The organism is Longimicrobiaceae bacterium (assembly GCA_036375715.1).
Lineage (GTDB): Bacteria > Gemmatimonadota > Gemmatimonadetes > Longimicrobiales > Longimicrobiaceae > DASVBS01.
In genome coordinates this window covers 1-57,671 of record DASVBS010000024.1, presented here as the reverse complement: position 1 = coordinate 57,671, position 57,671 = coordinate 1, and the positions used below count along the sequence as shown (strand labels likewise).

46 protein-coding genes and 2 riboswitches are annotated in these 57,671 nt (G+C 63.6%); of the genes, 10 read left to right on the top strand and 36 right to left on the bottom strand.

Annotation, left to right across the window (positions count from 1 at the left end):
* Positions 1-364: 364 nt before the first annotated feature.
* The 4 genes from VF167_04065 to VF167_04050 all read left to right on the top strand — a co-directional run bounded on the left by VF167_04065 (position 365) and on the right by VF167_04050 (position 4,916).
* A complete protein-coding gene (locus VF167_04065) occupies positions 365-1,312 on the top strand; it encodes a polysaccharide deacetylase family protein (protein ID HEX6924574.1) in 948 nt (315 codons plus the stop codon).
* Positions 1,309-2,508, top strand: a complete 1,200-nt coding sequence (locus VF167_04060) for a glycosyltransferase (protein ID HEX6924573.1) — start codon at positions 1,309-1,311, stop codon at positions 2,506-2,508. Before VF167_04065 ends, VF167_04060 begins: the two co-directional genes overlap by 4 nt.
* Positions 2,505-3,680, top strand: coding sequence for a glycosyltransferase family 2 protein (locus tag VF167_04055; GenBank protein ID HEX6924572.1), 1,176 nt, complete (start codon positions 2,505-2,507; stop codon positions 3,678-3,680). Before VF167_04060 ends, VF167_04055 begins: the two co-directional genes overlap by 4 nt.
* Before the next feature lie 90 nt (positions 3,681-3,770).
* Positions 3,771-4,916: a glycosyltransferase family 4 protein gene (locus tag VF167_04050; protein ID HEX6924571.1), complete on the top strand. Its 1,146-nt coding sequence runs from the start codon at positions 3,771-3,773 to the stop codon at positions 4,914-4,916.
* 518 nt (positions 4,917-5,434) lie between these two features.
* On the opposite strand, the gene VF167_04045 is transcribed toward VF167_04050, so the two are convergent.
* A complete protein-coding gene (locus VF167_04045) occupies positions 5,435-6,169 on the bottom strand; it encodes a hypothetical protein (GenBank protein HEX6924570.1) in 735 nt (244 codons plus the stop codon).
* Positions 6,170-6,618: 449 nt separating this feature from the next.
* Here VF167_04045 and VF167_04040 point away from each other — a divergent pair, with 449 nt between their 5' ends.
* Positions 6,619-7,362, top strand: a complete 744-nt coding sequence (locus VF167_04040; protein ID HEX6924569.1) for an endonuclease/exonuclease/phosphatase family protein — start codon at positions 6,619-6,621, stop codon at positions 7,360-7,362.
* A gap of 277 nt (positions 7,363-7,639) precedes the next feature.
* Here the strand turns inward: VF167_04040 and VF167_04035 are convergent, their stop codons facing one another.
* From VF167_04035 to VF167_04015, 5 genes are all read right to left on the bottom strand, one after another.
* Complete coding sequence (locus tag VF167_04035) at positions 7,640-8,356, bottom strand: hypothetical protein (GenBank protein ID HEX6924568.1); 717 nt, start codon at positions 8,354-8,356, stop codon at positions 7,640-7,642.
* Between the two features lie 140 nt (positions 8,357-8,496).
* Positions 8,497-9,267 carry a sugar transferase gene (locus tag VF167_04030; GenBank protein HEX6924567.1) on the bottom strand — a complete coding sequence of 257 codons (771 nt, stop codon included), beginning with the start codon at positions 9,265-9,267 and terminating at the stop codon, positions 8,497-8,499.
* A gap of 280 nt (positions 9,268-9,547) precedes the next feature.
* Positions 9,548-10,648: a HAMP domain-containing sensor histidine kinase gene (locus VF167_04025; protein ID HEX6924566.1), complete on the bottom strand. Its 1,101-nt coding sequence runs from the start codon at positions 10,646-10,648 to the stop codon at positions 9,548-9,550.
* Positions 10,649-10,651: 3 nt separating this feature from the next.
* Positions 10,652-12,118 carry a sigma-54 dependent transcriptional regulator gene (locus VF167_04020; GenBank protein ID HEX6924565.1) on the bottom strand — a complete coding sequence of 489 codons (1,467 nt, stop codon included), beginning with the start codon at positions 12,116-12,118 and terminating at the stop codon, positions 10,652-10,654.
* 47 nt (positions 12,119-12,165) lie between these two features.
* Positions 12,166-12,735: a hypothetical protein gene (locus VF167_04015; protein HEX6924564.1), complete on the bottom strand. Its 570-nt coding sequence runs from the start codon at positions 12,733-12,735 to the stop codon at positions 12,166-12,168.
* A 602-nt stretch (positions 12,736-13,337) separates the two neighbouring features.
* On the opposite strand from VF167_04015, the gene VF167_04010 reads away from it, so the two are divergent.
* Positions 13,338-15,716, top strand: coding sequence for a polysaccharide biosynthesis tyrosine autokinase (locus VF167_04010; GenBank protein HEX6924563.1), 2,379 nt, complete (start codon positions 13,338-13,340; stop codon positions 15,714-15,716).
* A 60-nt stretch (positions 15,717-15,776) separates the two neighbouring features.
* Positions 15,777-16,562, top strand: a complete 786-nt coding sequence (locus VF167_04005) for a polysaccharide biosynthesis/export family protein (GenBank protein HEX6924562.1) — start codon at positions 15,777-15,779, stop codon at positions 16,560-16,562.
* Positions 16,563-16,629: 67 nt separating this feature from the next.
* Here VF167_04005 and VF167_04000 read toward each other — a convergent pair whose 3' ends face one another.
* On the bottom strand, positions 16,630-16,893 hold the full coding sequence (locus VF167_04000) for a hypothetical protein (protein ID HEX6924561.1): 264 nt from the start codon (positions 16,891-16,893) through the stop codon (positions 16,630-16,632).
* Between the two features lie 540 nt (positions 16,894-17,433).
* On the opposite strand from VF167_04000, the gene VF167_03995 reads away from it, so the two are divergent.
* The gene (locus tag VF167_03995; GenBank protein ID HEX6924560.1) at positions 17,434-18,717 is read left to right on the top strand and encodes a nucleotidyltransferase family protein; all 1,284 of its coding nucleotides are present in this window, start codon (positions 17,434-17,436) and stop codon (positions 18,715-18,717) included.
* Between the two features lie 166 nt (positions 18,718-18,883).
* On the top strand, positions 18,884-19,183 hold the full coding sequence (locus VF167_03990; protein ID HEX6924559.1) for a hypothetical protein: 300 nt from the start codon (positions 18,884-18,886) through the stop codon (positions 19,181-19,183).
* A 123-nt stretch (positions 19,184-19,306) separates the two neighbouring features.
* Here the strand turns inward: VF167_03990 and VF167_03985 are convergent, their stop codons facing one another.
* From VF167_03985 to VF167_03975, 3 genes are all read right to left on the bottom strand, one after another.
* The gene (locus VF167_03985; GenBank protein ID HEX6924558.1) at positions 19,307-20,200 is read right to left on the bottom strand and encodes an FHA domain-containing protein; all 894 of its coding nucleotides are present in this window, start codon (positions 20,198-20,200) and stop codon (positions 19,307-19,309) included.
* Between the two features lie 205 nt (positions 20,201-20,405).
* Positions 20,406-21,167, bottom strand: a complete 762-nt coding sequence (locus tag VF167_03980; GenBank protein HEX6924557.1) for a sugar transferase — start codon at positions 21,165-21,167, stop codon at positions 20,406-20,408.
* 108 nt (positions 21,168-21,275) lie between these two features.
* Complete coding sequence (locus VF167_03975) at positions 21,276-21,875, bottom strand: hypothetical protein (GenBank protein HEX6924556.1); 600 nt, start codon at positions 21,873-21,875, stop codon at positions 21,276-21,278.
* Positions 21,876-22,526: 651 nt separating this feature from the next.
* A riboswitch (cyclic di-GMP riboswitch) is annotated at positions 22,527-22,613 on the top strand.
* A gap of 125 nt (positions 22,614-22,738) precedes the next feature.
* A riboswitch (cyclic di-GMP riboswitch) is annotated at positions 22,739-22,825 on the top strand.
* Positions 22,826-23,044: 219 nt separating this feature from the next.
* On the opposite strand from VF167_03975, the gene VF167_03970 reads away from it, so the two are divergent.
* Positions 23,045-24,850, top strand: a complete 1,806-nt coding sequence (locus VF167_03970) for a fibronectin type III domain-containing protein (protein ID HEX6924555.1) — start codon at positions 23,045-23,047, stop codon at positions 24,848-24,850.
* Between the two features lie 130 nt (positions 24,851-24,980).
* Here VF167_03970 and VF167_03965 read toward each other — a convergent pair whose 3' ends face one another.
* From VF167_03965 to VF167_03840, 26 genes are all read right to left on the bottom strand, one after another.
* On the bottom strand, positions 24,981-25,949 hold the full coding sequence (locus VF167_03965; GenBank protein HEX6924554.1) for a hypothetical protein: 969 nt from the start codon (positions 25,947-25,949) through the stop codon (positions 24,981-24,983).
* An 83-nt stretch (positions 25,950-26,032) separates the two neighbouring features.
* Positions 26,033-26,911, bottom strand: a complete 879-nt coding sequence (locus VF167_03960; protein ID HEX6924553.1) for a sulfotransferase — start codon at positions 26,909-26,911, stop codon at positions 26,033-26,035.
* An 81-nt stretch (positions 26,912-26,992) separates the two neighbouring features.
* Positions 26,993-29,365 (bottom strand): polysaccharide biosynthesis tyrosine autokinase, encoded by a 2,373-nt coding sequence (locus VF167_03955; protein HEX6924552.1) that lies wholly within the window; start codon positions 29,363-29,365, stop codon positions 26,993-26,995.
* A gap of 67 nt (positions 29,366-29,432) precedes the next feature.
* On the bottom strand, positions 29,433-30,674 hold the full coding sequence (locus tag VF167_03950; protein ID HEX6924551.1) for a glycosyltransferase family 4 protein: 1,242 nt from the start codon (positions 30,672-30,674) through the stop codon (positions 29,433-29,435).
* Positions 30,664-31,563: a sulfotransferase gene (locus VF167_03945; GenBank protein HEX6924550.1), complete on the bottom strand. Its 900-nt coding sequence runs from the start codon at positions 31,561-31,563 to the stop codon at positions 30,664-30,666. The genes VF167_03950 and VF167_03945 overlap by 11 nt, the downstream gene beginning before the upstream one ends.
* Positions 31,564-31,565: 2 nt before the next feature.
* Positions 31,566-32,861: a glycosyltransferase family 4 protein gene (locus tag VF167_03940; GenBank protein ID HEX6924549.1), complete on the bottom strand. Its 1,296-nt coding sequence runs from the start codon at positions 32,859-32,861 to the stop codon at positions 31,566-31,568.
* 13 nt (positions 32,862-32,874) lie between these two features.
* Entirely contained in the window at positions 32,875-34,071 is a 1,197-nt protein-coding gene (locus VF167_03935; protein ID HEX6924548.1) for a glycosyltransferase family 4 protein, read from the bottom strand.
* Positions 34,064-35,032, bottom strand: a complete 969-nt coding sequence (locus tag VF167_03930) for a sulfotransferase (protein ID HEX6924547.1) — start codon at positions 35,030-35,032, stop codon at positions 34,064-34,066. The genes VF167_03935 and VF167_03930 overlap by 8 nt, the downstream gene beginning before the upstream one ends.
* A gap of 72 nt (positions 35,033-35,104) precedes the next feature.
* Positions 35,105-36,511: an O-antigen ligase family protein gene (locus VF167_03925; protein ID HEX6924546.1), complete on the bottom strand. Its 1,407-nt coding sequence runs from the start codon at positions 36,509-36,511 to the stop codon at positions 35,105-35,107.
* A 42-nt stretch (positions 36,512-36,553) separates the two neighbouring features.
* The gene (locus VF167_03920; GenBank protein HEX6924545.1) at positions 36,554-37,477 is read right to left on the bottom strand and encodes a sulfotransferase; all 924 of its coding nucleotides are present in this window, start codon (positions 37,475-37,477) and stop codon (positions 36,554-36,556) included.
* 76 nt (positions 37,478-37,553) lie between these two features.
* On the bottom strand, positions 37,554-38,927 hold the full coding sequence (locus VF167_03915; protein ID HEX6924544.1) for an FAD-dependent oxidoreductase: 1,374 nt from the start codon (positions 38,925-38,927) through the stop codon (positions 37,554-37,556).
* On the bottom strand, positions 38,924-40,210 hold the full coding sequence (locus VF167_03910) for a glycosyltransferase family 4 protein (protein HEX6924543.1): 1,287 nt from the start codon (positions 40,208-40,210) through the stop codon (positions 38,924-38,926). Before VF167_03910 ends, VF167_03915 begins: the two co-directional genes overlap by 4 nt.
* Before the next feature lie 79 nt (positions 40,211-40,289).
* Positions 40,290-41,675 (bottom strand): sulfatase, encoded by a 1,386-nt coding sequence (locus tag VF167_03905; protein HEX6924542.1) that lies wholly within the window; start codon positions 41,673-41,675, stop codon positions 40,290-40,292.
* A gap of 24 nt (positions 41,676-41,699) precedes the next feature.
* Entirely contained in the window at positions 41,700-42,362 is a 663-nt protein-coding gene (locus VF167_03900) for a polysaccharide biosynthesis/export family protein (protein HEX6924541.1), read from the bottom strand.
* Positions 42,363-42,576: 214 nt separating this feature from the next.
* Complete coding sequence (locus VF167_03895; protein ID HEX6924540.1) at positions 42,577-43,662, bottom strand: glycosyltransferase family 4 protein; 1,086 nt, start codon at positions 43,660-43,662, stop codon at positions 42,577-42,579.
* A 1-nt stretch (position 43,663) separates the two neighbouring features.
* Complete coding sequence (locus VF167_03890; GenBank protein HEX6924539.1) at positions 43,664-44,503, bottom strand: class I SAM-dependent methyltransferase; 840 nt, start codon at positions 44,501-44,503, stop codon at positions 43,664-43,666.
* A gap of 162 nt (positions 44,504-44,665) precedes the next feature.
* Positions 44,666-46,123: an alkaline phosphatase family protein gene (locus VF167_03885; protein HEX6924538.1), complete on the bottom strand. Its 1,458-nt coding sequence runs from the start codon at positions 46,121-46,123 to the stop codon at positions 44,666-44,668.
* A gap of 317 nt (positions 46,124-46,440) precedes the next feature.
* Entirely contained in the window at positions 46,441-47,505 is a 1,065-nt protein-coding gene (locus tag VF167_03880; GenBank protein HEX6924537.1) for a glycosyltransferase family 2 protein, read from the bottom strand.
* Between the two features lie 128 nt (positions 47,506-47,633).
* Complete coding sequence (locus tag VF167_03875; GenBank protein HEX6924536.1) at positions 47,634-48,779, bottom strand: glycosyltransferase family 4 protein; 1,146 nt, start codon at positions 48,777-48,779, stop codon at positions 47,634-47,636.
* 163 nt (positions 48,780-48,942) lie between these two features.
* The gene (locus VF167_03870; GenBank protein HEX6924535.1) at positions 48,943-49,989 is read right to left on the bottom strand and encodes a glycosyltransferase; all 1,047 of its coding nucleotides are present in this window, start codon (positions 49,987-49,989) and stop codon (positions 48,943-48,945) included.
* A complete protein-coding gene (locus tag VF167_03865; protein ID HEX6924534.1) occupies positions 49,986-51,254 on the bottom strand; it encodes a VanZ family protein in 1,269 nt (422 codons plus the stop codon). Before VF167_03865 ends, VF167_03870 begins: the two co-directional genes overlap by 4 nt.
* Before the next feature lie 82 nt (positions 51,255-51,336).
* Positions 51,337-52,416 carry a hypothetical protein gene (locus tag VF167_03860; protein HEX6924533.1) on the bottom strand — a complete coding sequence of 360 codons (1,080 nt, stop codon included), beginning with the start codon at positions 52,414-52,416 and terminating at the stop codon, positions 51,337-51,339.
* A 9-nt stretch (positions 52,417-52,425) separates the two neighbouring features.
* Positions 52,426-52,995: a hypothetical protein gene (locus tag VF167_03855; GenBank protein HEX6924532.1), complete on the bottom strand. Its 570-nt coding sequence runs from the start codon at positions 52,993-52,995 to the stop codon at positions 52,426-52,428.
* Between the two features lie 3 nt (positions 52,996-52,998).
* Positions 52,999-54,843: a carbamoyltransferase gene (locus VF167_03850; GenBank protein HEX6924531.1), complete on the bottom strand. Its 1,845-nt coding sequence runs from the start codon at positions 54,841-54,843 to the stop codon at positions 52,999-53,001.
* A gap of 772 nt (positions 54,844-55,615) precedes the next feature.
* Positions 55,616-56,569, bottom strand: a complete 954-nt coding sequence (locus tag VF167_03845) for a glycosyltransferase (protein HEX6924530.1) — start codon at positions 56,567-56,569, stop codon at positions 55,616-55,618.
* A 13-nt stretch (positions 56,570-56,582) separates the two neighbouring features.
* Positions 56,583-57,671: ABC transporter ATP-binding protein (locus VF167_03840; protein ID HEX6924529.1), on the bottom strand; the 1,089-nt coding region annotated here is incomplete at its 5' end.

Genomic DNA, 57,671 nt, shown 5'->3' with positions numbered 1-57,671 from the left:
GCGCCTGCGCTTCACCTGCGCGCACCCACCGACACGCCGCGCGGACTCCATCTGCGGATCGCCCCGAAACCCTCGTCAACACGTGCTCTTGGGGATCTCTGCGGGGGCATGTGTCTTGATCGTGGGCCGCGCCGCTCGCCCTCGACGGCTGCCGGCGACGGCAAGGAACCGAGGACGGGTTCCATCGGCACCCTGGATCAGACAGACGGTAGATGACGGCCAACCACCCACAATCGCCGGCGGGCAGCCGGCCAGTCCGAGCTCGAAGCAAGCACGTCGCGCTGGCGCCGGCCAGGTCTATCCCGGAAGGCCGCGGATACACCCTGCGTGGGGGTCCACTCCGGGCCATCGCGGAGCTGAGCCTGTGAGCGCCGCGGCCGCCACTCGCCGGCTGGCCCTGAGCTCGGCCAAGCGATTGATCGAGCGCTCTCTCGTCGGCGCCGGCCTGCCGAAGCTCGCCCGAGCACGTCGCCGCGCGGACACGCTCGTGCTCGCGTACCACAACATCGTCCCGCGCGGCGAGACAGCGGTCGGCGACCTCAGCCTGCACCTTCCGCAGAGCGCTTTCGCCGACCAGCTCGACGCGCTGCTGGAGACGCACGATATCGTCCCCCTCACCTCGATCCTCGAGGAAGGGGACGGAAGCCGCCCGCGTCTGGCGCTCACCTTCGATGACGCCTACGCGGGGACTGTCACCGCGGGGATCGAGGAGGTCGCCCGCCGCGGCCTCCCCGCCACGATCTTCGTCCCGCCTGCCTTCGTGGGCGGCGGCACCTTCTGGTGGGACGAGATCGCGGACACGCGCTCGGGCGAGGTTCGGCCCGAGGTGCGGGCGTACTGCCTCTGGGAGCTCAAGGGCCGCACGCCCGCGATACAGGCGTGGGCTGCAAGCGCCGGGATCGAGAGCAATGCTCTCCCCGAGCACCAGCGATGCGCCGAGGAGTCCGAGCTGGTGCGCGTTGCCGGCGTGCCAGGCCTCACCCTCGCCGCTCACACCTGGAGTCACGCCAACCTGGCCGCGCTGGAGGCGGACGAGCTGGAGGAGGAGCTGGTACGCCCGATGGCGTGGTTGCGGGAGCGTTTCGCCGCGCCGCTGCCCTGGGTCACTTATCCGTACGGGCTGCACTCCCCCGAGGTCGAGCGGGCGACGATCGCGGCCGGTTATCGCGCCGCCATGCGGGTGGACGGGGGATGGCTGCTGGGGCCCCGTCCCACGGCGCCCCGCTCCGCCCTCCCCAGGATGAACATCCCCGCCGGCCTGTCGCTGCGGGGGTTCACCCTGCGCACCGCGGGCGTGAAGCTGCGGCCATGACCGGGACCCTCGTGACTCCCATCCCCGAGGCGTCCGGTCGCGCTGATCCCTCGCTGGAGGAGAGCGCGCGCCCCGACGCCCCGCTCTCGATCGTGCACCTGACGGCACCGGCGCCCTTCGGGGGCCTGGAGAGCGTGGTGCTCTCTCTCGCCTCAGGTCAGCGGGCCCGCGGACACCAGGTGCACGTCGTGGCCGTGGTCACGCCGATGGAGGCCGTCCATCCGTTCGTGGCGGCGCTTCGGGAATCCGGGGTGCCCGCCACGCAGCTGAAACTGCCCGCCCGCGCCTACCTCGACGAGCGCCGCCGCATTGTGGCGATCTGTCGCGCGGAGGGCGCCCAGGTCGTCCACACCCACGGCTATCGCTCCGACTTCTTCGACTCAGGCGTGGCGCGAAAGCTCGGAATCCCGCGGGTGAGCACGGTACACGGCTTCTGCGGAGGGAACTGGCGCGGACGGCTGTACGAGTGGCTGCAGGTGCGCGCCCTGGCGCGCTTCGACGGCGTTATCGCGGTCGCGGCGCCGCAGGTGGATCGCCTGCGGGCCGAAGGGGTGGATCCTCAGCGCATCCACCTGGTGCCGAACGCCTGGGCCCCTACCGAATCGCTGCCCGCGGCGGAGGCTCGCGCCGCGCTGGGGATTCCCCTCGACGTCCTTCACCTCGGGTGGGTCGGGCGACTGAGCCCTGAAAAGGGCGCCGACCTCTTTCTCGAGGCGCTGGCGCTGGTGCCCGATCTTCCCCTGGTAGCCTCCATCGTCGGCGATGGCTCGCAGCGGCAGGCGCTTCAGGAGCGGGCGGCATCGCTCGGCCTGGGCAATCGCGTGCGCTGGCAGGGTTCCCTGCCGGCAGCTGGCCGGTATTTCCGCGCCTTCGACGGCTTCGTCCTGAGCTCGCGCACCGAGGGCACGCCGATGGTTCTCTTCGAGGCGATGGCGGCGCGAACGCCGATCGTCGCCGCGGAGGTGGGCGGTGTGCCACACGTCCTCTCAGCGAACGAGGCTCTGCTGGTCCGACCGCAAGACCCCGGCGCCCTCGCGGCGGCGCTGCGCCAGCTCGCGTCCGACCCGGAGGCGGCCCGGACCCGTGCCGAGCGCGCAAAAGCACGCCTCGAACACGACTACGGCATGGACCCGTGGCTTGATCGGCACGAGGCGATCTACCGACGCCTCGTCACTCACTCACATAAGGCCCGATGAACACCTTTGCCCTGGTTCTGGTTGCTCTGCCTCTGCTGCTCGGCGTCTATGCATACGCGGGCTATCCCGCGCTCCTCTGGCTGCTGCAGAGAACGCGACGCGAGCGGCCCGTGGCAGAGCCCGAGGAGTGGCCGCGCATCAGCATCACCGTTCCGGCCTACAACGAGGAGGCCCAGATCCGCGGCACGATCGAGTCGCTGCTGCGGCTCGACTATCCCGCCGACCGGCGCCAGATCCTGATAGTCTCCGACGCTTCGACCGACCGCACCGACGACATCGTCCGCGAGTACGCCGACCGCGGGGTGGAGCTGCTGCGCATGCCGGAGCGCCGGGGCAAGGGGGCCGCGGAGAACGCGGCGGCGCAACGGCTCACGGGGGAGATCATCGTCAACACCGACGCCTCCATCCGCATCGCGCCGGACGCCCTGAAGCCGCTCATCGCCCGCTTCACCGATCCGCGCGTGGGGCTCGCCTCCGGACGCGACGTCAGCGTGGCGCACGTGGAGGAGGATGCCAATCGTGGAGAGTCCGGCTACGTCGGCTACGAGATGTGGGTGCGGAAGCTGGAGACCCGCATCGATGGGATCGTGGGGGCATCGGGGTGCTTCTACGCGATCCGCTCGCACCTGCAGCGCATTCCCCTGCCGGAGCACATCAGCCGCGACTTCGCGGCGGCCATCGTCACCCGGGAGAACGGGTACCGCGCGGTTTCGGTGGATGAGGCGATCTGTCTGGTCCCCCGCACCACCTCGCTGAAGCAGGAGTACCGCCGGAAGGTGCGCACCATGACCCGAGGGATGGGCACGCTCTGGTACAAGCGGGCGCTGCTCAACCCCTTCCGCTACGGCGTCTTCGCCTGGATGCTCTTCAGCCACAAGGTCTGCCGCTGGTTGGTCCCCTGGACCCTGCCGCTGGCGCTGGTCGGGCTGGTGATGCTGGCGCCGTCCTACCCTGCGGCTGGCTTCGGGCTGTTCCTCGCCACCCTCGGCGCGGGCGCAGCCGTCGCCGGCTGGGCAGTCGCCGACCGCCCCCATCCGCCACGCTTGCTGGTGCTGGCTGCCTTCGCCGCCGCGGGCAACCTGGCTGCCATTCACGCCGGCATTCGCGCGCTCAAGGGGCAGACTAACGCGCTGTGGGAGCCGACGCGACGCGAGGTCGTCGTGCAGTCCTAGCGGCACCCGGCTGCTGACAGGCTCGTATCCTTAGCCAAACATTCGGCACAGCCGCACCTCGCGGCTGTCTCCATCGAGGCAAGTTTACTGATGTCATTCCCGATATTGGTCGCCCTGCACACGGGATCGAAAACCGGCTATGCGATCGCACCACTTGAAAGAGCATTCTTTCAGATGGCGCAACATCTCGTGGAGGACGACACAAAAATCCACTTCGCCTACCGAAATCTCGAGCGCGGGCGACCCGACACGCTGCCCGAGAACTTTCACAATATCGTCAGCCTCGATATCAGAGACAGATCGCGGGTGGAATTGGGCAGGGTCGAAAGCTACGTACGCTCCCACGGCATCCGGACCGTATTCGCATTCGACGCTCCGGTCGCATTGCCATCCTACGGACCAATGCGCAAGGCAGGAGTCCAGCGCATCATTTCGTATCAGGGAGCTCCGATGAGCTCTATCTTCCCCCGATGGAAGCTTGCGCTGAAAAAGCTCGAGGTCAGGCTGCAGCGCCATCGTCCCGACCACTACATCTTCGAATCGGAGGCGATGCGCGCAACGGCGGTCGAGGGTCGCGGCATTTCGCGCGACGATACTTCCGTTGTCTACTTGGGCGCGGACACCAACCGTTTCGCTCCTCGCGCGCGCGGCTACGCTCACGCTCAATTCGGAATCCCGGGCAGTCGCCTTCTGGTCGTATTCTCCGGACATATGGAGCCCAGGAAAGGTGTGCACGTCCTGATCGAGTCGTTTGTTGAGCTCGTTGACCGGAGGGGAAGAGAGAACGTGCATTTGCTGGTTCTCGGTAACCAGCCTGGCCAGGAGCGAGCGTTCGAAAACCTCTACGTAGGCAGCAAAGCCGAAGGACACATTACCTTCGGCGGATATCGGAACGATGTCGCCGATATTTTTGGGTCGGCAGACCTGGGAGCGATCGCCTCCACAGGATGGGATTCCTTTACGATGTCCTCGGTGGAAATGGCTCTTTCCGGCTTGCCGCTGCTGGTATCCAACCTTCAGGGTCTCGCGGAGACGGTCGACGACGGCGTCACCGGCTACACCTTCCCTCCGGGAGATGCAAGGCGTCTCGCGGACCTCATCGAGCTGTTTACAGACAACCCCAACCTTCGATGCAAGATGGGGCGGGCAGCTCGGAGGCGAGCTGTGGAAAGGCATTCCGTGGAAACTCAAGTAGCGGAGCTGGCGAAGCTGGTTCGCGCTGTCTGTGCCGATTGACCCTCGCCGCACCGCCGGCCTGGGGAGCGCGTTTGCGTCTCGCATGGTAACCCCTGCCGAGTTGCCTGGCACTCCGCGCACATCGGGACGACCGAATAGTCGGCCAGCCACCTCCCGTCAACATCCCGCCCGCAGCTGACACCAAGGGGCGGATCGACTACACCGATGAGGCTCACCTCCACCTAAGTTGGCTGCACTTCGGATCCGCTCCGGCGTACTCCAGCGTCTGCCACCGGACTTCAGGCAGCCACAGTCTCCTTCTTCACATCCTGCCACGTTCCCCTTCCCTCAGGGAAATTTCATCTGTTTTACTAGACGGAGCGGAACCCCAGCGCGATAGGGCAAGCGTCCAACTCGCGCGCACCGTTGCGCCACGACAGAACACCTCTTCGAGTAGCACGCGGCGAGGAAAGACATGGCCGGGGCGACACTGACCGCCCCGGCCAACATAGGAAATTCTCTAGTATGGTTAATCCTGGCGCAGCGGGAAGCTCAGGGCACACTGCACCGTGCGCATATCAACCGCTATAAACCCTGATCGACAACGAGCCGATATGGCGCTCGATATAGTGCAGAAGTGCGTAGATGAAGACGGCGACACCTGTCATTTCTAACGCCTCTTCCGCGGTCCAGAACAGAACGTTCACGAAGTTTCCCTGTCCGCGGGTTTCCACCCAAGGTCCTACCAACATCTCGACTCCCAACGCCCCAGCAAGGAAGGTAAGCGCGGAAAGTATGAACAAGGTGCGCGTGAAACGCGGAAGCGCGAGTACGAACCGCATATAGACCACCGCAAGCACTCCGATGAACATTAATCCCGGAACGACCCAGGCCCAATAAAACATGCCGCCCGCCCCCAACCACCGTCTGACAGGTGATGTCAGCAGTTCGTGGAAGGAGGCAGCCTCATCCATCGAGAGCCACAGGAAAAGGGCAGATAGACCGCTCCAATATCGCCACCAGGAGTCACCCGTTTGCCTTGCAAAGCCGGAAATCGCCGCCAACAGCACGCAGATCGTAAGCAGCGTCCCCGAGGAGTACCACGATGGAACGTTCCCCTCCCCATCGAGCGCGAACCGGGGTACGAATCCAAATACCCAATCGTGACCCAAGTAGAACTTCGATAGCTGTCCGAGTGTGCTTGCCGTCACAAGCAGGGCAATGCAAACTCCGAGTATTTGAGTCACCTTCTTCACGGATATTTGTATCGTGACCGTGCGGGTACTTGGATTCCGGATTTCAGTAGAAGGCATGCGCGTGAACTAATGCTGTGTATCCAGGCGGCGGCCGACAGGTACCCGCACCGGGAGGTTTGTAGTTGAAAGTTGACGATGCCTCATGCGAGGCGGGCTTGGGTGCTTGCAACCGATGTGCGCGTCTCCGGAGCCCACTGCGAACCATGCAAGTCATTGTTTAACAAAGCGTTGTGATTATTTTCCAGAGTGCATCCAGAAATGACACGTCGCGGTGTCACGACGTCTGTGGAGGGCCTACGACAAGACTTCGCATGGGGGGGAGCCGACGGCCACGTTCAATCGGCATTGATTGGCGACTTGCAGAACGGAAAATGAACGCCAGGAACCCACAATCGTCCGCTGGCATTCAAGCAATCCGAACCCCATATGGGCACGTCACGCTTGCGTCGGTCAGGCTGACAACGGAGCCTCGCGTGCAGCACGGGCGTCGCCTGCCTGCTGAACCCGTGAGCGCCGCTGAAGTGGGAGCCTACCCGGCGGGAAGTGGTTGCCGGGACGTAAGCCGGCGCATGCGTCTGGTCACCTGGAACTGCTGTCGCGGCCGGTTCGAACGGAAAGTGCCGCTGCTCGCCCCCCTGGCGTTCGATGTCGCCGTCGTCCAGGAATGCTCGATCCCCTCGCAGCCGGACGCTTCCACCCTCTGGTTCGGGGACAATCCGACCCAGGGGGTCGCTGTTGTCGCAACGCCCGAGTACGAGCTCGCGCCTCTCGCTACCGACCTCGAGCTACCCCGGTACGTGATCCCGGTACAGGTCAGCGGACCCGTCTCGTTCCTGCTCCTCGCGGTGTGGACGCATCGGGAGCCGACGTATGTCGACCCGCTGCTGCGCGCGATCGGGCTGTTTGGCGACCAGATGGCGGCGCAGCCGACCGTCGTCATGGGAGACTTCAACTCCAACGCCTGCTGGGACCACCAACACAACCCGGCGAGAAACCACAGTGCCCTGGTCGCCCGCCTCCACGAGCTCGGCCTCGTCAGCAGCTATCACTCCTGGACTGGCAACGCGCACGGAGCCGAAGACCACCCCACCTTCTATTTCCGCTGGCGCCAGCACGAGCCCTTCCACATCGACTACTGCTTCGTTCCGCAGAGCTGGGCGCCAAAGCTCACTTCGGTGAGCGTGGGCGGCTACGAGAAGTGGTGCCGGGCGAGCGATCACCGGCCTCTGATCGTCGATGTTGCGCTGTAACGCCTCAGCCCGGGCAATTCGGTCCGAAGGCTGGATGGCCGCTCGCAGGCAATGCGCTTGCGGGACGCTCCAAATGGGCACCTTCACGGAATCGCTTGTCCGCACAACGGACGGCCTTTTCATTCTCTGCCCTTCCGGAAGCCATGACCCCCTGAGGTCTTGCCTGATCTCAGGGGGTCGTTTGATTTGAACGTCCTCAAGGTTGCGCCGCCGATCACCTCCGCATTCCGCTTACCCAAACGACTGGATCCAATGGACTGCCCGGCGTAGTTGGCCGTCACGCAGCCCTTTGGGGCTCCGGGTCTTCTGCCAGTTCCAGAGTCACGACTCCGGCCCGATCCTCCAGGTGGCGAAGCAATGCGTACATGAACATTGTCACCCCCAGCATCTCCAACGTTTCTTCGATCGTCCAGAGCAGCGCGTATACCATGTCCCGCCCGTGACCTTCGAACCAGGCACCACCAGGCATTTCGACGCCGATCGCCCCACCCACATAGAGAGCTGCCGAAAGAATGAAGAGGTTGCGGATCGATCCAGGAAGGGAAAGCACAAACCTGACATGGATCAGTCCCACGAGCGCCACGAACAACATCCCGGGAACAACCCAGGCCCAATAGAGGAGACCTCCGACGCCCAGGACTTCCCTCACTGGATCGTCCGCCAGCTCGTGAAGCGACGCGATCTCATCCAGGGAAAGAAGAACGAAGAGTCCCGCCAGACCGAGCCAGTGCTTCCACCACCTGTCGCCTGAGCGCTTGGCACCGACCGCAACCACTGCTAGCAGCTGGGCGCAAAGTAGCAAACAGATCGACGCAAACCAGGAAGGGACGTTGGCTTCGCCATTGAGGGAGAAGAGATCCACAGACGTGCGCACGTACCGGTTATTGAACCTGTACGTAGCTAATTGCCCGATCGTGCTTGCCAGTAACAAGGCAAGCACGATCGCAAGAAACGCTTGGGCGATTCGGCGGGAACGCACCGCGATCGTATGCATGTCGCTACGGTGCTGGGGGGACCGTGCGCGACGCATGCTCTACAGGAAGGCAAGCGCCTATGGGTCAGTCAAGCATCCATGATCTGTCGCGTACAACGTAATGCGCTCTATCTTGCGAACTGCTAGAACGGGATGGTCCCTCAGATCGCTCCCTTGCGGAACAGCATCACCGGCACCGTCCGGAAGAGGATCCGCAGGTCCTGCCAGGGCGAGCGGCTGCGTATGTACTGCAGGTCATAGCTGACCTTCCGCCGCACGTCCTCGAGGCTCTGGTCGTAGTGGTGGTTGATCTGCGCCCAGCCGGTGATCCCCGGCAGCACGCGCTGCCGCAGCGGGTACTCGTCGATCGCCTCGCGCAGGTTCATGAAGATGTTGGGCTGCTCGGGACGCGGACCGACGATGTTCATGTCCCCCTTCAGCACGTTGAACAGCTGCGGGAGCTCGTCCAGCCGGTATTTCCGCAGCACCCGCCCGAGCGGCGTGATGCGGCTGTCGTTCGGCTTGGCCCACACCTGGACCTTCGCCTCGGGGTCCGCGCGCATCGTGCGGAACTTATAGATGGTGAAGAGCCGTCCGCCGTAATCGACCCGCCGGCGTCCGTCGCCATTCCCGTTCCGCGGGTTGCGCCGGTCCACCCCCACGCGCGTCTGCTGGTAGATCACCGGCCCGGGGGAGGTGAGCTTGATCAGCAGGGCGATCAGCAGCATCACCGGCGCGGAGAGCACCAGCAACACCGCCGCGATCACGACATTCAGGAGCCGCCTGGCGCGCTCGCTGGAGTTCATAGATCGATCGAGCTCAGAAATGACCAGCTCGGGCCGCACGACCGCGAGCCCTGCATGCGAAAGCGTACGAAGCGTCGGCTTATAGTCGTGTGCGTTGGGGATGGCGGTTTCCACAGCCGGGTTCATGCGTGAGCTCCAGAAAACAGGTCGAACGACACTTGAGGAGGCTCTCGGTTGAAGGTTGACAATGACTCACGTCGGGCGGGCAAGGGTCCTTGCAACCGATGTGCGCGGCCCAGCAAAGCCCCCGAAGAACACGCAAGACATTGCTGCACAGCGATTTGAGAATATTGGCGCAAGGGGTGCCCCGGGGTGCCGCGTCGCGGTGTCACGACGTCTGTGGAGGGGCTACGACAAACCTCGCGCGAGCGGAGCGACACGTGGAAAGCCGCGCCGACGAGGTTCGTCAGGCGGGAGGAAGGGTCAGGGTGAAGCGGAAGGTGGTTCCCGCCCCGGGGGCGGTCTCGTAGCGCAGCTCGCTGCCGAGGGAGGTGAGCAGCTTACGGCAGATGGTGAGCCCCAGCCCGCGACCGCTGAAGCCGGCATGGGCGGTGGAGCCGTCGAGCCTCAGATCCAGGGCGAGCTGCTGAAGCGCGGCGGCGTTGAGACCGGGCCCGCTGTCGCGTACGGAGAATTCGACGCGCTCCCGGTCGAGCTCGCGCGCGCTCAACGCTACGTACCCCTTCTCGGTGCAACGCAACGCGTTAGTCCCCAGGTTCAGCAGGACGCGGCTGAGCGTAAGCGGCGGTCCGATCCGGCGATCCACTGTGGGCAGGTAGGTGCGCAGCTCGAGTCCCCGCGTCTCCGCCATCGGCCGCAGCATCGTCTCTACGGAGTCAAACAGCTCGGCGATGGAGAAACGGCTCGGCTCCTCGCCGCCCGCTCCGCGCCCGCGGACCAGCTCGATGACGTCGTTCGCCAGCGCGCTCACCCCGAGCGCGGCGCTGTACACCAGCCCCAACTGCCGCCGCTGGAGATCGGAGAGGGCGCCGCTGGCGCCCCGGTGGAGGGTGTCCGACAGGAAGAGGATGGAGGTGAGCGGCGAGCGCAGGTCGTGCGCGAGCTCCATCAGCAGGTCCATCCCCTGGAAAGAGGCGAGCAGGCTCGCCAGCCGGGCGTTGTCCGCCCCGTCGATGGCGCTGCGCACCCGCTCGAATCCTCCGAGAACCGCGAGCATCTCCGCGGGAGATGGCGCGGGTTGGGTGCGCTGCCACTCCGCGATCGTGTGCGTGCGGAGCTCCTGCACGATCCAACGAATCAGCGCGGCGTCCCGCGCGCTCAGCCCCTCGAAACCAGGCGAGCTATCGTCGGAGAGAACGGCCTCCACCACGATGGGCAGGTGCTCCAACAGCAGATCGCGGGTCTCGGTCGAGATGGTGGGGTTGTCCCGCAGCGTGCGAGTGAAGTGATCGGCCGCCGCCCGCACGTGACCATCTCCCCGCGTCCGGCTCGGAGCGGGGGGATCGTCCGTACCGAGGGAACGGTCACGATCAGGAACGCGGGGCACCGGTCAGCTGGCTTTGATGACGGTATTCCTCTGCAGGCCGTGCTTCTCCATCAGGCGGTAGAGGGTCGTACGGTCGACCCCCGCTAGCCGCGCCGCCTCGGACATGTTGGCGTTCGCCCGGTCGACGAGGCGATTGAAGTAGCTCAACTCGAACTCCGTGATCACCTGCTCGCGCGCCTGGTGGTACTCGGCCTCGATGGGCACGCTGATCTTCAGCGCCTCTCCCGAGTAGCCGGAGCTGAGGGCGTCGAAGTCGTCGTCCAGGTAGGGAAGATCGTCGGGCTGCACCTCCGCGCCAGGCTCGAGCAGCACCACCGCGTGCTCCATCACATTCTGGAGCTCGCGCACGTTGCCACTCCACGGCCGATCCTGCAGCGACCGGATCGCCTCCTTGCTGAGGGTCGGCACGGGGGAGCGCTTGTCCCGGTGCCGCTTCCAGTACAGCGCGAGGAAGTGCTCTGCGAGCAGGGGGATGTCCTCGCGCCGCTCGCGCAGGGGCGGAACCCGGATCGGCACCACGCTCAGCCGGAAGAAGAGGTCCTTGCGCAGCACCCCCTCCTCCACCGCCTGCTTCGGGTTGCGGTTGGTGGCGGCAATGAAACGAACGTCCACCGTAGCCTCGACCATTTCGGCACCCACGCGACGAACCTGACCATCCTGGATCACGCGCAGGAGCTTCGCCTGGATGGTCGGGCTCATCTCGGTGAGCTCGTCGAGGAAGAAGGTCCCTCCGTTCGCAGTCTCGAGCAGCCCCGGCTTGTCACGCACCGCGCCGGTAAAGGCCCCCTTCACGTGCCCGAACATCTCCGACTCGAGCAGCGTCTCGGGGAGAGCGGCGCAGTTCACCGCCACCATCTGCTTGCGAGCGCGGCGGCTCCGTTGGTGGATGAACTGGGCGATGACCTCCTTGCCCGATCCGCTCTCGCCCGTGATGAAGACCGACGCGTCCGTGGCGGCCACCCGCTCAGCGAGCTTGATGACCCGCTGAAAGGCGGGGGACTTCCCCAGGAGCGCGATGCCGTCGGACTGACCCGTCGTATCGGGCGCGGAGAGGCCCTCGGCCTCGCGCGCGGCTCGGGCCTGCCGAGCCGCCTGCACCGTGTGCCAGGCGCGGCCGAGCAGGATCTGCAGGTGCGTGGCGGTGAAAGGCTTGGCGAGATAGTCCCAGGCCCCCGCCTTCAGCACCTCCATACTCGACTCGAGGCTCGCGTTGCCCGTCATCACGATCACGAGCGTTTCCGGCCGGATCTCCAGGCAGAGGCGGAGGAGGTCACGCCCGCTCACGTGCGGTATGTGCAGGTCGAGGAGGACGATGTCGAAGACGCCCCGTTGCAGGAGGTCGCGCGCCTCGTCCCCGCGGGCGCAGCTCACCACGTCGTAGCCCTCATGCGTGAGCACGCTGACGCAGCTCTCACGAAGGGTATCCTCGTCCTCGACAACCAGCACTAGGGGGGCGCGTTCAGCTTGCACGTCGGTCTCCGGCGCGATGTCTCAAGGGTAGCAGTGTAGGCCGCGGATCACAGCCACGCCGCCCCCGGAAAGAGGTCGGTGCTGCTCGCGGCGGCGCCCCGCGATTGCTCACCGCGTGCCAGCACGGCCGGAGGGGTCCGATCTTCCAGATCTGGAACGTGATACAGGATTCCGAGCTCCGTTTCACCTCCACGCGTGTGCTCGAAGCTCTTCCACCACTGCCCCTGCGGTGCCCATTCCAGGCGTGCTTCGGAATCCATACGACGGCAAAGCTTCCCCTCCCCCACTGCTACGTCCGCCCAGAAAAATTGAAGATTTCTACCGTCTGCCCCCCACGCGCAGATTGTCTTGCCCCCGAACCAGACACCGTTGTCGAAGAAGCGACGGGCGCAGCGCGAGACCAGCGCCGTCTCGAGGCCCGCAAAGCGAGCCAGCTTCACCACGTTGTGCTCCGCCTGCAGACCCGCGAGCAGAACCAGAGCGGTCCGTCCTTTCAAGCTCTCCAGGTCGAGCGCGGGGTCGAAAGACTGCAGCAGATTCCGCAACTCTCCCCGTGATCGCGCGACGACCGGTGGATGGGCACGCCCCCGCGGGGCGGACGAGATCGAGAGAGTCATATCGCTTTCTTCAGCAGTCGGATCCGGAAGACGGACAACGGCGCAAGACAGAGTCTTCCGCCGATCACCACGAAATCGGCCCCCGTTTGCCTCGAACGGGGAAAGGAGGGAGCAAATCCCGGGATTTCGATCCCGGGATCGCCCGGAACGGAGATGGACCGATCAGCAAAAAGCCAGCAATCTGGCCGGGGAAACCCATTGACGGCGCTCCACGTGTTGCACCGCCGCTACGGAGGAGTTTCGGAGGGTGAGTCGCGAAAGTTGAGTGGCCCGCCAGAGTCGTCGAAACTACAAAGATCCCGTACGTCATGCAACGGCTCCTCCGCCCCTCGCCGCAAGACTCTTTTTGAGAAAATTCGGCACGTCCGGGTCACCCATCGTCGGCCCCGTCCGCGCCCGGCAGCAATCGTGACGAATTCGAAACGATTGTAGCGCATCCGCCACATCGCTCCGGTTGATCTGGACGGGCACTCCGACCGGGAGGGGGCCGAAAGCACTGCAACGGTGGCCGTTCCGGGTGAGCCGGGACCCGGCCCCCGGCTTGCTAGGACTGCCGCGCCGCGGTCCGGCGGAACAGGTTCATTTTCGAGCTGCACGCATCCATGTCGACGACTACACCGGGCTTTCCGATCCCCCCGTCTCCCCCCGATCAGCCGGGGTGGCAGCCGCCGCTGGATTTTGCGGACGAGGAGGCGGACGATCAGCCGGGATTCTCGATTCGGCGGTATCTCTCCGCGGTGATTCGCTACAAGTGGCTGATCCTCGGCCTCACCATCGTGGGGAGCGCCGCCGGGATCGTGCTCTCCCAGATGAGCACGCCGATCTACTCCACGCAGACGACGCTGTGGGTGGAGGTAGGCAACCCGCGAATGGCGCAGTCGGGACCGATCCGCCCGGCGCAGCTCCTCGAGAGCACCGCCTGGCTGGACCTGCTCCGCTCGTACACCGTGCTCGACAGCGTCGTCATCGAACGACGGCTGTATCTGGGCGCGCGTCACGAGGACCGGGAGGCCTTCTCCACATTCGCTCTCGGGGAATCGTTCCAGACCGGATCATACCGCCTGGTGGTGGATCCTGAGGGGAAAAGCTTCGTGCTTACCACCGCCGACGGCGCGGAGGTGCAACGTGGCCGCATGGGAGACCCGATCGGGGCCGCCGTCGGTTTCGATTGGGTGCCGCCCACCGGAGAGCTCAAGCCGAACCGCACGATCGAGTTCTCCGTGCGGAACCCACACCAGGTGGCCATCGGGCTGAGCCAGCGCATCGTCCCCAACATGGACCGGGAGGGGAACTTCATTCGTCTGTCGATGAGTGGTCCCGACCCGGAAGAGATCACCGCTACGCTCAATGCCGTAGCGAGCCGCTACGTACGTATCGCTGCCGAGCTGAAACGAGCGAAACTGGACGAGCTGACGGCGATCCTGGAGGAACAGCGCCGGTACGCGGAAGACAACCTCCGCCAGGCGGAGATGGACCTGGAGAGCTTCCGGGTCAACACCATCACCCTGCCGACCGATCAGTCCACTCCGGTGGCGGCCGGCCTGGAGATCACCCGCGATCCGGTCTTCAGCCGCTTTTTCGACCTTCGCGTGCGGCACGAAGACCTGCGGCAGGACCGCGAGGCGATTCTGCGCGTGCTCGAGCAGCTGAAGCGCAACGAGGTGACGGTCGAGGCGCTCGGACTCATCCCATCAGTGCAGGCCTCTCCCAGCCTCAGCGCGGCGCTGACGGAGCGAACCAACCTGCGTGCCGAGCTACGGGCCCTACTGCAGCGCTACACGCCGGAGCACCGCTCGGTGCGTGACCTGACCGAGCGGGTAATGGCGCTGGAGACGCAGACGATTCCCACGCTCGCCGCGGCGCTGGCAGCGGAGTTGGGAGAGCAGCAGCGCGACCTCGACGGGCAGATCGCCACTGCCTCCACCGAGCTGCGGCAGATCCCGCCGAGGTCGATCGAGGAGGCCCGGCTGGAACGTCGGGTCGCGATCGCCGAGAACCTCTACACCACCCTGCGCCAGCGCTACGAGGAGGCACGCCTCGCGGCCGTCAGCAGCATTCCCGACGTGCGCGTGCTGGACGAGGCGGCCGTGCCCACGGCACCCACCAGTGACAACCGGACGATGCTGATGCTGCTGGGCTTTGCGGGAAGCCTGGGGCTCGGGCTCGGATTGGCCCTGGTGCTCGATCGGTTCGACCCGAAGGTGCGCTATCCTGAGCAGGTCACCCACGAGATCGGTCTGCCGATCCTCAGCGCCCTTCCCGAAGTGCGCAGGAGCGGGTCGAAGAAGGACGAGTCGCAGGCACAGGTAACCGAAGCGCTACGAGAGCTCCGGCTCAACGTGATGCACGCTGCGGGGGCGGCGGGCCCGCTGACGCTCACCATCACCAGCCCTGAGAGCGGCGACGGCAAATCGTTCGTGGCCTCGAACCTCGCCGCCTGTTTCGCCGAGCAGGGCTACCGCACGCTGTTGATCGACGGCGATATCCGGCGGGGAGCTCTGCACCGCTCCTTCGAGACGGTCCGTACCCCGGGACTCACCGACTACCTCGCCCAGCGGGCCACCTTCGAGGAGATCCTGCACCCGACACGGCTCCCCATGGTGCAGTTGATCACCGCGGGGACGCGTATGGCCGCGGGTCCCGAGCTGCTGGGCAGCCGCTCCATGTCCGAGCTGATGGCGAGGGCGCGGGCGCAGTTCGACGTCATCCTCGTGGACAGCCCGCCGCTAGGCGCCGGCATCGATCCGTACGTGCTCGGAACCGTTACCCGAGATCTGCTGCTCGTGCTGCGCACGGGGAGCACGAACCGGGCGTTTACCGAGGCCAAGCTCGCGCCGCTGTCCAGGCTGCCGGTGCGGATTCTGGGCGTGGCGCTGAACGGGACGCCGAGCACAGACGTCTACCGCTACTACTCGTACCTGCCGGGCTACACGGCGGAAGAGGAAGAGGTGCCCGGCGCCCTTCCCGTTCTGACGAGCTAGCCTTCCGGATCTGACGAGCCAGATCGAAGTCGATTCACTTTCAGAGACACCATGGTCCCCATGCGACTCGCTCGTGCCCTGATGTTCGGCGCCACCGCCATCGCGCTGGTGGCGCTTCCCGGCTCGCTCTCCGCGCAGGCGACGTCCGCGCCCGAGGGTGGGGATCTCTACCTCTCCCGTGACGCGCTCCAGGATCGTCTGGCGGAGTTCGAACGGATCGCTGCTTCGTCCTCCTACCCATCCGACGAACGGAGTCGCGCCCGCGCCGAAGCCGACCTGCTGCGCGAGCGACTGGCGAAGGGGGATTTCAAGGTGGGTGATCAGATCTCGCTGCGGGTGGCGGGGGAGGACTCGCTGAGCCAGACCTTCACGGTGAGTCGCGGGCCCGCACTCGATCTCCCCGCGATCGGCACGATCTCGCTCGAGGGGGTGCTGCGCTCCGAGCTGGAGTCGCACCTGCAGCGCGAGCTGGCGAGGTACATCCGCGACCCGCAGGTGCGGGCCCGGGCGCTCTTCCGCATCACCATCACCGGCGGGGTGGGCCAGCCCGGCTTCTACGTGGTTCCGTCCGAGGCGTTGCTGACCGACGCCTTGATGTCCGCGGGCGGTCCCGCGCCGGGCGCGCGGCTGCGGGAGATCCGGGTCGAGCGGGATGGCAAGGTGATCTGGGGGGGTGAGGCGCTGCAGCGGGCGATCACCGAAGGCCGCACGCTGGACCAGCTCAGCCTCCAGGCGGGCGACCACGTGGTGGTGCCGGAGCCTCGCGGGGGTCCCCCGATGTGGACCTACATCGCCACCGGGGTATCGGCCCTCGCCGCGATTGCTTCGCTGGTGCGGGTGATGTGAAGAGGATAACAGTAGGGGCGGTCACAACGCCGCCCCTACTGTTAAGACACAAAGACGCGTTTCCTCCCTACGCCACCGCCGGCGGCACCTCCGCGCGCAGACCCTCCGCTATTCTCCGCTTCTCCTCTTCGTGGGCCACCAGGCAGGTGCTGCCGCACACGACGCACTCCCCACACCCCCTCCACATCGGATCCGGGAAGGCGTTGTAGAACTCCTCGTTGATGAAGGGACCACAGTAGCCGCGTGCCTCGCAGATCCTGCCGTAATTCTCCAGCGCCTGGTGCAGCCCCCGCACCGGGTGCCTCTCGCGAGGTGGTTGATGTGTATCCACGGCGGCCTCCGGGGTAATGCTCGATAACGGTGGGCAATCACCCCAGGGGCAACGGCGGTGCCACCCACCTTCCGAAGCCCCGAAGAGTGACCGCTCCGCTCGAACCGAACGCCTTGCCACCAAAAACGGGCCGGAGCGCGCGCGCATATGTCGTGCTTTACCAACCTCTTACAGGACTCGCATCGCTCATCGCGGGGAGCTGCCGCACTACCGCCGCACCGTCGGTTCGCCGCCTCCACATGGCGCGGCCACCCCGCGCTCCCGCGTGTGCTTACCGGCAATTGTAGTCGATCCGCAACACGAACGGCGGCTCCCGGCGAACCCCCTCGGCTGCGGGGGTTCGCCGACAGCTGTGGAAACGGATCGACAAGCATGCTCGCGCGGCCGCTCGCGGGCCACCGCGAAAAAATCTCGATTTTCCGCGCCGCCCTCCGGCTCGCGAGACCCTGTCGTGCGAGGTGCGGCGATGCACGCGGAAGCGCGCAGGGTTTGCATGACTCTTCTTCTACCACCCGACCCGTCCACCTCCGTTCCCCCGCGATGATCGAGGCCGTCCCCGATTCCCTTCCCCTTCGCACCGAAGCGCGCGTTCTCTTCCTCACCGCCGCGGGTGACGCGGGTCAGCACGCGCTCCATCCTCTTCTCCAACAGCCCCTCGACTGGGCTTACCTGCGAGAGATCGGCGCCATCGAGGGGGCACACCCGGAGCTCGGCCGCCGCATTCGCGCGGCCGATCCGACGGCCATGCCCGCAGAGGCGGGGGAGAGCTGGAACGCGGTGGAGCGGCTGGCGGGGTTCCGTATGGCGCACCTCGAGCAGCGCCTGCACGACGCGCTCGCGCTGCTAGGTGAGGCCAGGATTCCGGTGGTGGTGCTGAAGGGCGCCGCCCTAGCGCTCGCCGTCGATCGCTCCTTCCAGGCGCGACCGATGAGCGACGTCGACGTGCTGCTGCGCCCTGAGGATGCGCAGCGCGCCTGGCAGGCACTGCAGCAGGCGGACTGGATGTCTCTGGATCTAGATCCTTACATGCAGAGAATCTACGCCCGCAAGCACCACCTACCGCCCCTCTTCGACGCGCGCGCGCCGACGCTCGAGGTGGGACTTGAGCTGCACACGGAGCTGTTCTCCACCTTCCGCAGTCCTTTCCGCCTGGACGCCGAAGCAATCTGGCGAACCGCGGTAGGGGGGCACGACCTTCCGTCGCACGTGCGGGTGCCGGACCCCGAGCACATGCTCCTGCACTGCTGCCTCCACTTCGCCTGGTCCCACCTGCTGCGCAAGGGAGCCTGGCGGACGGTCCACGACATCGCAACGCTGAGCTGTCGAGGAGCCATCGACTGGCAACGGTTCGAGCATCTTGCCAGGGCGACGAACGGGGCATCCGCCTGCTTCTGGTCGCTCCGCATGGCGGAGCTGCTGGGAGGCGTACCGATGCCGGCAGGTCTGCTCGCGTCACTGCGGCCGGCAAGCTCGCGGCGGCTCAGCACGGCGTTCGAGCGCCACTTCGTGCAGGAGGCGCTCGCCACGGAAGCGCGCTGCCCGTCGGGCCACTTGCGACGCGCGCTCTGGGTGATGGCAATGCGGCCGCGGGGCAATGGACACGGCTCCCGACGTCCCTGGACGGCGGGAATCCCTGACGAGGATGAGAACGGAACCGACACCGCTGGACCCCTTCCCTCCAAGCAAACCGCACGAGCCTGGGCCGGCCCGGGTCGGCTTCTCGCCTGGGCTGGCTATCTCACCTCGCTCTCCCGCGCGGGTTCTGATGAGCGCACTCGCGCCGTGGCCTCGCCAGCCGTCCCCTCGGCCTCGCGACAGGCCTGACTACTGGCTCAAGCAGCGCGGTGGGGTGTAGCATACCACGGATTCTCGCGCCATCGTAGGGAGCCGTCGCGCCTGGGTTGCCCGGGCGTAACCGAGCGCGCGTGGTGAATGCTGCGGGCTCCTCATGAACGTCCATCGCCGCACCGGTCGGCATCGATCGATAGCTGTGAAGCCGCCCCACAAGCCTCGGGACGAGCTCGACCCGGAGGTTCGCGATCAGGTCGTCGCTTTCCTGCGTGATTGGCTTCCGGAGCGTGCCCGAGAAGTCTACCGCGAGATGATCCTGAGGGACCCGGAGGGCTGGCATCGGGATCCGCACTTTGCCGGCGGGATCATCCTGGAGCACGCGCTGCGAGGGAACGGGATCGATGAGCGGGCGCTAGGGGTGCGGGATCTCACACCACTCTGGCCTGACCTGCTCCGCCGGGCGGTCCTGGAGCCCGACCACGAACCGGAAAACGAATAGCTCCGGACGATTCACTGGAATCGCCGGAGCCTCTTCTTGCCGTCATACCCAGCTTTCCGCTCAGGTCTCCTGCCGATACCCCACGACGGAGCGACGACCTCCGAGCGGTCGGAGACCGGGGGCTCAGTCCGTCCCGCCGGGTGATCTCCCGTTGAAGTAGCGGAGCACCACCTCCCCCAGCTCGATCTGATCACCGTCCACCAGGACGTGCGACTCCCCTTCCCCCGATAGCTCGCGTCCTCCAACGCGGGTGGGGTTCGTCGTCGAGCGGTTGACCAGCGTCCACTTTCCATCGACGTACCGCATGGACGCATGCACACGGCTGACCGTTCCACCGCGGATCTGGATGTGACTGAGGTCCTGAGCGGGCGCCCGCCCCAGCGTGTACTCCGGCACACCGGGGCGGTTCGGCTTCACGAACCGGATCTGCATACCCGCGTCCGGCCCCGCCATTACATCCAGGCGTCCGGGAAGAAGCTGCATGGTGACGGCGTTCGCCGCCTCGTCGAGCTCGTCGTACCGAGGCGGTATGGGTGCCGCCAAGGGTCGCCCGTTCGGCGGGTTAGCCGGCCAATCGGGCCGCTGCAAGGGGACGCGCCTGGGCGCCAGGGGCGTGGGCGCCGGGTCGAGGGCCACCCGCCTGGGCAGCTCCGGCTGGATTGCGGGCTCCGGGGGCTCGGCGACGGGCGCGGCGCTCAGGGGAAGCTCGGGTTCGAGCTCATGGAGGGGCTCGCTGATGTCCCTGGAGGGCGACCTCGCTTGCTGGTCCACACGGGGCGGCTCGCGCCGCGTCGCGAATCGGTCCGCGGGGTCACCGACCGCGGGTCGATCGCGGCGCAACTCCGAAGGCGCCGTATAAGGGTAGACGAGCAGCGGCTGCGACGAAGCCGCACGGTTTCGCCGACGCAGACCACCCTGCCGATAGAAGCGACGGGCCACGATCGCCAGGACGATCGCTAGCGAAGCCAGCAGCAACCAGTCGCTGCCGCCGATTGCCGCGAGAATGGGTAGTGACATTCTTCAGCTTGACCTGCGGCAGGAGGGCCTTTCAGCCCAGGGGGAGGGCATCGCCCTCGACCTCATGATCGCTGCCCACGCGAAAAGTGACTCATCGAAGCCGATCACGCGCTCCGACGAGATTGCATTGAAATGCCTGGAGGGGCAAGGGGTATGCCGCGCGGAGGGGCGGACTCCGGCGAGATGAGCCGGAGTCCAGGGCGAATCAGCGCGCCCCGCGGCCGAGGAAGACTACCGGGATCGTGCGAAGCAGAATACCCAGGTCCTGTCGGACCGAGATCCGCTGGATGTACTCGAGGTCGTACTCCAGCTTGGCGCGGACGTCGTGGATCGACTCGTCGTAGGGCCGGTTGACCTGCGCCCACCCGGTGATGCCCGGCAGCACCCGCTGCCGCATCGTGTAACCGTCGATCTGCTCTCGCAGCGTGAGCACGATCTTGGGCTGTTCCGGTCGCGGGCCGACGATGTTCATGTCGCCCTTGAGCACATTGAACAGCTGAGGCAGCTCATCCAGGCGGTAGCGGCGCAGGATCCGCCCGATGGGCGTCACTCGCGCATCGTTCCTCCCTGCCCACACCTGGTCGTCCCCGCTGGAGGGGACCATCGTGCGGAACTTGTAGATCGTGAACAGCCTCCCTCCGTAGTCGACCCTACGGCGGCCGTTGCGGTTGGAGTTGTTGGGGCGTCGCCGATCCAGCCCAACCCGGGTCTGCTTGAAGATGACGGGACCCGGCGAGCTGAGCTTGATCAGCACCGCCAGGAGGATCATGAGGGGGGCGGCCCCGATCAGGCCGACCAGGGCGAGCAGGACGTTCAGCGCGCGTCGCAGGGACTCGTTCCAGCGCGCGAGGGCGGGGACGGTGAGCCCGGCCGCGTCGGCGAAGTCCTTCGCCGACACCACGGAGAAGCGTCCCGCGAGAAGCGCGACATCCTGCGTGGGGGGATGTGGTTCCAGACCGGAATTCATGGGTTGATGCGGGAGTGGGCAGCGGGAGACGGCGGAGGGACAGACCGTCGCAGAAGCGGGATTGCAATGGACGTGCACGGGGGGCCCTGCCCGCCGAGCGTGCGGAAGTCATTGTGTAGACAAGAGTTTCATAATCGGACGGCGGCTCGGCCTCGCCATCTCTGAAGGGGTGCTCCCACGGCTGTTGTGGGAACGAACCGACACGGAGGCAATACTTTCCGCCATCTCGCCGCCTTCGACGGCGCTCTGGCTCACGAGCGGTGATGACGAAACGGGCGCGCCTGCCGAAGCTCGGAGCTCCACCTCCACCTGCGAGATGTTTGAGTCGGCTGCTCGAGCAAAGGCCTGGACCGCTTCCTCAACCCGGATCACCCTGAGCCCCCTCTCGAGGAGCCGTTCGCGCAATGGCTCGGTGGCGACAATTCCCAGCGCAGCATTTTCCAGCACCTGCGGGGGAATGCCGTCGTCCTGCAGCTCGCAGTACTCAACGCCCCACACGTCGACACCGACCGACTTGACCACGGGATCCAGCATGCGGTCCAGCAGCTGCCGCGGGACACCTCGCAACAGGAGCGTCACCGGTCCCCATTGGCTGGCCCGATACGCGATGGCGAGGAGCCGTGTCTGCAGCTCGAGGGGAGCGTCGCTGGTCACTTCGACGACAGTGCCGAGCGGCCCGATCGCAACAGTGGGTACTGACTCGGCCATTGCTCACCACACCTTCAGAGGGTGCGCGTTTTGATCCGCAGCGGTTGGGTTATCGGGCCCGTTGCCGGAATGGAGGACCGACATCCCGGGTGTGGAGGCGGGAACCAGTGCGGAAGGCAGCATCATTGTACATTCGCCGACCGGACAATGCGGATCAAGCGCTCACGGTCCGGAAATTGTAAGACTACTACTGACTTCCGCTGCCGCTACACCGTTTTCTGAACCCCTCCTTCGTCGTTCGCGATGCTGCCATTCGTCTCCGCGCGGCGACGTCCAGGCAAGCCTTCTGGACAGGAATGACAACCGAAGATCTGGGACACGGGACAACCAGCTCGCCCCGTTGCATCAATGTTGAAGCAAATCCCGCTTGGATTCAGCGGCCCGCCAGGCCGTTCCCGATTTGTTACGGACTGTTTTTGCGCCGACTAGCACTATAGGCTGAGCCGTCATTTCGTAGCCTGGAGGCAGCTTCTACAATGAACCGAAGCCGATTGACGTGGCTGCTGCTGGTCGCGTGCTGCGTCCAATTCCCGCTCCTGCAAAAAGTTGTCACCGCTGCCCCGACCGAGGCTATCGCCTGGACCGGGTCAAGAGGGTTGCGCTCTGCGGAGGAGGGCTTTATAGTGGGCGCCGCCCAGACCAAAAATTCAGTGCTGCTCAGAGCAAACTCGCCGAAAGGCGGGGACGCAGAGCTACGGGGCTACCGCGCACGTGCGCCACGCCCGCCGGGCCGCCAGCAACTCGACACCGCGTTGCTGGCGGCTGTTTTTTCGCGCGGGTCAGTTCCTCATTCAGCCACGAAAGGAGGTGCCGAGACTACCAGATCGAGAGCGCCGGAATCGCACGCTGTCAGGAAGCTAGTTTGCTGCTCAGAGCAAACCCGTCGAAAGATGGGGACGCAGAGCTACGGGGCTACCGCGCATCTGCGCCAAGCCCGCCGGGCCGCCAGCAACTCGGACTATGTGTCCGGATTCGGCGGCCCCGCTTCGCTGCCGCCCATCCGGACTCATAGGCTCACCGTTCCCTATGATTCAGGAGAAGGCTGCACGATGCGAGAAAGACGGAACCGGTTCAGATCGTTGGCGACCGTAGTGATGACCGTGACCTTAGCCTCGTCCTGTGCGGACGGGCCGTCCACGCCGACAGAGCTGTCACCCGACGAGCCGGGGATGCAGATCACGGCATCGAATGGCGTGATTACCGCGACGGCTGTCTCGCCGTCAAAGATCGTCCTCAAGTGGAAGGATTTCGGCTCGCGCAACGACAGCTATCGCGTCCAGCGCATGATTGACGGGCGATGGAAGCTGATCGCAGCGCTCCCGGCGGATTCCACGCGCTACACCGACGAAGGGCTCAGCGGCGGAACGAAGTACACCTATCGAGTACGTGCCTGCAACAGCAAGACTTCCGATTGTGAATCGGCTCCACGGATAACGCTGGCGACGCCGGCCGGGACGGACACGGAGCAGGCCCGCAAGATAGGCTCTTCGTCCGCGACCAGCACGGGAGTGCTCGCGGCGTTTCCGGGCGCCCAAGGCTACGGCGCCGAAGCCCGCGGTGGACGGGGCGGGCGGGTAATCTTCGTGACCAACCTGAACGACTCCGGTCCCGGAAGCCTTCGAGAATGTGCTGAAGCGACCGGCGCGCGCACCTGCATCTTCAAAGTAGCTGGTGTCATCCGCCTGCGCAGCTCGATCCGGGTTTGCGATGGGCATCTCACGATCGCAGGACAGACCGCTCCGGGAGGCGGCATCACTCTCGCCAAGGACCGCTCCACCACCACCATTAACGGCTTGATCGCTCTCGGCGACAGCGACAGCGCGTGCGACGTCGAGGACGTCATCATCCGCTACCTTCGTTTTCGACCGGGTGGCGGAGCTGATAGCTATGCCGCTGCCCTTGCAGCCGTCATAGACGGCAAATCGACTGTGAGAAACGTGATCCTGGATCATAACACGTTCTCATGGACGCCGGACAACCTGGTCAAGTTTTATCGCTCCGCTGACCGGGTGGAGGAGGTCCCGTTCACCCCCCTGATCAGCAACGTCACAATTCAGCGCGCGCTGCTCGCCGAACCGCTCACCCGCGCTGATGAGGGGCAGGGCCACGCAACCGGCATGCAGATAAACGGATCGACCCGAGAGAACTCGGCAGGCGACCCTCTCCGGTTCTGCCGGCAGATTGTCGACATCGATCTACACCACAGTGCATTCGTGCATTCAACGCATCGCAATCCTGTGCTTTCGGCCGGGTGCGAATCGCAGCGGCGGGGGGCGAAGGTGGTGAACACCGTCTCCTACAACTGGGCTTCGCGCAACGCTGAGAGTAAACACTCCAGCACCGGTGACTGGATCGGCAACTACTGGAAGCAAGGGCCGAACAGTGACCAGGACTTCTTCGTACACAACGACTCAGGCAAGGAACCGACCGGCCCAACCTCGCTCTACCTCTCAGGGAACGTGGGAGTCGACCGAAGCGGGAGGGTCGTAGGCCGCGACCGAGAGATCCACAGGAATCGGTACACCGGCGCTCCGCTACCGGCCAAGCACTATCGCGACGCTCCATTGCCGAGCGGGCCGTTCCCGATCCGGGTTCAACCGGCGGCAGAAGCGTACGCATCCGTGATCACACTGGATGATGCTGCCATCAGGCGTGGTGAGGGGGTAGGCGCGAACGCCCGGCTGACCTGCTCAGGAGACTGGATTCCCAACATCGACTCGGCGGACCGGCGCGTGCTTCGTGATGTACTCAACGGGACAGGCTCGTTCATCGCCTCGGTTTCCCAGGCAGGTGGATATCCCGACGTCGAGCGCGGCAAACCGTGCTCGGATGCCGATCGCGACGGCATGCCTGACGAGTTCGAAGCGCGCTATGGCCTCAGCGAGAGGGACGCTACTGACGCAGGTGCCGATAGTGACCGCGACGGCTATAGCAACCTGGAGGAGTATCTTAACGGGACCCACCCCAAGGGCTGAGGGTCTGGCAGGCATGGGTTGGGAGCCACGGCTCTCGGCCCATGCCCGTTCCTCTACCAACGGCACAATGGGCGCGCTCACCTTCGAAGTTCGTGCAGCTCATTCTGCATGGAGGAGAGGGCCGCTCTCGTCACCCACCCGCCGCTATCATCGCCTTTCCGAGTCGTCGCAGCTGTTGGAGGCGCCTTGCGCCACTTGGCAAGGGTAACCTCTTGTCGAGCCACTCTGCGTAGTCCGGCGGCACTTCGATCGTTCGGCGCCAGCGAGTTCTGTAGAACTCATCGTGGTAGTGAATTACAGTCAGCTCCCGCATGGAAGTGAGCCGCTCCGCCGCCGAGAGAACGGGTTGCTTGTGTAGCGGGTAGTTGTAGGCACGATCCAGTATCCGCACTTGCCGGCGGTCCGTCCTCGCCAGCACAGTTGCCGCAAGGCAGCTCTGGTCAAGAAACCACCGCTCACGGTGTGACGGGAAGATGGTCGAGTCGTTCCGTCGGGACGCCAATCTCTCCATGTTCTCCCGCCAATCCCGAAACAAACCTGCGGCAGGGCGAGCTGCCACCAACCCGGCATTGAAGTACGCCCTTATCAGCTTCCGATCGACCGTCGATCGAACATCCCAGACGCGAGTGGAGTCGACGCCACAGACCTCATAGATCCCCCGCCAGTATGTGGATGGGAGCTCGTCCGAAGGTGATCCGAGATGAGCTTCGTCGACGGGACGCACGGCAATGACTTCTTCCCCATTGAGCTCCAGAGCAACCGGCGGGTTGACAAAGATCATGTCGGAGTCGAGTAACACCAGCGTGTCGACTGACCCCTCGAGAAGATGCTCCAGAAAGGCAGCTGAGTAGGGCTTGTTTCCGGGCCCATAGTCTCTCCACGTGCAATTCAGCTCCGCCCGTACGAAGTAGGCCTGGTGCTCACTCAACTTCGCCAACGTCGTTGCGGACGGGCCACGGCCAGCGCGCGCTTGAACTACCCAGATCGGGGCGTTCCGATAGACCCCCGCAAACTCGCGGATACTCTCCACGAGCAACAAGGCTTTGTGCTCCAGATCTCCAGCTTCGATGATCAGGAAGAAGCCCAGCTTGGATTTCATCGGTCCGGGTCTCGGAGCCGCAGGGAGATGGAGTTGAGCAGGATCGATCGCTCGCGAGCCATACGTGCTGTCATGCAAAGAGCTCACGGGGCGGCAGCAAAGCCGAGCCGTGTCAACGGGTCGCGCAGCGCCTCAGTTAGGCGACGCTGTTCCGATTCGTTCAATTGTGTCCGCCATTTGTGGTCGGAGTTCACGAAAGCAAATTGCTCCACGCGTCTATCAAACTCTTCCGACCACTCCAGGGAAGCGAAGCGCGCGATTTTGTGAAGCGCATCTCTCTTGTACGCGCAAAGCTCGTCGTAGCTGATCTCGAGCCAGTCTTCCGCCGGGATATTGCCGCGGGCCTGTTCGAAGGCCGTCATGAGAATTTCCCACTGGATCCCAGCGAGGACAGTGAACGATTTCCCGGAAGCGACCCAGCGAGCATGCTGTTCGGCTGTCAACTCACCCCACTTCCAACCTGCAGGCCCCTGCCACCCTCCCCACCACGGTCTCTCCAGTAGAGAACACGCGACTGCCCGTCCATCCCGATAGACATGGACAAATCGTGCATCTGGAAAGATCGCCTTCAGGAAGCCGATCCGGGGCCAACCGGTAATCTTGATCAGGAGGCGGTGACGCTGCGGGGTCAGCATCTGGCTGAGAGAAGCACGCAGAGTCTGGCCTACCTGGCCATTGACGTCCTCGCGTACGAGATCGCGGCAAGGCTCACTGAACCCCGGAAAGTGATGATCCCAGTACGCGTAGGCTTCGGAGGGGCGTACGTGCTTGCGGACGAACTCTGAAGGCAGCCCCGAATCGAGCAGGAGCATTGCGAGACGATTCACCTCCGGATGGGTCGGGAATCGCGCACACAGCTGGGAGAGCCACGCCAGATGCGGGTGGTACGACAGTAGCTGGTGAAGTGCGGATGACCCACATCTCCCCGTGCCGACAATAAAAAGAGGGTTTCGAAGTTCCATCAGTGTCTATCTCCGCCAGGAGGCATGCGGAAAATCAGGGAGGGTATGCGACGCTGTATCGTCTCGCTTTGATACCCGCGACTAATTGACGGGCCGCGACCAGCTTCCAATCAACGGCCGCCTCCGCTCGTGCGCGGTCCGCTCACCGTCCTCCGCTTCCCGCGTGTGCTCGTACCCGTAGGTGCCGAGTCGATAGTAGCTGTAACCCGCCGGCCCACTCGGGATGTCGGACAGGACGACGCCGATGATCGTACCGCGAGCGCGCCGGATCTGCTCCATGCACTGAACAACCGCCATACGATCAGTGCGATTCGCCCGGACCGTCAGCACAACGCCGGTAACCTGCGAGCAAAGTAAGCTTGCATCGGCAACCGCGAGAATCGGGTTGGTGTCGATAATCACCACATCGTATTCAGCGCGCACATGGTCCATCAGCTCGCTGAACGCGGTACTGCCGAGAAGCGACGGCGGATTGTCGAAGTCGCTACCTGCGGTTATTACATCGAGCTCGTATGCCTCGATCCGCCTGATGGCGACGTCCAGCCCCACATTACCGAGAAGAACGTCCGTCAGTCCCGGGGACTGGCTGATAGCGAACGTCTTGTGAACCGTAGGCCTCCGAAGATCCGCTTCGATCAACAGCGTTCTCGAACCTTGCTGCACCATGGTGAGCGCCAGGTTTGCGGCGACAGTGCTCTTTCCGTCCTTTGGCATCGCGCTCGTGACCGCGATGACCTTCGGATGCACCGGAGTCGCGAGTCGGAGATTGGCTGCAAGCGCTCTGAACGCCTCGACCCCGGCAAAGCGAGCAGCTCCGTTCTTGGGCGAGATGTCCAGATGAGGGATGAATCCGAATACCGGAAGGCCGGTCGCGCTCTCCACGTCTTCGCGGCGACGCACAGTCGTGCTGAAGTAGTAGCGTAGACCTACCCCTCCACTGCTAAGCAGGACCCCGGCGAACAGAGCAATGGCGAGCTTGAGTCCTCGGTGCTCGGGGTCCGGATTGAGAGGGGTCGGTGCCTGATCGACCAGCTCTACGTCTCCGAGCTGCACGGCCTCTGCCACCCGCGCCTCATAATACCTTCCCACCAGCGGCAGCAAGGCGCTCTGGACGGCATCCACCCGCTGCTGCATTCTCGCGAAGTCGGTACTTCGTTGTGGGGCTTCACTGAGTCTCCGACGCAGGTCAGCTATTCTGACCTCGACCGCCGCCACGCGTTCTCGAAGTAGCAGGAGGGATTGCTCCGCGGCGATCCGAACCTGTGTACGCGTCGCCGCGATCAATGAATCCACCACCTGCACCTGCGAGCTTCTCTCCGTATAGCCGAATTGTGACGCTGTCAGCCGACTACGTTCGGTTTCGAGTTGCTGCAGGCGGGAGTACATGCCGTCTCCGTCCGGGAGCACTTCGCGACCCATGGCGACCAGGCGCTGCAATTCCGAGACATTCTGTGCCCCGTCTCGAGCCCCCTCCACCAGCGTCTCCATGAGACGTTCATCCAGACGTAGCCGTTGTCGTTCTGATTCCGCCTGGAAGAGCGCCGTCGTCAACGCGCTGCCTTCGCTCTCGGGATGCAGAACTCTCTCCTGCTGCTGAAAAGCCAGAATGTCGTTCTGCGCCACCCTCAGTGAATCCGATAGAGCGGCCACCTGGTCCGCGAGGAACATGCGGCGGGCACGTGCGGCCTCACGAGCTGAGCGGGCACGCAGGTCGCGATAGACTTGAGCAACCACATTGACGACTCGCGCAGAACGCTCGGGGTCGGGATCCGTGTAACTCACGCGGATGATGTCCATGCTTTTCCCTGGCCCGGCCTCGATTCGGCGGCGGAGGGTTTCTGCCGCGCGATCCGGCGATCTGACCATGAACCAGATCGGATCGGCTCGTGCCGCCTCGGGTTCGGCAACGTGGAACCGAAAGCCAGGTCCCTCGAGCCATCCGTCGTCCGAGGCCGTATCTAGAACCTCCCCCTGTCCGTCCAACAAGGCGAGCCGGCCGCGAGCAAACCCTATTTGATATCGGCCTGTGTCCGGGTCCCTATCCACCTGAACCTGGTCAAGGATCCGACTCTGATACCGTGGATGATCGATGAACTGCAGGGCCAGTCCCAGCGAATCGACTACCGCGGCCATGACGACTCGACTACGAATAATCTCGACCTGGGAGGCGAAGTCATCGTCCACGCTTCTTCGGTCCGTGCCGAGTCCCGACGCCGTGAGCGGCGATGCCTCTGTCTTCATCAACAAGACTTCCGACGTATATTGCGGAAGTTGCTGTGAAAGTCGGTAATAGGTGACGCCAAGGGATAGAAGGCCCCCCAGCAAGATCAGCTTCCAGTGCGACAGGAGCATTCCCAAGAAGGTCACCACATCGTTGCGCGGATCACTCGAAGCATCCGATCCCGGGAACCGCCCCGGCACCAGCGAATTGGGGGCGGGCAGCTCGTTAGCCATGTGCTTGTGCGCTACTTGATGGTGTGACTGCGGTGGCGGAGTGGCGGGCGACCACCGCGGGAAGGCCTCAGTTCGGTGCGTTGGCCGCAGAACTGAGCCTGCGCAGGACCGAGGGAGCGGCGCGTGCGAGCAGCTCGTGGTACGCCGCCGCCGTCTCTGCGCAGATGACCGCAAGATCGAAATAGCGTATCGCTCGGTCGCGCGAGGCCGCTCCATAGCGGCGTCGTAAGTCCTTGGCTGCAGCCATTCGCACAATTGCCTCGGCGAGCGAGCCAGGATCTCGGGGTGCAACCAGAATTCCGTTCCGGTCGTCCTCGACGACCTCAACGCATCCCGGCGAATTGGTGGTGATGATGGGCAGTCCCATGGATGCAGCTTCCAGAAGCACCCGCGGAATACCCTCTCGATAGAAAGAAGGCAGCACAAAGACGTCACTCGCCGCCAGGACGGCGCGGACGTCGTCCCGAGGACCGAGCCACCGAACGGAGGACCGCAGGTACTCGACCTCCTCTGCCTTCAGATGATCCCGGGCTTCGCGATCGTCCGGTCCGACGAGCACGAACTCGGCTTCAGGCACACGCTCCCGCACGAGTCTGGCCGCGTTCGCGAACTCCAGCGCGCCTTTGGAGCGGATCACACGCGAGACCATGGTGAACACTACGCTTCCACTTCCTGCATTGGCCTCGCGGCGAATCATTTCCCTCTCTTCCCTGGAAACGAGTGCAGGGTCGAAAAAGTTGGTTCGCACTCCCGATCCGGGTATGACTCTGGCTTTCGCCGGCTGTACCATGCCCGTGGCGATCAATTCCAGAGCATCATCCCGATTCTGGAAAATGGTAAGATCGGAGACCGAGCAGGCGGTTCGTTGCAATGGGCGGTAGAGCGCTCGCAGGAAGCGCGTACGGCCATTGTTGTCAGCATACAGCGAGCCTAGCCCGGGTAAGGTTCCGACAATCACCGGCACCTGCGCCCAGTGCGCCGCAATACGGCCCCACACGCATGGTTTGGTTGCGAAGGTATGAACGATATCCGGTCGTAAGCGCCGGAAGAGTTGAAACAGCCGGACGGTTGAATGCAGATCGGCAGCGGGATTGGGGGCCCGGCTCAGCGGATAGACGCCGAATTGAATGTCCGCGTCCATGAACCGATTGCGCGACTCCGAGGACGACCCTAGGACGGCCACGGTGAAATCGCTGGAAAGTTCTCGTGCTAGGTCGAGCCTCAAGTGGACGTCACATCCGCCCACGATCAGCACCAGTGGGCGGCGGTCGGATCGACTGAGCACACTGCGGAGATCGCTAGTCCGCATACCCGTAGCGGCGATTGAGCCACGCACCCAAAAGAGCGAACAGCTGTCTCTCCCGTCCGGCCAATGCGGTATCCTTGGCCGCAACGGCATTCGGCCTGAGCGCGATCTGCGTCTCGAAGCGGACGCGATTTCCTCCCACCATGTGCTCAGCCGAGAAGGTCTCTCCCGCCTGCAATCTCTCCACGACCGGCTCCAGGTTCACCCCTAGGAAGTTGCCAAGCCGCCGAAGCGTAGCGCCCGGTTCGGCGACGAAGTCCTCGTATCGCAGGCGTATATACCGGTCGCGCCCCAGAGCCCAGCGCAGCGTGGACGTCCAGAGATTCGTCAGCACCCATCCCAGCACTGCCCGCAGTACCGGAGCTTTGAGAGGAGGCACGCGTCCTTCGAGGGCCCAGTTGCTCCCGGTACGCACCAACGACCGTACGGTCGCACGCCCGTCACGCACCATGTGGATCACGAACACGTCCTCATCTAGCAGGCGGGCGAGCGCCAGAGGCCTTGCCGCCGTGAGGCGCGCGGACTTGGAGGCATCCACAATGATGGGTTTGGCCGTCTTTCTGCGGATGCCCGCTAGAAGATTCGCTTGGAACGCCTGGTACGCAGACCGGCGCGAACCCGGCAGCAAACCGAGCCAGAGCAGCGGAAGCGCCAGCACCCGCTCAGTCAGTCGCGCACTGCGAGTCGCTTGGGGATGAGCGAGGGGAAGGAAGTCACTCCAGAACTCACACTCGGGATACGGACGGAGGCAGGAACAAGCACGATTTGGATCGAACCAGTCCTCATGGGCGAAGGCGATTTCACCAACGCTTGCGATCTCCGGATGGGCTCCGAGAATGATGGAGAGGATCGTCGATCCGCTCCGTCCATACCCGGCGATGTAGATGACCACGCTTACGACGCCTTCGGTATGGCTGTAATCGCCGAGGTCTGGCGAGGGGCGAGCAGCGACAGGTAGAATGCCGCCTCCTGAGCGCCCACACGCTCTACCGAGTACAGGCCCGCGTCGAAGTCAGGGTGCATGGACATGCCCCGTCGAAGGTCGGCATCCGCCGCCAGGGTCTCCAATGCGTTCGCAATGTCGGATACGTTATTCGGGTCTACCCATATCCCGTCGTGCCCGTCCCGCACCACCTCACATACCTGACCATAGTTGGCACACACAACGGGAAGCCTGGCAAGCATCGCCTCGACCAGAACCCGGGGCTGCCCTTCGTAGTGCGTCGCGAACAGGAATACGTCTGCAAGATGGTAGAGAGTTCTCAGCCTATCGTGAGCTACGAACCCGAGGAAGAAGACGCGGTCGGCAACACCGAGCTGGATGGCAAGCCGTTGCAGCTCGGAGCGGAGAGGACCGTCCCCGGCGATCACGTAGTAGAGGTGCGGAATCTTCGCAGCCGCCCGCGCGAATCCCCGCAGCATTCCGGCAATGTTCTTCGCGGGAGTCAACCGCGCGACGGTAAGGAGAATCACACTGTCGGCAGAGACCTCGCGAAGGCCGATCTCCGCCGTCATCTTCAGCAACTCTTCACGAGACGGCGTTGCCTGAAACTTCTCGAGATCTTCTTTGTTCGGAATGACCTGCACCTTTTTCGGCGGAACGCCGGCGCGGATGGCGAAATCAGCGATGTAGCGGCTGACGCTCCGCACCCGCGTGCAGTTGCGGAACAGGTAATCCCAGACGAATCGGGCAGCCCACCGCAACGGTCGTGAATACGTCAGGGCCATCATTCGCTCGTAGTCGTTGTGGAGCGAAATGACGGAAGGAAGCCCCGCCTCCTTTGCGGCCACCACGGCCGGCAAACCGAATTTCAGCGGACCGCCGAAGATCTGCGCGACCAGCGCGATATCGTGCTCCCGAAGCACCCTCCGAAGTCGCCGGAGCGCGCAGGCCATCGTATAGAGGTTGTTGATGATTCGAAGGCGCGGGGCCTCGGACAGCGACCGAATCGGGTGGACGACGACCGTTCCGAAGCGGATGTGCTCGTACTCGTGGTCGTCCCCCATCGAGATCAGATGCACCTCGCGGAATGCACCTGCTGGATTGAAGAACTCCTCCAGGTCTCTCCAGTTTCGCGACTTCGCCAGATTGGAGAACGACCCCATCACACCGGCGAGGACCGGCTTCTGCTCGGACGGGCCTTTCCCCGGATGGCGGGACTCAGGGACCGGCTTGACGCGGAGAACCATGGAAGCCAGAGCGCTACTTGTCTGTTGACGGGGCGTTCAGAGCTGCCGAGGTCAGCTTCGGAGCCGTGGCGCTGCGCCGGAGAAGTTCCGCGTACATCCCTTTATGCTCAGCGGCGACTCGAGTCAAAGAGAACATCTCGCCGATCGTCCTGCTCGCCACCGCACCCAGACGATTGCGACGGGATCCCGAGCTGAGCATCTCATTCAACGCTCGAACGAGTGCTTGCCGGTCCGCCGCAGGGACCACCATGCCGTTAACATCATTCCGAACGACCGCGAGATTTCCGGGTAGATCGCTCACGATGACCGCGAGCCCGGAAGACATCGCCTCGAGCAAGGCCACGGAAAGACCTTCCATGCGAGACGGAAGGACGAACACATCTGACGCTCGGAGAAACGAGGCGACATCGGTCTGGGCGCCGAAGAAGCGGGCAGCGATGCCCAGCGACTGTGCTAGTCGCTGCAGGCCATTCATCTCTGGACCGTCCCCGACGATCACTAGGAGGTCATCTCCGCATGCTGATCGTTGGGACCAGGCCTTCAGCAAAACGTCGACCTGCTTCAGCTCGATGAGGCGACCGACATACAGCACTATCACCGCCGAATCCGGAAGGTCGAGACGCCTACGTGCGGCTTGCTTCTCGGCTTCCGTAGCCGGCCGGAACACGTCCTGATCTATGCCGTTGGGGATGAAGCGGATTGCGGAGGGAGGCACCTTCTCTTCGCGGAGCTGTCGTTCCATTTGCGGGCTCAGCGCCGTGAAACAGTCGACCAGACGGCTCATCAGCCGAACGCGCAAACGGCCCAACCGGGATCGCTTCTGCTCCACGATCATCATCTCGCCATGAATCGTGGCGACCACTCTTCTTCCCAGCAGGACTTTGCACAGAAGGCCGATGAGCAGCGGTGCATCGATGCTCTGGACGTGAAGTAGCCGCGTTGCCCGGTAGCGCGTGCCGAGCAACCAGAGACTATGAATGACGAACGTTGCTGCCCCCAACTTGCTCCGAGACGGATGTCCAGCCCGGACCACGGGGACTCCGTTGCACTCATCCGACGAGCTAAGACCCGGCAAGCGACGGGTGAGAACGACGGCGTCCACTCCTTGTTCGCGCAGAGTGACGCACAACCTTTCCGTGCTCTTCTGGATGCCGCCGACCAGCGGGGCGAAAGTGGAAAGGATGTGGCACACCTTGATGGGCTCATCCATCACGTTGGACCATGGGTGAGCCGGCTGCGACCTCGAAACCAGTTATCGTCCGCGGGAGCAGATCCGGCCGCCGCCAGGGCACGTCGAGCATGGAGAAGAACCATTTGGGAAGCGGGCGTCGGTGCCCACGTCGTGCGTAGGCAAGAGCCTCGCGGAGAAGGCTCCAGGGAATCGCAAGGCCGATCCCGGCGATCAAGCGGGCCAGACGCCGCTCACTCCGAGAAAGCCCCTCCCGACCATTCCTGCCCGAGTAGCCGGAGTTTGGCGCGAAGCTCGGGTCGCAGACCTGTGGCTCGAAGCCAAGCCCCAGAAACTGGCAGATACGCTCCATCGACGCGGGCATATCGGCCCGAAGATCCTCGTATCGCACCCACAAGAGCCGCCGGGAGCGACGTCCGAAACCCTCCAGTATCCGGTTATAGCAGGCCCAGCTGAGAGCGGTGCGCAGCAACTCGCGCCGTCGCCAAGAAGCGTCCTCGGCGAGCGACGGGTCCCGGCGGATAGCCAGCGCGATGGAAGACGCAGCTACGTCCTCAACGTCGCGTCTCACTGCGATGAAGCGAGCCGTGGGGTAAAGTCGCGCGAGGCGATGGACCAGCAGAGAATGAGAAGGACTCTTTTCGACCCAGTAGTTCGCGGAATTGTCACCCGCGAACCGGTCCATCACCCGCTGGAAGACATCTGCATAGGTCGTCGGCCACAGCGAGTACAGGAACTCGCGCGTCGCACCGGCGAGTCGGAAGTAGTCGCTCAAGCTGACGATCTCCACAAACTCTATGTAGTTGGCTGGAACCCGGAGATCGCCATAACGACCGTCGATAGCATCGAAGTAGGCACTCTCATGCAGGCCGTGGTGCTGAGTATGACGAACGCCAACCACCTGCGAGTGCTCGCATAACTGATTCGCGAGCCAGGTGGTCCCCGAACGATGCTTTCCGACAACGAAGATAGGCGTTGCCATCGGGGCGGTGGCCGGAGTCCGCGCACGACCCGGAGTACGTGCGCGGCTGATATGTGTGACGACCAGGGAGACCTAGCTGCGGGAGGGAGCCAGCGTAGCGCGATCAGCCCTTGCCAAGCGATCGACTACTGTGCTCATCGCAATCAAGACCCAGAAGATCTTCTCCTTCTGGTTAGGCAGGTAGAAGCCGTAAGGGATTGCGTGAAGCAGAAGCGCAAGAGTAAGGGCCTGGACCAAGTAATGGCGATCCCGTTCCGTAGCGCCCTGAGTCGAGTACCATGCTCGCAGCACACCCCGTATCGCGGCCCCGATAAGTAGAACCCAGGTGAGGATACCGACGGCGCCAAGGTCGGCCAGTATGCCTATCAGGCTGCTATGTGGACTACGGCGGTTGGTATAAATCCTGTCAGATCCGGCCACAGTATACTGATACTCGCGCAGGAAAAGCTCACCGTAGTTGTTGTATCCAACCCCGAAGAGCGGGTGGTCGCGAGCGATTGCCAGCCCGACCCGCATATGGTAGCCACGCCCACTGTAGGTCCCACCGTCCTGGCTCAACGTACTCTCCATGTAGGGCCCGATGGTCTGGATACGTTGCGCGACTCGATCCCAAGGGACCCAGAGGAGTGTTCCCACCAGGCCGGCTACTGTAAGCACACCGAGCCAGGCGCGGCCCTGGCGACCACGGAATACAAACCAGTACTGGGCCAGCAGCACCGGAACCAGCAACATCAGATTCATCCGTGAGTACGTTACGATAATGGCAACCACGGAGGCCGCAGCCACGGCGATGCCAAGAACTCGCCAGACGCTGGTCGTGTGCGAACGCAGGAGATAAAAGCAGAATGGGAGCAGGGTCAGCAGCACTACCGCCGTGCCGTTTACTCCCCCAGCGATATCGTCACCGCCGCGACGCAACCCGCCAATCAGAGCTTGGGTGAGCGTCATCGTCGAGGCCACGCCGGCACTCAAAATCAGGACTCGTATCAAACTGTCCATACGTCGCCACGAACCGGCTAGATCGATGATGATCATGCCAAGGGCGAACGCCTGAACCAGCGAGATCGCGCCACTCCGTGCAATGAGCGGGTTATGCGCCCATGTGATGGATGACACAACGAGCAGGACAAAGAGGCCGCCCATCACGAAGTAGCTGGAGGATAGCAGAGAGGCGAAGGACTCCCGATGAACGATCTTCTGGACGAACCACGCGCCACAGACGAGGATTCCGAGAAGACGGGTGGCGGTGAAGCCCTCGCCTACCATGAGCAGGTTCTCGAGCGGGATCGTCGCGGCAAGCAGGAGAAGGCCGATGGTAGGCCATATCATGATGACGAGAACGGCAGCGCCTCCCGCGAGCAGCAGCAGCGCATCGGTGCCGTGATCCGCTACGACCACCCCGTACAAGGCCGCGAGGGCCACACACCCGCCGAGGATGAACTGCGGCAGCAGCTGCTCACGCGATTTGATCGTCAGCATTCTCGCGACGCCTCGAGGCGAGCGCACTCGCTCAATCCATTACTAGACACGTTGCGCCGCTCCCTGAAGTCCAACCTGGTACCAGTGACTGAGATCCCGGCCGAGCAGGTTCGCGAGGGCGCGATTGCGCTTCAGGAAGTACTCATTGAGCTGGAGCCGCGTAGCGGGATCGAGCGCAGGCAGGCGGACCTCGCGTTCGTTCACACGCTGAATTGCGTCCTTCACGCTGTGCCTGATTCTCTCCGGCAGGATACGAGCGAGCACTGATCGAAGGCGGGGTGCAACATCACGAGAGGAGGTCAGGGCGAGCACCCTTTTCGATCGCGGAAGGGCGGCGGCGTTCTTACGCCGATCGACCGATGGGACGACGTTCGGGTCCAGCTCAGGGAAGAGTCGGAGCAGCGACTGGCACACACCCACCGCATCCGCTGCAAGGTCCTCGAGCAGAATGACGTGAACCTGCTCCCGCGCGAACTGGCGCAGAATCGCCTCCAGATAGGGGGCATAGCTGGAGCGCTCCAGGTAGGAGCATCGGAAGCGTCGGGCCGCGTCGCGTCCGAATCGTGAGCCATCATCAGCGATCGCCGCCTCGAATGACGAAAGCGGCTCCCACCCACGCCGTCGAGCATACCAGAACTCGGAATACGCGCGGTCAACGGGGTTACGCAGTAGAACCACAACATGAACGTCAGGGTTGTGGCGCTGCAGCCGCGCCATCGCCTCCGCGGAATACATCATCGCGACGCTCTTGCCGCAGATTACCTGCGCCTGGCTCTTTGGCCGGAAGTACATCGGATAGACAGCTTCGTACCCCCGTCCGTATCGCTCGTCATTTGCAAAGAACTGCATTTCGCGCTGAGAGTGCGTACAGACACCAGGGTGCTGGCCAAGGTAGTACTTCAGCGCAGTAGTGCCGGCCTTCGGCGCCCCTACGATCATGAGGCGCACCGGAAGAGTTGGAGCCATCGCAGTGGAAGGGGCAGGTCTGCTCTGCGTAGTGGTACCGAACAACCGAGAGAGAGCGTCGGGCCCTAAGGAAAGCTTACTGGTTCACAGCGATAGCTGTTGAGCCGTAGGAGCGTGGCTCCTCTGCACGGGACTCATGACGGGAACCGACGGCCGGATAGCGGTCCCGAAGCTCTCGGCCGAGCTCGAGGCCTTTTGCGATGCAACGGTCCGAGTTGACGTACTCCCAGTCTCCGAACCGCCCGAGGGTGTAGATGTCGTACCGGGCCATCCACTCCTTGATCTCGCGGAGAAGTGCCGGTCGATCGTGAGTGTACACCGGGTAGGCGTACTTCACGTCGATATGCCCCGTCCAGACGATATCCTCAGGAGAATCCAGGACGCCGATATCGCACAGAAAGGCGGTCACCTCCGGGCCAATCCTATCCACATCGACCTGCTTCTCCGGAGATAGAGACACCTCCGCCATGACGGCATGATGCGGCTGCGCCCGCAGATAATCCGACGAATTGTGATTGAGCGCGATCTTGTGTGCCGGAACCTCGGCGCCGGCGCAGTAGATGCGCTGAATGGGGGTGGTCAGCGGCCGTCGGGTCAGCAGGAGCTCGACGCGCAGGGACATGTACTCCAGCTTGTCGGCCGCTTCCTGAATCTCGGGCGGAGTTCCGTCAACGATCCGGACGAGAAGCGGCAACGGCATGGTCGACACCAGGAACTCATAGCCGTAGTGGGAGCCATCCGCCGTTGACGCGACACGCCGCACCGGATCAATGCTGGTCACAGCACGATTGAACTCGATCGCCGGAATGTGCGGAACAAAGCTCCTGTAGATCTGTTCGAACCCACCGACGCGCGGATAGCCGACCTGAGTGTCAGCCTGCAACGGCTTCCGCTTGCCACCATTGGTGTCGAAGTGCTCGACCGAGCCTTTCGGTCCCGCTACCCGCTCAGACGTCCATTCACACGAGATCTTGCGAATATCCCGCGCCCACAGCTTCCGGTTGTATGGAAGCATGAAATGCTCGGCAATTCCCCGTCCAAACTTCTGGATGATATACTCCTCGAAGTTCTGGGGAGGCGGAGCATCCCGGTCGATGTTGCGCAGGCCTTCCTCGCACGCCTGAACTACCTCGGAATCCGGAAGCTGGTCAAAGTGCTTCTGGAACGGATAGGGGATCAGCGTTCCATGCGAGTATACGCGGGCGTCACGCTGCTGCAGCTCGAGGGCTCCGCCCATGAGCCGCTGTACCAGCTCGAAGACTTCCGGATGCGGGGTATGAAACGAGTGTCCGCCGATATCGAACACGCTCCCGGAATGCGTGATGGACCGGCACAATCCGCCGACCGTGTCCTCTTTCTCCAGAACCAGCGTATTTCCCTGCAGCGCATAGGCCACCGCCAGCCCCGACGGCCCGCCGCCAACGACCAATCCCTGAACGTCCTTCATCATCGACGGACTCCTGTGGTGTCAGAGCCGATTGCCAGCCCACGGTACAGGTCCACGTACTGGTCGAGACTCTTGGTTACGGCCATTCGATCCTCCACCCAGCGCCGGGCCACGTGCCCGAGTTCCTCCCGCATACGGGTATTGCCCACAACCTCCGCGATCCTCCTCGCGAGCACGCGAGGATCAAAACTCGCCAATAGATACTGGCGCTCCGCAGTTCCGAACTCCGCTGGAAGCCCTATGAAGGGAGTACAGACTACGGGTAAGCCGGAAGCCATCGCTTCCGGTACCACGTTGGGCATTCCCTCCCTCCGCGAAGGGAAGACGAACACGTCCGCCGCTCGCATGTATTCCTCTACGTTTTCCACGAGACCGACGAAATGAACCCGGTCCGCCGCGCCCGACGCGTTCAGAAGCATTTCGAGGCGCCGTGCGAAACCTGCCTGGGAAGGATCACTCTCGTCCCGTCGCGGTCCGACTATGAGCAGGTGAAGCCGTGGATAGTCGCGCGCGAGCTCGCACCAACCTTCTAGAAGCAGATCGATGCCCTTGCGCGGGGATACCGGTCCCACAAAGAGCAAGACTGTGTCCTCCGGCGCAATGCCGAGGGCGCTGCGTAGAGCCTGCCTTTCGTCGGCACCGGAGGCGGGGCGGAAGCGCTCGGTGTCGACTCCGTTGGGAATAACCTCGATCCGCGTTTCGACGCCCAGCGCTCGGAGCCGATCGAGCATGAGCCTGCTACTCACGACAACACAATCCAACAGCTTGAATGGTATTGTGATAGATCCACGTTGTAATGTGGTGCGGATGCGGCTCGCTGGCTCCTCCGGCAGCATTGTGCTGGTATAGACCAGGGGGATGCCCATGCTTCGGAGGCGCCTCAGCGCCGGGAGGCCGACGAACGAAAGGGAGAGAAGCTGTATGACGTCCGGACGGTGTTGGGGATGGCGACAGAAATCGACCAGACGCCTGCTGAAGATCATTGATCGGCGCAACGGCCCCGCATCCCCCATCCGTACACGGTGGGTCGGCACGCCGAGAACGGTTTCGGCGGGAAGCATCGTGCCCAAACGATCTTTGGTGGTCGCCATCTGCACGCCGGACATCGCCGCCTTGACCGTGCTTGGCGTGCCGGCGAACACCTCCACCTCTACATTTCGCGCCCGAAACCCTGGTAGATAGCGTCCGAAGCGGACTGCAGGTCCAGCATAAACGGGGTAGAACGCTTGCGTAGCGAGGCACAGCCTGACACGGTGCGAATTGTGGTCCCGTGCCTGGAGCGGCATCATCGTCTGCATGAGGGCTGTGAAAGGGGAGGCAGTGCGGCGCTGCGCGACTAAGACGTCGGCGCCCGGAGGCGGGGCATCAGAGATATCCAAGAGCTTCCAGACGCTGGCGAACCTCGGGGGGAGTGCTGGTGTCGCGATCCCTCGTATCCCCGCGATGGAGAGAGCCGAGCTGATACTGAAGCTGAGCTTGGAGCCTGACCACCAGATCGGCCCGGGAGCCAGCCAGGTTCATGCGTTCGAAGGGATCGGCATCGAGGTCGTAGAGCTCGTGCTTCCCGTCGCTCCGCTCGACCAGCTTGAAGTGATCGGTCCGAATACAGCGCATTGCGACGTCGAAGCGGGACGTATCGGCCTGAGGAAATCGCCGCCGTATAGCTCTGACGTTGGGAACGAGGTATTCCGCCATCACCGCCTGTCGCGGGGCACCGCCGAAGATCGACCGGCCAGCGTGGCTGCCCGCATCAGTTGGCGCAGCAGACTGACCCAGCCATTCCCTGACGGTCGGCACCAGGTCCACGTGCTGCACAAAGTCCCTCCTGACTTCCCCGGTTCGCTCTCCTCGGGGTAAGCGCATTACAAGCGGCACGTTGATCAGGTGTTCGTACAGGCCGTACTGATGGTCGAGCAGGCGGTGCTCCCCGAAACTCTCTCCGTGATCGGAAGTGATGACGAAGACCGTCTCATCCGCGAGGCCGAGCTCCTGTAGCCGCGCATCCAGCTCCCCGATCTGCCGGTCGAGATGCACCAGCGAAGCGTCGTACAGGGCTTGGAGGTCGATCAATTCCTGCTGCGACATCGTTCGAGCTCCAGCCATGACCGCGAAAGGGTCCTGGAGGGCTCGCTCTGCTCGACGACGATCGGTAGCTCCGAGAAACCTGAAACGGTCTCGGCCACGCAGGCGATAGGGGAGATGACAATCCATGTAGTTCATGAACAGAAAGAACGGCAGTCCCGACCTCTGCTCGCCGAGCCAGCGCGAGGCCAGGGCCGTTGCTCTCCGCGCACCCCGATCCTTCGCCGTTAGGTCCCGCACCCTGCGGTGGATGCCACGAATCCCGGCCTGTATCCACCCGCCTCCTGACCCGCGCAGCGCGCCGACATCGATGCTGAGCTCAAAGCCCTTATCCAGATTCGTGTGTCGAGAGATGAAGCCATTGCAAGTGATGTTGGCGGTTCGGTAGCCGCGCCGACTCAGGAGCTCTGCAAGGGTTGTATGGGCGTTATCGAGATAATTTTCGTTCGCATCGGCGCGATGCTGCGACGGATAGAGGCCCGTGAACAGCGAGGCATGCGACGGGATCGTCCAACACGACGCAGCATAGGCTCGCTCGAAGAGAATACCCTGGGAGGCGATCCGATCAATGTTGGGCGTAGTTTCCCGCTTATAGCCGTAGCAGGAGAAATGATCGCGCCGACCGCAGTCCAACACGATCAGCACCAGGTTGGGAAGAGACTCTGGCATCGTGCGGAGGCTCAACCGTGGACGCTACAGGCGGTTCGCCAAAGTCACCAGCAAAAGCACTGTTTGAACAACGAACAGCACGCTCCGCGCGTCGCTGAGGCTGAGCCCTCGAGACGCGGTAGGAACAACGATCTGGTCCCCCGAGCGGAGCATTAGATCGTTGCCTAGTTCACCTCGCTCCAGCATCGCGGAAGCATTGACCTCCACAACCTCCCCGCTGCGTACAATCCTGACCTTCTCCTGATTGGCCTCTGCACCGAACCCTCCCGCGAGCGCTATGACGTCGAACAAAGACTGAGTCGGCGTAATGGTATAGACGCCGGGACGCTGGACCTGGCCGAGCACCCCTACACGGAACATGGGAGTAATCCCGACCACCGGGCTTTTCATCGCCACACTGTAGCCTTCTCGAAGGCGTGCCCGAAGCTCCTCGACCGAGACGCCGCCAGCTTTGACCTGTCCCAGCACGGGGAGGTAGACATAGCCCGATTCTTCGACGACGAACTCGCCTCCCAACTGCTCATCGGGCCACACGGTGATCTTCAGGGCGTCACCCGGGAGCACGACCAGCGACTCCTGCTCGCTGGGCGGAGGCGGGACCATTTGGGGTGAAGCCGTTTGGCCGATCGCGGGACTAGTGAATGACACGAGTCCGAGTCCAACCAGTACGACGGAAACAATTCTCATCGACCTCCTCCTCCTACAAAGGACGCCATTGTCAATCTGGCGAGATCCCGCATCCGAAAGCTTAGCTGGCTGAGCAGCGGACTTGCCCCCCACACTTCGTGACCGTGAGTCACGTGCCCCGGGGGCTTTATCGAAGAGCTGCTGACGGAGGGACACCATCGGCGGGGACGAAGGGTGAGAATGAGGAACGTAGTCCCGGCGCCGCGGCTCGACCTCAAATGAGCTGAGAGATCAGTTGTCCAACTCGCTCGGCCGTTACGCGATCGGAGAAGATCCTGGTCACTCGATCGCGGCCGGCCGTCCCCATTCGGGAACGCGCATCAGTATCTCGGGCTAACTCGATGAGCGCGGTGGCCATGGCGTGCGCGTTTCGTACTGGAGTCAGCCTACCGGTCGTGCCATCTACTACCGTTTCTTTGACCCCGTCCACTGCGAACGCGACCACCGGGAGTCCTGCTGACATGGCTTCCAATACTGCGCGCGGATGGGCCTCCTCGAGTGAGGGATGCACGAAGATGTCCGCAGCGGTCAGGAGGCTGGTCACGTCAGAGCGAAACCCTAGTAGGTGGACATTTCGCTCCAATCCGCGGTCGCGGATGAGTGCCCGCAATCGCTCGGTATATGCTGCGTCTCGATCCATGCGTCCCGCCAGGCACAAGTGCGCGTGGGGGAACGCCGTATGGACCTCGGACATAGCTTCAATAGCGTACTCCTGTCCTTTGGCAGGGCGGAAATGGGCTATGCTGACCAGCAGCAGCGTGTCTTCCGGCAATCCGAGCGCCGACCTCATTGCCGCTACGTCGCTGTGGCCACGGTCGGCGTCTTCGGCTGATGCGACACCGTTGTAAACCACGTGCAGCCTCTCTTCGCGAACAAAGCGCCTTATGGATGCCGCACATGACTGGGAGACAGCGACAACCGCATCTGCCCACCGAAGGTATCCCAACCGACGCCAGTCAGCGTCCCACTTGATTCCGCGGACGTGGCACACGTAGGGCACGCCCGCGAGACGGGCGGCGAGAAACGCGATACGAGCACTGCTGTGCGTGTTGTTCGCGTATACCAAGCGGAATCCTTTTCTGTGAATGAGTCGCGCTAAGGCGGGCACTGTCCACTTGTTGGCCTTCTGGGTTATGCAAGCAATTCCTTCCCGCTCCAGCACCTCAGAGAACTGTCCGTAGCCGGGCACCATGACAACCGGGCTGTACATCGTGCGCAAGTGCCGCAGGAGGTGCAGAAGGCTGTTTGTGGGCCCGGTCCAGTCGGCCGTGTAGGAGACGAAGAGAACGCTCGGGAGCATCTCAAACGTCCTTCTGAGCGCGGAAGACGATCGCAGGAGCCCTCACCAGATGGTCGTACTCGCGAAAGCTCAGCGGCAGCCCAACCCGAAAGCGGTCGGTTCGCTGGTCGGCGCTGATCCGCCGTCGCAGCGTCCACGCTCCGGCACGCACACCATGAAGCGCCCGATCAAAGGCTCCAAGAAGGGCCCGGCGCACTGGCCGACTGCCCAGCGGTACCATCCCGCCATACAGCGTATATGCGAGGCTCTGCGCGCCGGCGACCCTGTCGGTCCGCAACCCCGCCTCGTCGAGCAAACGCATGACGCCCATATGCGTCATGTGGAAGTACGACTTGTGATACGGCTTCAGAAACGCGACCGAACCGACAAACCACCCTCCCGGCCTCAGCACGCGAGCAATTTCCCCGACAGCGATCCACGGCGAATGGAGATGCTCCAGCACCTGCATCGAAATCACCACGTCGAAAGACGCGTCCTGGAGGGGCAACAGGTGCGCGTCGGCCACGAAGTCTGTACCCGACGTGCGCTTGATATCAAACGCGACCACCTCGAACCCCCGCTCGTTCAGATAGGGACGCTCCCCCGAGTCCCCACAGCCGAGCAGGAGCACTCGTCGGGCCTCCTCTACAGGCGGGAGGAGCTCCTCGATTCGGTATTCCCGCCAGTGATAGGCGCCACCCCGGACGCGGGTAGGCCACGCAGGAAGGGGGCGTTCCGTCGAGCGGTCTGCCGCGACATAGTCGTCCAGAACCTTAGCTTCGAAGAGAAACGGCACCCCCTCGATCACGGGATAGCGTTGCTGGCAGGCCTCACAGCAGAGAAGCTCGTCCGAGCGACTCACGAGCATTCCTTGCCGACATTCTGGGCAGCGCAGAATCCTGCAAAGCGCCTCCAGCGATCGCGAGCGCGCGTCCGCCAGGCTCTCCGTCACCATACAGACTCGAATGTGAGGGAATGGGGGTCGGGTGCGTCTTCGACGGCAATCAGGAGTGGCGGCGAGAGCTCATCGCGCGGCCACAGCTTCTTCGCAAATCTCGGCGATCGGTTCCATCTGCATGTCGAACGGCACTTCGCGCCGTAGCAGGCGCAGCACCGTTGGGGCAACCTGCAGCAGATGCAGTCCCTCCAGCCGCTTCCCACCCAGGTTGCGGCCTGGATCACTGTAGATCAAAATCCCTTGCTGGGCGTGATTCGCGTCGTCGGGACCTGTGTCGTTCTCGAACACGTGGATTGTCCCCCAACCCACCGACCCCACCGATCTCCAGGCGAGATTTCCGAAGTACACCAGTAGATCGGGCGGCACCCCTTGCGCCGAGTCGTAGAGGTCCTGCGGTCGGAAGCAGCGCGTGCCAATGGGGTTGCCGTTCTCGTCTCCCAGTGCCTCCAACTCTCGCGTCAGCTCATCGCGCAGCAGCTCGTACTCCTCAGGAGCCACGACGCCTTGCGGCTCCCGGTCGCGCACGTTCAGGAAGACGCGGCCGTAGTAGCCACCCTCGGCCCAAGCGCGCGTACGGCTCCAGTCCACCTTGAGCTGCTGGAATTTCACCGGGCCGCGGGATAGGTCCGGCTCCTCGGCCAGGACCAGATAGCCCTCGCGAATCAGCCACTCGTTAATGCAGATCCCGCCATCCATGCGGCGAGCTCCGTGGTCGGATACGACGAGCACGTGCGTGTCGGGACCCAGTGCCTCGAGTAGCGTCCCGATCTCCCGGTCCACGTAGCGGTAGTAGTCGGGAATGGCATCGCGGAACGGTGAGCTCGGATCGTGCCCCCGATGGAGCGGGTCCATCGCCTTCCAGAAACCGTGATGGATGCGATCCACACCCATCTCCACCATCATGAACAGGTCCCATGGCCGGGAGCGAATGAGCCGGCGAGCCACCTCAAAACGCCGCTGGGTCATGGTGTAGATCCGTTCCAGCAGCTGCGCCTTCTCCTCGGTGCGGAAGCCCTCCGCATCCAGCATGTATGTGCCCACCCAAGCCTTGATTTCTTCCTTCAGTTCCGGGGGATAGGTGTACTCGTGCTCGATGCTCGGAGCGAGGAATGACGAAACTGTCACGCCGTTGACAGGGCGTGGAGGGTAGGTACCTGGCACTCCCAGCACGATGGAATACAGCCCCTCTCGCGTCAGAATGTCCCAAAGGCGGGGTTCCCGGATGGCCTCGGAGTTCGCCACGAAAAGGCCATCGTAGGAGTAGTCCGACCGGTTGCGGAAGCCGTAGACACCCAGCGCCCCGGGGTCCTTGCCGGAGGTCATGCACGACCAAGCCGGGACCGTGATGGCCGGGATCACGCTCTCCAGCTCGCCATAGAGGCCGCGCCGACGAAGGCGATCCAGGTTCGGCAACTCACCCGCAAGCTTGTCGAACACGAGCGAGGGCTCCGCGCAGTCCAGTCCAATGACCGCTACGCGCGGCCGTTTCCTGCGCGCTCCGAAGCCTGGAATTTTGAGGGCCATGAAGCTCTGGGGGGTCAGCGTGGCTGCCGGGGAGGGAACAAGTCTAGGGCGCAAGATCGTCCGCTGTGGACGCACTTCGTGCCTCTCGCTACCAGTTCGGAAGTGGTACTGCGCATCTCTGATGCTGGGGGCTGTCGGGAGTAACTCCCTCGGGTTGCAGCGGACAATTTCCGTTCCCCGCAACCGGAAGGAGCCGGAGCCATGCGACGGGGCTCAGGAGGCGGCGCTTACACAGCAGACTGCGGCGAGTGATTCCGGACCATACAAACAGCGAGCAGGAGCGCAGTGCTGTACGCGTTCGACAGGCACTGTCGAACTCATGCGTCAGGCGAGGCGGGCCAGTACTGCTGGCGGGGCCCGCGGCGTACGAGCTTCCCGGCTGACCGAATCGGCTCGCGCCAGGTTCGCCATTGGAGGAGCGCCGGCGGATGGCGCAAGACAGCGCGGGCAAAGTAGCCGAGGGCCTCTCTGGTGCTACCATCCTGGAGATAGACGCAGCCAAGTTTGAGATAATAGCTGCTGAACAGTGCATCGGCCTCAGCGCGGATCGCTGCGGGCAATTCAGGAGAGGCCAGAATTCGATAGAGCACCGTACCTTTGTTCTCCCACACCTGCCGGTGAAGGGCGACCGTTTTCGCGTCCTCGTGCATGCGTGTCGCCGCCCAGACCCCATTCACGTACTGTAGCCGGTGCTTGAGGCTGACCCGTAGCCACAGGTCGTAATCCATCGAGAAGTGCGCTTCCTCGTCCAGCAGACCGACCTCTTCGAGGACCGAGGCGCGAATGAAGGAGGTGGGTTGCGGCACCCAGCTCACGAGACTGCGCAGGAGCCGAAGGAGGTCCACTTCCCCCGGAACGCGCCGCACGAGGAGACGCCCCTCCGCATCAACGTAGTTGCAGTCGCTGAAAACGGCGGCGGCATCAGGGTAGCGTTCCAGCGCCAGCACGGCTGCGCGAAGCGCGTCCGGCTGGTACACGTCATCTGAGTTAAGCCAGGCCCGTATCTCCCCGGTCGAGCGGCTCCATCCCTTGTTGATGGCGTGGCTCTGTCCCCGGTCCCTCTCGCTCACCCAGCCCGTCAACCACGGTTCGTACTTGCGGATGATGTCCTGGCTGCCGTCCTTGGAGCCGCCATCCATTACGAAATATTCCAGATTCGGATACCCCTGGAGCAGAACGGAGCGAATCGTCTCCTCCAGGAACCGCGCTTGGTTGTAGCTCGGTGTGACCACGCTGATGCGCGGCCATGGCTTCCCCCCCGGGAGGGTTTCAGGTAGTGGCTCGCTCTGCTCGGTCCACGGCCAGCCCGTTTTCCCCTTGGGAGGTGCTGGAAGCTCGGCGAGCGAGGGGTGAGGGTGCGACTTGGTTGGTGTCGTATGCATCTCAGAACGGCACGGACTTATGAGACCCCGATTGCCGAGCCGTGGGCGCGCAGCCTGGGCGCTTCGCTCCGCAGGATCATTACAGTCAGGCGATCGGTTATACTGAGCGCCGAGTTGCTCGAGATCGGCTAACCAGCCCGCAGCTGAATGTCTTGCTGTGGCTCGACCAGATCAGCGTATAGTGCCTGGTACCGCTCAGCCTGGTGGTGCAATGCGTACTCCGAGACAGCGATGCGGCGACATTCGTTCGACAGACCGCTACGCAGGGATTGATCGTTCAACAGGCTTACGATTGCCTCGCTCAGAGAGCGGACGTCACCCGTCGGCACTAGAGCCCCTGTGCTTCCGGAGCGAACCATGTCGGGGAGACCCCCGGTCTTGAAGCCGACTACGGGGGTACCGCAGGCGAGGGATTCCAACACCGTGTTGGGAAGATTGTCCTGCAGAGAAGGCGCTACGAAGAGATCCGCAGCGCTGTAAATTGTGGCGAGCATGTCGTCGGTCGACACCGAACCGAGCGAGAGGTGAGGAAGGCCGCCTGTCTCCGGCGATCCTTGCCCGACTGACACCAGGAGCAGATCCGGCACCCTTCCACTCAAAGAGCCGAGAGCTTCGATCAGCAGGGGAAAACCCTTGCGTCGATTCTCGGTTGACTGAGCGACGAACAGCAGCACCCGAGCACCTTCTGGAATCCCAAGCCCGCGACGCGAGGCGGCGCGATCGCGTGGACGGAAGGTCTCCGTGTCCAGACCGTAAGGGATCACATATATGGGGAGTCGCCCCAGAATGGAGCTGCGTTCCGCTTCGCGTGCCAACCAGACCGAGGGCGCGACGATGCTCACGCGCGGTGAGAGACGGCCTCGCAGGGCGGCCATCTTCCGCGCCCACACCTGTCGAGAAAGATCTCCCTGCTTGCAGGACCCCAGCTGCGGGCACATCCCGCAGGAGGCTGTGTAGCGGTCGCACCCGTCGCTGTAGTGGCACCCCCCCGTAAAGGCGTTCATGTCATGAAGCGTCCAGACGATCGGAACCGCTAACGTCTGGAAGAAGCTTCTGACATCCACAAGCCCGCGGACCCAGTGCAGGTTGACGACGTCACACGGGGGGATCTGTTGGGGAACCTCGCGCGCAAACAATGCTCGATCGTCGGAGAACAGATCGAATCCCGGCGAGCGCATCCGCCTATGGCGCGCGAAGTCGTTCCGTATCGCCATACGGTTGAGTCGGCGCCGAAGGCGCGTGGCCAGGCCACGCTCTGGTCGCAGCGTGTGCACCGTCGGGTCCTCGCTCGCGCGTCGCAACACCAGCATTGACGAGTCGCACCCAATCCGGAGGAGGCCCGAGTGGAGGCGATACGCCGCACGAGCAGCACCGCCCATCACATCGCTCGTGCTGATGTGAACGACTTTCACAAATCCCTCATGGGTATGTCTGAAGCTATTCGGACTGTCCGGGAGGCAAACCCGCGGAATTGGAGTCCTTCCCCCCGCGGGCTCCTGTACGGCGGCGAGCGCGATAGGACGCGGGCAAAGCTGATCGAGCGAGCGCGCGAAGCGAATAGTGCGCCAGCGGCCAGGCGAGGCGAGCGTAATATCCTGCAATCGGCGGCATGCCGAAGCCGGCGCGAACCCATTCGACATAGGGGAGACGGCTCCGATAGCGGGACCGCCATACCCTGTAGTATTGGGACCAGATGGAGCGGCTCAGGGTCTTCCTCAATTCGGAAGCTCGGAGTGGGTGCGCAGCGGCAAATGCAACTACTTCGGGACCATCGTTGACAAAGCGCAGGAACTGCCGGCTCGCCGCCGCTAGATCGCGGCAGCTGCTCGTCGTACCGAAGCTCGCCGGATATACTCGGTTGCGAAACACGCAGGCGCGGCTGAAAGCGACGTCTCGGCCGAGCGCGAGCTTCATGACCAGTGCTTCATCGCTGAAAATGCTCCGCGGGAAGGTCGGCCATCCCCCGCACTCGCGCAGCCGCACGGTGCGCGACAGATGGGTCACGGTATTGCGAATTCCAGAGACCTTGTAATTGGCTCGCAATAGCATGAACTTGTCGCCCGGGACCCGCTCCGGAAGGTCGTCGACCGAGCGGCCCTTGAGCGTTCTCTGCTCGTCGATTGATTCCTGTCGCGAGAAGGCTACGTCGATGTCGGGATGGCGCTCGAGCAGCGCCACCAGCTCCGAGACGTAATTGGGGCTGATCTCGTCGTCATCGCAGAGAAGGACGAAGTACTCGCCCGTCGCTTCGGCGACGAGCTGGTTGAAGTGCTGGTTGATATCGACGGTGACCGGATTCTGCCGGAAGCGGAAGGGGCGTGAATAATGTTGTTCCACTATCTCACGCACCCGGCTCCCGTTGGTGCCGTTATCGGAAACCAGCAGATCGATGGCCGGGTAGTCCTGAGCCTCGATGATGGGCAGGACCTGGGGCAGATACTCCAAGCGCTTGTAGATCGGTAGGCCCATCGTCACCGTTTTCATCTTCCGCCTCTCCTCGCCCGCAGGCGGGGTCGCCAGTACAACGTTGCCGTCCAGGATCCCATCATCGCCGCTGCTGCCACCAACAGTGCGCCCTGGGGCGCGGCGACCGCGCCGACCAAGCCGTTGAGCAGGTAGAGCATCCCCACTGCCGCACCTGCGGCGGTCAGCAGGGAAAGCACACGTGGCAGCGACAACGCGCCGGATACCGCGAGCCCAACTGGTAAGAACAGGACGAGCGCACCGACGCTGCTGGCCAATGTAAGGTGGCGGGGCTCGACTGGCCGCTTGCGTGGACGAACGAGCCACCAGCTGGACAGGAGGTCGGTCGGATACGCGGCGCTAACGACTTCAGCCTCGCTACGGGAGCTCATAGTGATCAGCCCGCGATCATAGGTGGCGGAAACGTGGGCGCGGGTACCGGCACGAATTGCATCGGGCAAGTAGAACTCGAGCCGGTTGCCGTTCGGACCGCTACGCAGGGTGCGCGCGCGGAAGACCAGCGCCCGCCACTGCTGTCCGAGGGTCAGATTGCGAAGAGAACGGTTCTGTGAGAACGTCACGATTCGGGTCGGGCCGAATTGCACCTCCGACCGCGCCACCACGTCGGCGGCCACCTCGACGAACTGGGTCCGCTCTGCCAGGTCCGCCAAACGCCGGCGCCGCCCCTGCCCGGCACCAGCCCCGAGGCAGATTCTCTCATCTGCTCTCCCGGCGCAAATCGTCGCGTTGCTCACCCGACCATCGTACGCCCGTCGCCCACCCACCTCATCACCAACCGCCACCGCGTATTCTGGATTCCAGCCTCGGAGGCGGAACAGAACCGAGGCAGTCCGGTTAGCGTGGACCATTGAGGCGAGTATTGTGAGGAAGAGGACCGCTGCGAGGGCTGCGAGTATCGGACGCGCCCTGTACCGGCGCTGCTTCAGCCACATCGCGGCCACAGCCGCGATCAATCCACCGGAGACGTTGAGAAGGACGTCATAGGGCGAGACGACCCGCCCGATCATAGGCAATACTCCCTGCGCCAACTCGATAGCACTGCTGATAATCGCCAGTCCTGCCCCTAGCCGAATTATCGGTCCGCCCCAACCACCGCTGACCATAGTCGTGGCCCAGACTATGGCCAACGGAGCCAGGAGCAGAAAGTTGCCGACGATTTCACGCGGCTTCCCCGGGAGGGTCAGCTCCAGCCGGGCATTGCCCGATCCCGAGGGGGTCGCCACCAGCCAGAGCAGCACCACCACCAGCCACACCACCAGGCCCACAGGAAGCGCCGTTATTTCCTTCCCGGATCCGCCCTGGAGCGCTGTCGGCCGTGTGAGGGTCAGCCCAATACGTCCAAGATGATCAGAGCGCCGCAACAGCCTGTTGCCGCTCGTGACCGGTCGAGGACTCGCTGGCACTCCGTGCGATCCCGCGGATCAGCTCGGCGACCCTGCGATGGCCGGCCGGAGTCCAGTGGCGGTCGCCAGCGTTGTAGTCGCTGGCCCGAAGTGCATGCCGGGCCGAAAGGCACTCGACACCGAGTTCGTCGCAGATCTGCCGGACCCGCTTGTGAGGCAGGTCGGGGTCGAACGACTCGGGCTGCGCACTGTACGACCGGAGCCGCCGCAGTCCCCCCTTACTGAGCTCGAAATGGTCCGGAAGCGTGAGCACCACCAGCCGGGCGCCGGCCTCTCGACAGATGCGGCTTCCCTCGTTCAAAAGGTGGCGACAGGCAGAAAACGCCCGTTCAGTGAGACGGGTGGAGCAGTATGTGTGACCGAGCATCTCCCGATGTTGCCGGTGAAGGACATCGGCGTTGTGGAGAACCCGCTCGGGGCGCAGGTGTCGCGTCACCATCTCCCACGCTCCGGTCGCCGGCGACTGCGCCAGGAACGGCGTGCGATACCCGGTCATGGTGGGATTCAGATTGTCGAACAGGTCATTCCCCACGTAGACGAACCAGACAACCAGCTTGCCTCGGATCAGAGGGGCAATCTCGCGCAGAAGGATGAGCTCCTGCACCATATTGTAGCCGGGAGCTCCGACCGCTTTTGTCGGGTGTTCCGACAGCGCCGCGGTAAAGCAGTCTTCGTCATCTACGCCATACCCGAAGGCAAACGAATCTCCCAACACCACGATGCGACTCGCCGCGAGGCTACGCCTCCCCCGCCAACCGTGCTGGTCGGTCGTCACGTGGAAGATCTCGCCGTAAGGTTCGGACAGGCAGTGTGTGTCCAGTGCAGGGGCCGGGCGCCATCCCAGAGCGGGATCGAAGGTCATGATCTGCTGCCAGCCCACCACTCGCGGCTCGATTTGCCGGGCGATCCACCTCGCAAGCCCTGAGACAAGCATGAAAGGAGCTGCCAGGAGCGCGATCGGCGCGAGCAGAGCCAGTGCGACGAGGCCGCCCAGCCCGATTTTGATAACAGGGGCTATGGCCACAGGTGGATGCTAATAGAGGGTGTAGATTCCGCCGGGATAATCGTCAGCGGCTTCTGTTTCGAGGATCCTCAGCACCAGCAGGTGGGGAAGCAGCCAATACGACCACCGATGGCCGGGACGCGCCGCCCAACGAACAAGGCTCGAGATCCAAGATGAGTCTTCCTCGGATTGCGACGGCGACGCGTCGAGGCTGGGGTAGGCTCCGGGCGGAACCGTCTCCCGTCGCACCCACGCAGACTCACCATTCGGGGTCCGTGACAAGTGCAGGGATCTGTCGGCGTGTCGGGCCCCTCGCATCAAGATGTGGAAGGAGATCAGGAGCACCGCGGACTGCGCGAACCGCGCGTAAGCCGCGGCGGCGCGATTCCAAGTCCTGTAGAGGCGGAAAGACAGACGTGGCGAAACGACGCCGATCACGGCGACTATCAGGCCCAGGGCGATTCCGGACAGAACACCTGGCAAAGAGCCGACCGCGAGAGCCAAGAGACTGACAATCAGCAATACAATGAGGCCCAGCGCCACTCCGAACCCGCGCAGCAAAGCAGTGCGCGGATGCGGTGGAAGGATCAGGGTCGCCATAAGTCAATCCAAGGTGAACTGTGCTCGATAGGCTTCAGCGTCTATCCGCGCCTCGGCTGGCTGATCTTCCTTCATTAGCAGGTAGTTCTCCAGAACGAGGCAGTCGATATCGGTTCCCATGAAGCAGCGGTATGCATCTTCGGGCGAACACACGATTGGCTCCCCGCGAATATTGAAGCTCGTATTGACGATAACCGGGCACCCGGTGAGCTCATAGAAACGCTTCATGAGCCGGTAGTACCGGCCGTACCGTTCGGCATCCACTGTCTGGATTCGAGCCGAATAATCCACGTGCGTGATGGCAGGAAGCGTGGAGCGTGGTACAGACACGCGAATGCGGAGATCGGGGTCGGTCATTTTCCGACGCGCATCGGCATCGAGGGGTATTCTCCACCGGTCGCGTACCGGTGCCACGACCAGCATGTACGGGCTCTCCTCTTCCGGTTGCATCTCGAAGACTTCGCTCGCGTGCTCGCGTAACACGCACGGAGCAAAAGGCCGGAATGATTCGCGAAATTTGATCTTCAGGTTCATCACGCGCTGCATCCGCGGCGAGCGCGCGTCCCCGATTATGCTCCGCGAACCCAGCGCTCGCGGACCGTACTCCATCCGCCCGTGGAACCAGCCAATGATCTTCTCGTCATCGAGAAGTCGCGCCACTCGATCCAGCAGGGCCGATTCGCTCAAGAGTTCATAGCGCGCCCCGACGGAGTCCAGGAAGACGCCAATGTCGTCGTTGCTGAACGCGGGACCCAGCAGCGATCCCTGTTGACTGTCACTCGGAGCAGCCGCCCGCGGCCGCTTCAGGTAATGATGCCACACGAGGAGAGCGGCTCCCAGGGCCCCGCCGGCATCCCCGGCGGCGGGTTGCACCCAGATCCGCTCGAAAGGACCCTCACGTAGGATCCGCCCGTTGGCAACACAGTTAAGGGCCACTCCGCCGGAGAGTACTAGGTTCCGCATCCCGGTGAGCCGGTGGACATGCCGCGACGCCCGAAGTACTACCTCCTCGCATACCATCTGGATCGACGCCGCCAAGTCCATTTCTTTCTGGGTAATCGGGCTCTCGGGACGACGGGGCGGACCGCCAAAGAGCTCGTGAAAGTGCTCCGAGGTCATGGTGAGTCCCTGGCAATAGTTGAAGTAGGACATATCCATCCAGATGGAGCCGTCGTCCCGGAGCTCCACCATCCGATCGAGGATCGTGTCCACGAAGCGCGGCACGCCGTAGGGCGCGAGGCCCATCAGCTTGTACTCTCCCGAGTTCACCTTGAAGCCCGTGTAGTAGGTGAATGCGGAATAGAGCATTCCCAGCGAATGCGGGAATCGCATCTCGTGGCTCAGAGAAATCCGGTTGCCCTGCCCGGTCCCGAGCGAGCTGGTCCCCCATTCGCCGACCGCGTCCAGAGTCAGAATCGCTGCCCCTTCAAAAGGCGACGGAAAGAACGCGCTAGCAGCATGGGATTCATGATGGTCCGTGAAGAGCAGCGGCCCGGAGTATGTGCGAAGCGCGGCACGGATCTCACCGGGTAGATCCAGCTTCTCGTTCGCCCAGAGCGGCAGGGCCAGCCGGAATGACTCCCAGCCCTCGGGTGCGAACGCACGGTACGTCGCGAGTAGCCGTTCAAACTTCGCCAAGGGCTTCTCATAGAACACGACGTAGTCCAGGGCGGAAGCATCAATACCGCCCTCTGCAAGGCAGTACGCAACAGCGGCGTGGGGGAACCGCGCATCCTGCTTCCTGCGGGTAAATCGCTCCTCCTGCGCGGCCGCGACGATTTCCCCATCCACCAGAAGCGCGGCCGCTGAATCGTGGTAGAACGCGGATATCCCCAGAATCTTCATCATCGCACGCCCGAATGGTTGCTCGTGCCAGGAATTGCTGTTGCCTGCCCCGCCGATCGACGCGGCGAGTCGTCATGGCGTATCCACGCGGTTTTCACAGCGCGCCCACTCTTCAATAGTTCCGGAACCGTTACGAATTCCACGCGCGGACGGAGCATTCCCAGCGCCGTATCCAACCCGTCGAAAAGAGGCTTCCGGTCTGCAGCCTCGGGATGTCTTGCCCTGTACAATGAATCGTGTAGCAGGACTATGCTGCCTCGCGTATTCACCTGCAGAAGGCGCTGCACAAACCAGCCGGAATCGTGGGGCATCCAGTCATCGAGATCGACATTCCACCCTATGCTTGGGAAGCCCGCCGCAAACAGCGACAGATGGGATGCCACGCTCTGAATGCCGTACGGTGCGCGGAACATTCTCACCCCGTAGGGAGCAAGTGCCCACTCGCATCGTTCGACTTGATTGCGCCTCTCGCTAGCCGACAGATTCACGAACCGAGGATGATTCCAGCTGTGATTGGCGATGGCGTGGCCTTGCGAAGCGACGCGGCTCACGAGTTCTGGATGCGCCGCGGCCCGTTCTCCAATCATGAAGAAAGTGGCCCGCGCTCCATGCCGTGCGAGCAGGTCTAGTAACTGAGGAGTCGACTCCGGATCTGGCCCATCGTCGAAGGTGAGAGCCACCAGCTCATCCAAGGTGTCGACTCGCACGATTGTCCCACACACTCGCGCGAGTAGGCGATGCCCTCGACGGCGAACTGCTTTTCGTACTCCGCGCATCATCGAAGTGCGGCCTGGTCTCCAAGAGCGCCAGCACTTCCACCGGCCGAGGATTCCGGCGCCGGTTCGTGTGCCGGCCGTGTACGTGGGAGAAAGACGATCGGCGGCAGGCGATAGGCAATGCTTCCCTGGAGCATGCCGACTTGCCAACCTAGTCTGGACATCCACCACAAACGCCCGTCTCTCCGTCGCAGCTTTGGGACTGCCCAGGCCAGCTTGATCCATTCCCCCCAGTACAGGCGCCAAGCTCCCGGAACTTGCTCGCCGGGGTTCTTATATCGTGCGTGTAGGAGAGTATTATACCGGGCCCAGATGCGTGTCTGGCGAAACAGCTCGCGCCCGGTCTCCCTCATCCGCACATGAACGAGCGCATCAGGAACGAAGTGAAGGCTGGCCCCGGCAAGCTGAGCGCGGATACAGTAGTCTGTATCCATGAGGCGAGGGAGCGACTCGTCGAATCCACCGATCCTCTCGTGAAGGCCTCGCTGGACCCCCAACCCACAGCCGCCTGCGTGCGGAAGGAATGGCGAATACCACAGCCGATCCAGGCCATGCTGCTGTGGCACGCCGAGCTTCTTGGTTGAATTCAGCCTGCTTCCATCGAACCGCGACGCCACCAGTTCATGATGCTGCAAGGCTGCTCCGATGGCAGCGACCCAGCCGTCCGCCACTTCATCGTCCGCGTCACAGAATGCGATGGAGCGCCCTTGGGCAGCCCTCACGCCCGCGTTTCGCGCATAGGCGCTGCCGCGCCGCTGGGAGGCATCGACGACACGCAATGACGGGATCCGACTCGCGTAGCTCGCGGCGATCGATCGCGTATCGTCCGTGGAGCCGTTGTCGGCGACGATCACCTCCCAGTCCCCGCTCCAATGCTGCCTCGCCAGCGCCTCGAGCTGGGTCCGGATCGTCTCTCCGGCGTTCAGGCAGGGGATGATGACGCTCAGCTGCATGGGTCCGAGCGGTTCAGGGGACGAGCTCGGGCAAGCTGGCGAAAGCGGGCACCTCGGGCCTCAACCCCCAGTCGTGTTGCACGAGGAACTTACCGCGGCTGAGGACCTTGCCGGTTCCGTAGAAATCTCCGTCGGTGACGTCGAAGCAGAAGGCTCCCTCGATCCAATCCGCAACGTCACCTCCCATCCTCGCGAAGAGGTTGCCAAAATATCGCCCGGGCTTCAGCGGCAGGCGCTCGATCTCGCAGCAGACGACCCCTTCGCGCGGAACCCGGTCGAAGATGGCGCCCCGATCGGTGGAGTCGCAGTTGATCAGAGAGTTTCCGGGTTCCTCCCAGATATTCATCGCCACGTGCAAGCGCTCGCTCGACCGCTGGGCCGTGAAGCTGGCGCAGAGCCTCACCGTCTGGCCCAGAATTGCCTGGTCGATCCGCTCACCCCGCTCATCCTCTAGCCAGAAATCCGTAAACCGGAACGATCCATCGCCTTTCCGGTCCTCCCGGGTCGCGATCGGCCGCAGTATCGCGTCGCTCACACTTTCCATGTAGGCACGCACCGCAGCGGTGGGGGTGGTGTCCGCCACCATCTCTCCCGCCTGGAGCACGATCACGCGGCTGCAGAGCGCCTGTACCGCCGTCATGTTGTGGCTTACGAAGAGCACCGTGCGACCATGGCCCGCGACGTCGCTCATCTTCCCGATGCATTTGCGCTGGAAGCTCGCGTCGCCCACCGAAAGAACCTCGTCGACAATGAGGATCTCGGGCTCGAGGTGAGCGGCTACCGCAAAGGCGAGACGCACATACATCCCGCTCGAGTAGTGCTTCACCGGGGTGTCGATGAACTGGCCGATCTCCGCGAAGTCGACGATTTCGTCGAACTTACGGTTGATCTCCACCCGCCTCATGCCGAGGATCGCGCCGTTGAGATAGACGTTCTCTCGACCCGAGAGCTCGGGGTGGAAGCCGGTGCCGACCTCCAGCAGCGAGCCAACGCGTCCCCGCAGCCGCACCTCACCCCGGGTGGGCTCCGTGATGCGCGAGAGGATCTTCAGCAGGGTGCTCTTGCCCGCCCCGTTGCGGCCGACGAACCCCACGACTTCGCC

Coding starts and splice junctions, on each gene's coding strand:
- VF167_04060 (HEX6924573.1), top strand. CDS start 1,309: ATGACCGGGACCCTCGTGACTCCCATCCCCGAGGCGTCCGGTCGCGCT.
- VF167_04055 (HEX6924572.1), top strand. CDS start 2,505: ATGAACACCTTTGCCCTGGTTCTGGTTGCTCTGCCTCTGCTGCTCGGC.
- VF167_04050 (HEX6924571.1), top strand. CDS start 3,771: ATGTCATTCCCGATATTGGTCGCCCTGCACACGGGATCGAAAACCGGC.
- VF167_04045 (HEX6924570.1), bottom strand. CDS start 6,169: ATGCCTTCTACTGAAATCCGGAATCCAAGTACCCGCACGGTCACGATA.
- VF167_04035 (HEX6924568.1), bottom strand. CDS start 8,356: ATGCATACGATCGCGGTGCGTTCCCGCCGAATCGCCCAAGCGTTTCTT.
- VF167_04030 (HEX6924567.1), bottom strand. CDS start 9,267: ATGAACCCGGCTGTGGAAACCGCCATCCCCAACGCACACGACTATAAG.
- VF167_04015 (HEX6924564.1), bottom strand. CDS start 12,735: ATGACTCTCTCGATCTCGTCCGCCCCGCGGGGGCGTGCCCATCCACCG.
- VF167_04010 (HEX6924563.1), top strand. CDS start 13,338: ATGTCGACGACTACACCGGGCTTTCCGATCCCCCCGTCTCCCCCCGAT.
- VF167_04005 (HEX6924562.1), top strand. CDS start 15,777: ATGCGACTCGCTCGTGCCCTGATGTTCGGCGCCACCGCCATCGCGCTG.
- VF167_03995 (HEX6924560.1), top strand. CDS start 17,434: ATGATCGAGGCCGTCCCCGATTCCCTTCCCCTTCGCACCGAAGCGCGC.
- VF167_03985 (HEX6924558.1), bottom strand. CDS start 20,200: ATGTCACTACCCATTCTCGCGGCAATCGGCGGCAGCGACTGGTTGCTG.
- VF167_03980 (HEX6924557.1), bottom strand. CDS start 21,167: ATGAATTCCGGTCTGGAACCACATCCCCCCACGCAGGATGTCGCGCTT.
- VF167_03975 (HEX6924556.1), bottom strand. CDS start 21,875: ATGGCCGAGTCAGTACCCACTGTTGCGATCGGGCCGCTCGGCACTGTC.
- VF167_03970 (HEX6924555.1), top strand. CDS start 23,045: ATGCAGATCACGGCATCGAATGGCGTGATTACCGCGACGGCTGTCTCG.
- VF167_03965 (HEX6924554.1), bottom strand. CDS start 25,949: ATGAAATCCAAGCTGGGCTTCTTCCTGATCATCGAAGCTGGAGATCTG.
- VF167_03960 (HEX6924553.1), bottom strand. CDS start 26,911: ATGGAACTTCGAAACCCTCTTTTTATTGTCGGCACGGGGAGATGTGGG.
- VF167_03955 (HEX6924552.1), bottom strand. CDS start 29,365: ATGGCTAACGAGCTGCCCGCCCCCAATTCGCTGGTGCCGGGGCGGTTC.
- VF167_03950 (HEX6924551.1), bottom strand. CDS start 30,674: ATGCGGACTAGCGATCTCCGCAGTGTGCTCAGTCGATCCGACCGCCGC.
- VF167_03940 (HEX6924549.1), bottom strand. CDS start 32,861: ATGGTTCTCCGCGTCAAGCCGGTCCCTGAGTCCCGCCATCCGGGGAAA.
- VF167_03935 (HEX6924548.1), bottom strand. CDS start 34,071: ATGGATGAGCCCATCAAGGTGTGCCACATCCTTTCCACTTTCGCCCCG.
- VF167_03930 (HEX6924547.1), bottom strand. CDS start 35,032: ATGGCAACGCCTATCTTCGTTGTCGGAAAGCATCGTTCGGGGACCACC.
- VF167_03925 (HEX6924546.1), bottom strand. CDS start 36,511: ATGCTGACGATCAAATCGCGTGAGCAGCTGCTGCCGCAGTTCATCCTC.
- VF167_03920 (HEX6924545.1), bottom strand. CDS start 37,477: ATGGCTCCAACTCTTCCGGTGCGCCTCATGATCGTAGGGGCGCCGAAG.
- VF167_03915 (HEX6924544.1), bottom strand. CDS start 38,927: ATGATGAAGGACGTTCAGGGATTGGTCGTTGGCGGCGGGCCGTCGGGG.
- VF167_03910 (HEX6924543.1), bottom strand. CDS start 40,210: ATGCCGCTCCAGGCACGGGACCACAATTCGCACCGTGTCAGGCTGTGC.
- VF167_03905 (HEX6924542.1), bottom strand. CDS start 41,675: ATGCCAGAGTCTCTTCCCAACCTGGTGCTGATCGTGTTGGACTGCGGT.
- VF167_03900 (HEX6924541.1), bottom strand. CDS start 42,362: ATGAGAATTGTTTCCGTCGTACTGGTTGGACTCGGACTCGTGTCATTC.
- VF167_03895 (HEX6924540.1), bottom strand. CDS start 43,662: ATGCTCCCGAGCGTTCTCTTCGTCTCCTACACGGCCGACTGGACCGGG.
- VF167_03885 (HEX6924538.1), bottom strand. CDS start 46,123: ATGGCCCTCAAAATTCCAGGCTTCGGAGCGCGCAGGAAACGGCCGCGC.
- VF167_03880 (HEX6924537.1), bottom strand. CDS start 47,505: ATGCATACGACACCAACCAAGTCGCACCCTCACCCCTCGCTCGCCGAG.
- VF167_03870 (HEX6924535.1), bottom strand. CDS start 49,989: ATGAAAACGGTGACGATGGGCCTACCGATCTACAAGCGCTTGGAGTAT.
- VF167_03855 (HEX6924532.1), bottom strand. CDS start 52,995: ATGGCGACCCTGATCCTTCCACCGCATCCGCGCACTGCTTTGCTGCGC.
- VF167_03850 (HEX6924531.1), bottom strand. CDS start 54,843: ATGATGAAGATTCTGGGGATATCCGCGTTCTACCACGATTCAGCGGCC.
- VF167_03845 (HEX6924530.1), bottom strand. CDS start 56,569: ATGCAGCTGAGCGTCATCATCCCCTGCCTGAACGCCGGAGAGACGATC.